The organism is Pseudoduganella namucuonensis, assembly GCF_900116645.1.
GTDB lineage: Bacteria > Pseudomonadota > Gammaproteobacteria > Burkholderiales > Burkholderiaceae_D > Rugamonas > Rugamonas namucuonensis.
In genome coordinates this window covers 1-55601 of sequence record NZ_FPBO01000044.1, presented here as the reverse complement: position 1 = coordinate 55601, position 55601 = coordinate 1, and the positions used below count along the sequence as shown (strand labels likewise).

54 protein-coding genes (1 of these 54 running past the window's edge) are annotated in these 55601 nt (G+C 68.9%); 21 read left to right on the top strand and 33 right to left on the bottom strand.

All coding sequences use genetic code 11. The features are described 5' to 3' along the window. The 7 genes in view from BM436_RS31090 to pcaD are tightly spaced (at most 53 nt apart) and all read left to right on the top strand, a layout consistent with a single transcriptional unit that may run on beyond the window. A protein-coding gene (locus BM436_RS31090; protein WP_093560116.1) for an aromatic ring-hydroxylating oxygenase subunit alpha crosses the window boundary here: on the top strand, positions 1-771 show its 3' portion. The gene continues 522 nt to the left of window position 1, outside the view; only the last 771 of its 1293 coding nucleotides appear in the window; the start codon falls outside the window, past its left edge; its stop codon occupies positions 769-771. Further along, on the top strand, positions 761-1264 hold the full coding sequence (locus BM436_RS31085; RefSeq protein WP_093560114.1) for an aromatic-ring-hydroxylating dioxygenase subunit beta: 504 nt from the start codon (positions 761-763) through the stop codon (positions 1262-1264). The genes BM436_RS31090 and BM436_RS31085 overlap by 11 nt, the downstream gene beginning before the upstream one ends. 8 nt (positions 1265-1272) lie before the next feature. Beyond that, positions 1273-2229 carry a PDR/VanB family oxidoreductase gene (locus BM436_RS31080; protein WP_093560112.1) on the top strand — a complete coding sequence of 319 codons (957 nt, stop codon included), beginning with the start codon at positions 1273-1275 and terminating at the stop codon, positions 2227-2229. 12 nt (positions 2230-2241) lie between these two features. Further along, positions 2242-3408 carry a muconate/chloromuconate family cycloisomerase gene (locus tag BM436_RS31075; RefSeq protein ID WP_093560110.1) on the top strand — a complete coding sequence of 389 codons (1167 nt, stop codon included), beginning with the start codon at positions 2242-2244 and terminating at the stop codon, positions 3406-3408. Between the two features lie 18 nt (positions 3409-3426). Beyond that, positions 3427-3717 carry a muconolactone Delta-isomerase gene (gene catC, locus BM436_RS31070; RefSeq protein ID WP_093560108.1) on the top strand — a complete coding sequence of 97 codons (291 nt, stop codon included), beginning with the start codon at positions 3427-3429 and terminating at the stop codon, positions 3715-3717. Positions 3718-3770: 53 nt separating this feature from the next. After that, a complete protein-coding gene (catA, locus tag BM436_RS31065) occupies positions 3771-4682 on the top strand; it encodes a catechol 1,2-dioxygenase (protein ID WP_093560106.1) in 912 nt (303 codons plus the stop codon). A gap of 15 nt (positions 4683-4697) precedes the next feature. Beyond that, positions 4698-5474, top strand: coding sequence for a 3-oxoadipate enol-lactonase (gene pcaD / locus BM436_RS31060; RefSeq protein ID WP_093560104.1), 777 nt, complete (start codon positions 4698-4700; stop codon positions 5472-5474). Positions 5475-5543: 69 nt separating this feature from the next. Here the strand turns inward: pcaD and BM436_RS31055 are convergent, their stop codons facing one another. Next, on the bottom strand, positions 5544-6068 hold the full coding sequence (locus BM436_RS31055; protein WP_093560102.1) for a nuclear transport factor 2 family protein: 525 nt from the start codon (positions 6066-6068) through the stop codon (positions 5544-5546). Between the two features lie 114 nt (positions 6069-6182). Further along, entirely contained in the window at positions 6183-7652 is a 1470-nt protein-coding gene (locus BM436_RS31050) for a PAS domain-containing sensor histidine kinase (RefSeq protein WP_093560100.1), read from the bottom strand. A 185-nt stretch (positions 7653-7837) separates the two neighbouring features. Between BM436_RS31050 and BM436_RS31045 the strand changes: the two genes are divergently transcribed. From BM436_RS31045 to BM436_RS31035, 3 genes are read left to right on the top strand one after another with little or no spacing between them, the layout of a single operon-like run. Next, on the top strand, positions 7838-8995 hold the full coding sequence (locus BM436_RS31045; RefSeq protein ID WP_093560098.1) for an acyl-CoA dehydrogenase family protein: 1158 nt from the start codon (positions 7838-7840) through the stop codon (positions 8993-8995). A gap of 29 nt (positions 8996-9024) precedes the next feature. After that, positions 9025-9387, top strand: a complete 363-nt coding sequence (locus BM436_RS31040) for a hypothetical protein (RefSeq protein ID WP_093560097.1) — start codon at positions 9025-9027, stop codon at positions 9385-9387. Between the two features lie 4 nt (positions 9388-9391). Continuing rightward, positions 9392-10141 carry an SDR family NAD(P)-dependent oxidoreductase gene (locus tag BM436_RS31035; protein ID WP_093560095.1) on the top strand — a complete coding sequence of 250 codons (750 nt, stop codon included), beginning with the start codon at positions 9392-9394 and terminating at the stop codon, positions 10139-10141. Positions 10142-10203: 62 nt separating this feature from the next. Here BM436_RS31035 and hpaC read toward each other — a convergent pair whose 3' ends face one another. Then, positions 10204-10728 carry a 4-hydroxyphenylacetate 3-monooxygenase, reductase component gene (hpaC, locus tag BM436_RS31030; protein WP_093560093.1) on the bottom strand — a complete coding sequence of 175 codons (525 nt, stop codon included), beginning with the start codon at positions 10726-10728 and terminating at the stop codon, positions 10204-10206. Positions 10729-10885: 157 nt separating this feature from the next. Here hpaC and BM436_RS31025 point away from each other — a divergent pair, with 157 nt between their 5' ends. Together BM436_RS31025 and BM436_RS31020 are read left to right on the top strand one after the other, a co-directional pair. Continuing rightward, the gene (locus tag BM436_RS31025; RefSeq protein WP_093560092.1) at positions 10886-11515 is read left to right on the top strand and encodes a response regulator transcription factor; all 630 of its coding nucleotides are present in this window, start codon (positions 10886-10888) and stop codon (positions 11513-11515) included. 94 nt (positions 11516-11609) lie between these two features. Then, positions 11610-12593: a LacI family DNA-binding transcriptional regulator gene (locus BM436_RS31020; protein WP_229490897.1), complete on the top strand. Its 984-nt coding sequence runs from the start codon at positions 11610-11612 to the stop codon at positions 12591-12593. A 25-nt stretch (positions 12594-12618) separates the two neighbouring features. Here the strand turns inward: BM436_RS31020 and BM436_RS31015 are convergent, their stop codons facing one another. The 20 genes from BM436_RS31015 to BM436_RS30920 all read right to left on the bottom strand — a co-directional run bounded on the left by BM436_RS31015 (position 12619) and on the right by BM436_RS30920 (position 35264). Beyond that, positions 12619-13938, bottom strand: coding sequence for a M20/M25/M40 family metallo-hydrolase (locus BM436_RS31015; RefSeq protein WP_093560088.1), 1320 nt, complete (start codon positions 13936-13938; stop codon positions 12619-12621). A 47-nt stretch (positions 13939-13985) separates the two neighbouring features. Beyond that, a complete protein-coding gene (locus BM436_RS31010) occupies positions 13986-15257 on the bottom strand; it encodes an MFS transporter (protein ID WP_093560086.1) in 1272 nt (423 codons plus the stop codon). A 23-nt stretch (positions 15258-15280) separates the two neighbouring features. After that, positions 15281-16456: a Gfo/Idh/MocA family protein gene (locus BM436_RS31005; RefSeq protein WP_229490895.1), complete on the bottom strand. Its 1176-nt coding sequence runs from the start codon at positions 16454-16456 to the stop codon at positions 15281-15283. Next, on the bottom strand, positions 16453-17541 hold the full coding sequence (locus tag BM436_RS31000) for a sugar phosphate isomerase/epimerase family protein (RefSeq protein ID WP_371859694.1): 1089 nt from the start codon (positions 17539-17541) through the stop codon (positions 16453-16455). Before BM436_RS31000 ends, BM436_RS31005 begins: the two co-directional genes overlap by 4 nt. A gap of 129 nt (positions 17542-17670) precedes the next feature. After that, positions 17671-19872, bottom strand: a complete 2202-nt coding sequence (locus tag BM436_RS30995; protein ID WP_143133386.1) for a TonB-dependent receptor — start codon at positions 19870-19872, stop codon at positions 17671-17673. A 210-nt stretch (positions 19873-20082) separates the two neighbouring features. Continuing rightward, on the bottom strand, positions 20083-21063 hold the full coding sequence (locus BM436_RS30990) for a sugar phosphate isomerase/epimerase family protein (protein WP_143133385.1): 981 nt from the start codon (positions 21061-21063) through the stop codon (positions 20083-20085). Positions 21064-21117: 54 nt separating this feature from the next. Beyond that, on the bottom strand, positions 21118-21531 hold the full coding sequence (locus tag BM436_RS30985; protein ID WP_093560080.1) for a tautomerase family protein: 414 nt from the start codon (positions 21529-21531) through the stop codon (positions 21118-21120). 128 nt (positions 21532-21659) lie between these two features. Next, the gene (locus tag BM436_RS30980) at positions 21660-22028 is read right to left on the bottom strand and encodes a GFA family protein (RefSeq protein WP_093560078.1); all 369 of its coding nucleotides are present in this window, start codon (positions 22026-22028) and stop codon (positions 21660-21662) included. Between the two features lie 68 nt (positions 22029-22096). Further along, positions 22097-22438, bottom strand: coding sequence for a type II toxin-antitoxin system RelE/ParE family toxin (locus BM436_RS30975; RefSeq protein ID WP_093560076.1), 342 nt, complete (start codon positions 22436-22438; stop codon positions 22097-22099). Positions 22439-22442: 4 nt separating this feature from the next. Next, positions 22443-22733, bottom strand: coding sequence for a type II toxin-antitoxin system Phd/YefM family antitoxin (locus BM436_RS30970; RefSeq protein WP_093560074.1), 291 nt, complete (start codon positions 22731-22733; stop codon positions 22443-22445). A gap of 98 nt (positions 22734-22831) precedes the next feature. Continuing rightward, on the bottom strand, positions 22832-23011 hold the full coding sequence (locus BM436_RS30965; RefSeq protein WP_093560072.1) for a hypothetical protein: 180 nt from the start codon (positions 23009-23011) through the stop codon (positions 22832-22834). 121 nt (positions 23012-23132) lie between these two features. Beyond that, the gene (locus BM436_RS30960; protein ID WP_093560134.1) at positions 23133-23315 is read right to left on the bottom strand and encodes a hypothetical protein; all 183 of its coding nucleotides are present in this window, start codon (positions 23313-23315) and stop codon (positions 23133-23135) included. Positions 23316-23511: 196 nt separating this feature from the next. Continuing rightward, positions 23512-25098: a methyl-accepting chemotaxis protein gene (locus BM436_RS30955; protein WP_093560069.1), complete on the bottom strand. Its 1587-nt coding sequence runs from the start codon at positions 25096-25098 to the stop codon at positions 23512-23514. Beyond that, on the bottom strand, positions 25095-26033 hold the full coding sequence (locus tag BM436_RS30950; RefSeq protein WP_093560132.1) for a WD40/YVTN/BNR-like repeat-containing protein: 939 nt from the start codon (positions 26031-26033) through the stop codon (positions 25095-25097). The genes BM436_RS30955 and BM436_RS30950 overlap by 4 nt, the downstream gene beginning before the upstream one ends. 11 nt (positions 26034-26044) lie before the next feature. Next, positions 26045-28408, bottom strand: a complete 2364-nt coding sequence (locus BM436_RS30945; protein ID WP_177307664.1) for an efflux RND transporter permease subunit — start codon at positions 28406-28408, stop codon at positions 26045-26047. A gap of 11 nt (positions 28409-28419) precedes the next feature. Continuing rightward, the gene (locus BM436_RS30940; RefSeq protein ID WP_093560065.1) at positions 28420-30132 is read right to left on the bottom strand and encodes a DUF1302 domain-containing protein; all 1713 of its coding nucleotides are present in this window, start codon (positions 30130-30132) and stop codon (positions 28420-28422) included. A gap of 25 nt (positions 30133-30157) precedes the next feature. Next, a complete protein-coding gene (locus tag BM436_RS30935) occupies positions 30158-31531 on the bottom strand; it encodes a DUF1329 domain-containing protein (protein ID WP_093560063.1) in 1374 nt (457 codons plus the stop codon). Between the two features lie 47 nt (positions 31532-31578). Further along, entirely contained in the window at positions 31579-33048 is a 1470-nt protein-coding gene (locus BM436_RS30930) for an aldehyde dehydrogenase family protein (protein WP_093560130.1), read from the bottom strand. A 378-nt stretch (positions 33049-33426) separates the two neighbouring features. Beyond that, entirely contained in the window at positions 33427-33819 is a 393-nt protein-coding gene (locus tag BM436_RS30925; protein ID WP_177307662.1) for a c-type cytochrome, read from the bottom strand. Then, complete coding sequence (locus BM436_RS30920) at positions 33816-35264, bottom strand: flavin monoamine oxidase family protein (protein ID WP_177307660.1); 1449 nt, start codon at positions 35262-35264, stop codon at positions 33816-33818. The genes BM436_RS30925 and BM436_RS30920 overlap by 4 nt, the downstream gene beginning before the upstream one ends. A 205-nt stretch (positions 35265-35469) precedes the next feature. Between BM436_RS30920 and BM436_RS30915 the strand changes: the two genes are divergently transcribed. Beyond that, positions 35470-35931, top strand: a complete 462-nt coding sequence (locus tag BM436_RS30915) for a YybH family protein (protein ID WP_093560058.1) — start codon at positions 35470-35472, stop codon at positions 35929-35931. A 73-nt stretch (positions 35932-36004) separates the two neighbouring features. Then, on the top strand, positions 36005-36676 hold the full coding sequence (locus tag BM436_RS30910; RefSeq protein WP_093560056.1) for a TetR/AcrR family transcriptional regulator: 672 nt from the start codon (positions 36005-36007) through the stop codon (positions 36674-36676). A 10-nt stretch (positions 36677-36686) separates the two neighbouring features. Here the strand turns inward: BM436_RS30910 and BM436_RS30905 are convergent, their stop codons facing one another. The 6 genes from BM436_RS30905 to BM436_RS30880 are packed head-to-tail and all read right to left on the bottom strand — an operon-like array spanning position 36687 to position 40551. Then, positions 36687-37166: a hypothetical protein gene (locus BM436_RS30905; protein ID WP_093560054.1), complete on the bottom strand. Its 480-nt coding sequence runs from the start codon at positions 37164-37166 to the stop codon at positions 36687-36689. Next, positions 37163-37618: a c-type cytochrome gene (locus tag BM436_RS30900; RefSeq protein ID WP_177307658.1), complete on the bottom strand. Its 456-nt coding sequence runs from the start codon at positions 37616-37618 to the stop codon at positions 37163-37165. The genes BM436_RS30905 and BM436_RS30900 overlap by 4 nt, the downstream gene beginning before the upstream one ends. Position 37619: 1 nt before the next feature. Beyond that, positions 37620-38162 (bottom strand): methylamine dehydrogenase light chain, encoded by a 543-nt coding sequence (locus BM436_RS30895; protein WP_093560050.1) that lies wholly within the window; start codon positions 38160-38162, stop codon positions 37620-37622. Positions 38163-38173: 11 nt separating this feature from the next. Beyond that, positions 38174-38800, bottom strand: a complete 627-nt coding sequence (mauD, locus tag BM436_RS30890; RefSeq protein ID WP_093560048.1) for a methylamine dehydrogenase accessory protein MauD — start codon at positions 38798-38800, stop codon at positions 38174-38176. Between the two features lie 27 nt (positions 38801-38827). After that, on the bottom strand, positions 38828-39370 hold the full coding sequence (locus tag BM436_RS30885) for a MauE/DoxX family redox-associated membrane protein (RefSeq protein WP_093560046.1): 543 nt from the start codon (positions 39368-39370) through the stop codon (positions 38828-38830). Then, complete coding sequence (locus BM436_RS30880) at positions 39367-40551, bottom strand: amine dehydrogenase large subunit (RefSeq protein ID WP_143133383.1); 1185 nt, start codon at positions 40549-40551, stop codon at positions 39367-39369. The genes BM436_RS30885 and BM436_RS30880 overlap by 4 nt, the downstream gene beginning before the upstream one ends. A gap of 314 nt (positions 40552-40865) precedes the next feature. Here BM436_RS30880 and BM436_RS30875 point away from each other — a divergent pair, with 314 nt between their 5' ends. Further along, a complete protein-coding gene (locus BM436_RS30875) occupies positions 40866-41855 on the top strand; it encodes a helix-turn-helix domain-containing protein (RefSeq protein ID WP_093560042.1) in 990 nt (329 codons plus the stop codon). Between the two features lie 41 nt (positions 41856-41896). Here BM436_RS30875 and BM436_RS30870 read toward each other — a convergent pair whose 3' ends face one another. The 3 genes from BM436_RS30870 to BM436_RS30860 are packed head-to-tail and all read right to left on the bottom strand — an operon-like array spanning position 41897 to position 44737. Further along, positions 41897-42094, bottom strand: a complete 198-nt coding sequence (locus tag BM436_RS30870) for a DUF2783 domain-containing protein (RefSeq protein WP_093560040.1) — start codon at positions 42092-42094, stop codon at positions 41897-41899. Beyond that, positions 42091-43761: an FAD-dependent oxidoreductase gene (locus tag BM436_RS30865; RefSeq protein WP_093560038.1), complete on the bottom strand. Its 1671-nt coding sequence runs from the start codon at positions 43759-43761 to the stop codon at positions 42091-42093. The genes BM436_RS30870 and BM436_RS30865 overlap by 4 nt, the downstream gene beginning before the upstream one ends. Positions 43762-43774: 13 nt before the next feature. Next, on the bottom strand, positions 43775-44737 hold the full coding sequence (locus tag BM436_RS30860) for an MBL fold metallo-hydrolase (protein WP_093560037.1): 963 nt from the start codon (positions 44735-44737) through the stop codon (positions 43775-43777). Between the two features lie 87 nt (positions 44738-44824). Here BM436_RS30860 and BM436_RS30855 point away from each other — a divergent pair, with 87 nt between their 5' ends. The 3 genes from BM436_RS30855 (at position 44825) to BM436_RS30845 (ending at position 47637) form a co-directional block, all read left to right on the top strand. After that, the gene (locus BM436_RS30855; RefSeq protein ID WP_093560035.1) at positions 44825-45748 is read left to right on the top strand and encodes a LysR family transcriptional regulator; all 924 of its coding nucleotides are present in this window, start codon (positions 44825-44827) and stop codon (positions 45746-45748) included. A 132-nt stretch (positions 45749-45880) separates the two neighbouring features. Next, positions 45881-47200 carry an MFS transporter gene (locus BM436_RS30850; RefSeq protein ID WP_093560033.1) on the top strand — a complete coding sequence of 440 codons (1320 nt, stop codon included), beginning with the start codon at positions 45881-45883 and terminating at the stop codon, positions 47198-47200. Positions 47201-47391: 191 nt separating this feature from the next. Then, positions 47392-47637, top strand: coding sequence for a hypothetical protein (locus BM436_RS30845; protein ID WP_143133382.1), 246 nt, complete (start codon positions 47392-47394; stop codon positions 47635-47637). Here the strand turns inward: BM436_RS30845 and BM436_RS30840 are convergent. After that, a complete protein-coding gene (locus BM436_RS30840; RefSeq protein WP_093560029.1) occupies positions 47634-48944 on the bottom strand; it encodes a sugar MFS transporter in 1311 nt (436 codons plus the stop codon). The genes BM436_RS30845 and BM436_RS30840 overlap by 4 nt on opposite strands. A 196-nt stretch (positions 48945-49140) precedes the next feature. On the opposite strand from BM436_RS30840, the gene BM436_RS30835 reads away from it, so the two are divergent. The 3 genes from BM436_RS30835 to BM436_RS30825 all read left to right on the top strand — a co-directional run. Next, the gene (locus BM436_RS30835; protein WP_093560027.1) at positions 49141-51636 is read left to right on the top strand and encodes a glycosyl hydrolase 115 family protein; all 2496 of its coding nucleotides are present in this window, start codon (positions 49141-49143) and stop codon (positions 51634-51636) included. A 121-nt stretch (positions 51637-51757) separates the two neighbouring features. Next, a complete protein-coding gene (locus tag BM436_RS30830) occupies positions 51758-55291 on the top strand; it encodes an EAL domain-containing protein (protein ID WP_093560025.1) in 3534 nt (1177 codons plus the stop codon). A gap of 89 nt (positions 55292-55380) precedes the next feature. Then, a partial coding sequence (locus BM436_RS30825; RefSeq protein ID WP_177307656.1) for a transposase occupies positions 55381-55601 on the top strand: 221 nt, incomplete at its 3' end.

The following is a 55601-nucleotide window of genomic DNA, read 5'->3' as shown; positions in this document are numbered from 1 at the left end:
CACTGGATGGACCTGTTCATGAAACAGGGCGCCGGCTACCCGATCAAGACCATGGGCGAGCACAAGTTCAAGTTCGACGGCAACTGGAAGATCCAGCTGGAGAACACCACCGACGGCTACCACTTCCCGGTGGTGCACAAGACCTTCATGCAGTCGGTGGACGAGGAGACCTCGGAGATGCTGTCCTTCATGACGGACGAGGCCTCGGTGACGCGCGCGCTGGGCAACGGCCACAGCGTGATGGTGATGGTGCCCGAGCACGTGGACTTCGACCAGGACGACGGCAGCGAGCAGCTGCAGGCGCGCTTCGCCGACACCATCGCCGAGCTGTCCAGGGATTTCCCGCCGGAGCAGGTCAGGCGCATCGTGCGTTCGCTGCACGGGGCGGGCTTCAACCTGAACCTGTTCCCGAACGTGGCGATGTCGATGTCCTTCTTCCGCGTGCTGCGCCCGATCTCGGTGACCGAGACCGAGATCCGCCACGTGGCGCTGGGCATGGACGGCGGCCCCGAGGTGGCCAACCGCGAACGCATGCGCATACACGAGCATTTCCAGGGCCCGTTCGGCTTCGGCAGCCCGGACGACGCCGAGGCCTGGGAGCGCGTGCAGGCCGGCTCCTACGCCGGGCGCGACGTGCCCATCCTGGTCAACCGCGGCTTGAACCGCGAAACGGTGGAGCCGAACGGCGACAGGATGTCGCACTCGACGGACGAAACGGGCATGCGCGAAGCCTATGACATGTGGAAAAGGATGATGAGCAATGACGAATAACAACGCGGAACTGAGCGGCCTGGCCGGGCCGCTGGGCCGGGCGATCGCCTACATCTGGGCGGAAGCCGAAATACTGGACCGCAAGGACTACGCCGGCTGGGCCGCGCTGTGGGCCGAGGATGGCAAATACATCGTGCCGATCGAGCACGGCACCGACGACTACGCCGGCCGCCTGAACTATGTGTACGACGACGCCCGCATGCGCCGGCTGCGCGTCGAGCGGCTGTCCTCCGGCCACTCGATGTCGGCCGCCGACGCGGCCAAGACGGTGCGCACGGTGTCGCGTTTCCGCCTGGTGTCCGAGGCGGGCGGCGTGGTGGAGGTCAACTCCTCGCAGGTGGTGGTGGGCTACAAGCGCGGCAAGCACACGCTGTACGCTGCCGACCTGACGCACCGCATCGACCTGGCGGGCGAGACGCCCAGGCTGCTGCAAAAGGTGATCCGCCTGGTCAACGCCGAGGACAGCCTGAGCGCCATCGGCTTCCTGTTATAGGCCCCGCCATGAAACTGATCGTCGAGAAAATCGTTGACGAGACGCCGGACGTGCGCTCGTTCCGGCTGGTGCGGGCCGACGGCGCGCCGCTGGCTCGCTACGAGGCCGGCGCGCACGTCGACGTCACCGCGCCGGGCGGCGTCACGCGGCAGTATTCGCTCTGCGGTTCGCCCGGCGACGCCCACGCCTACACCATCGCGGTGAAGCGGGAGGCGGTGTCGCGCGGCGGCTCGCAAGCCCTGCACGAGCGGGTCTCCGTGCGCACGGAGCTGGAGGTGGGCGCGCCGCGCAACCTGTTCGCGCTCGACCCGGACGCCGGCGAGCACGTGCTGTTCGGCGCCGGCATCGGCATCACGCCGCTGCTGGCGATGGCCCACCAGCTGATCGGCGAGGGCAAGCGCTTCACGCTGCACTACTTCACCCGCGCGCCGGAACACACGGCCTTCGCCGACCTGCTGGGCGCGCCCCCCTTCGCCCACCACGTGCGCTTCCACTACGGCGTGCAACAGGACGCGATGGCGCACTACCTGGACGCCTGCATGAACGCGGCCGGCCCGGACGCCCACGTCTACACCTGCGGCCCGGCGCCGTTCATGGACGCGGTGGTGCGCTGCGCGGCGCGCTCGCGCGGCGAGGACGCGATCCACCTGGAGCATTTCCAGGCCGGCGCGCCGGCCGCCAGCAGCGCCGGCGGCGACGGTCCCTTCGAGGTGCAACTCGCCGGCTCGGGCCGGATCGTGCCGGTGCCGGCGGGCACCGCCATCGTCGACGCGCTGGCCGCCATCGGCGTCGCCATCGACACCTCCTGCCGCGAGGGCATCTGCGGCACCTGCGTGGTGCCGCTGCTGGAGGGCGAACCCGACCACCGCGACAACTGCCTGTCCAAGAAGGAAAAGGCGCGCAACGACCAGATCTGCCTGTGCGTCTCGCGCGCCAGGTCCGCGCGGCTGGTGCTCGATCTCTGAACAAGGATACCCATGTCCCACACACCCATACCCCAGACACGCGTCGAGGCGGTCGAAGTACTGCTGCTCGACATCCCCACCATCCGTCCCCACCAGCTGTCGGTGGCCACCATGCGCCAGCAGCACCTGGTGCTGGTGCGCATCCGCGCCAGCGACGGCGTCACCGGCTGCGGCGAGGCCAGCACCATAGGCGGCCTGGCCTACGGCGAGGAGAGCCCGGAAAGCATCAAGGTCAATATCGAGCGCTACATGGCGCCGCTGCTGCTGGGCGCCGACGCCACCAGCCCGGCCGCCTGCATGGACAAGCTGTGCGGCGCCGTGCAGGGCAACCGCTTCGCCAAGTGCGCGATCGAGACCGCGCTGTTCGACGCCCACGCGCGCCGCCTGGGCGTGCCGCTCAGCGACCTGTTCGGCGGCCGCGTGCGCGACAGCCTGCCGGTGGCCTGGACCCTGGCCAGCGGCGACACCGCGCGCGACATCGCCGAGGCGGAGAAGATGCTGGACCTGCGCCGCCACCGCGTCTTCAAGCTGAAGATCGGCCTGCGCGCGCCGCGCGCCGACGCGGCCCACGTGGCCGCCATCAAGCGCGCCCTGGGCGACCGCGCCAGCGTGCGGGTCGACGTCAACCAAGCCTGGGACGAGACCGACGCCATGCTCGGCATGCGCTTGCTGGAGGACGCCGGCGTCGACCTGGTGGAGCAGCCCATCGCGGCCGGCAACCACGAGGGCATGCGCCGCCTGCGCGAGCAGAACCGGGTGCCGCTGATGGCCGACGAGGCCTTGCACGGCCCGGCCGACGCCTACCGCCTGGCGGCCGCCCGCGCGGCCGACGTGTTCGCCATCAAGATCACCCAGTCGGGCGGCCTGCGCGGCGCCCGGCAGGTGGCCGGCATCGGCGACGCGGCCCACGTGGCGCTGTACGGCGGCACCATGCTGGAGGGCGCGGTCGGCACCATCGCCTCGGCCCAGTTGTTCGCCACCTTCGGCGCGCTGGCCTGGGGCACGGAGCTGTTCGGCCCCCTGCTGCTGACCGAGGAGATCCTGCGCACGCCGCTGGTGTACAGCGACTTTTCGCTGCAGCTGCCGTCCGGCCCCGGCCTGGGCATAGAGCTCGACGAGGACAAGCTCGATTTCCTGCGCCGCGACAAGGCGCCCGCCAAGACTTATTCGATCGCCTGACATCCGGAGGAAACACCCATGCTGTTCCAGGTAACCATGAACGTCCAGCTGCCGCCCGCCATGCCAGGGGCGGAGGCGGACCAGCTGAAGCTGAGGGAAAAGGAGCTGGCCGCCGAGCTGCAGCGCGACGGCCGCTGGCGCCATCTGTGGCGCGTCGCCGGCCGCTACGCCAACGTCAGCATCTTCGACGTGTCCTGCCCGGCCGAGCTGCACGAGCTGCTCACGTCCCTGCCGCTGTTCCCCTACATGGAGATCTCGGTGGCGGCGCTGTGCCGCCACCCGTCCTCCATCCACGACGACGACCGCTAACCAGACCACCCGCCGCAATATCCAGTAAAACCGATAAAACCAAGGAGACCAAGATGGACAAGCAAGCAATCGCAGCCCTGCTGCAAAAAATCGAAAGCACCGAGACCGGCGCCGGCAATCCCCGCGTCCAGGCCATCGTCAACCGCATCGTGCACGACCTGTTCGTCACCATCGAGGACCTCGACATCCAGCCCGAGGAGTTCTGGAGCGCCGTCAACTACCTGGGCGAGGCCGGCCGCTCCGGCGAATACGGCCTGATCGCCGCCGGCCTGGGCTTCGAGCACTTCCTCGACCTGCGCATGGACGAGGCGGAGGCGCGCCAGGGCGTCAGCGGCGGCACGCCGCGCACCATCGAGGGTCCGCTGTACGTGGCCGGCGCGCCGGAGAGCCATGGCTCGGCGCGCCTGGACCAGGACCCGCAGCCGGGCGAGGTGCTGTTCATGCAGGGCCAGGTGCGCGGCGCCGACGGCGCGCCGCTGGCGAACGCGCTGGTGGAGGTGTGGCACGCCAACCACCTGGGCGGCTATTCCTTCTTCGACCCCGGCCAGACCCCGTTCAACCTGCGCAGGAGCATCCGCACCGACGCCGAGGGGCGCTACCGCCTGCGCACCCTGGTGCCGGTCGGCTACAGCGTGCCGCCGGGCGGCGCCACCGACAGCCTGCTCAAGCTGCTGGGACGGCACGGCACGCGGCCGGCCCACATCCACTTCTTCGTCTCCACGCCGGGCTACCGCAAGCTGACCACCCAGATCAACATCGAGGGCGATCCCTACCTGTGGGACGACTTCGCCTTCGCCACGCGCGACGGCCTGGTGCCGCCGATGACGCGCGTGACCGACCCCGCGGCCCTGCGCGCGCACGAGGTGGACGCGCCGTTCCTCTCGATCGACTTCGATTTCGAGCTGCACCCCGAGCGCCACGGCCTGCCGGCCGCCGAGATCGCGCGCGCCCACTTCACCGCCTGAGTCCCGGAGCGCCGCATGCCCATCCTCGATCCAGGCCCGCGACAGATCGCGTATCAGCTGGAGGGCCCGGCCGGGGCGCCGGTGCTGATGTTTTCAAACTCGCTGGGCACGACGATGTCCATGTGGCGGCCGCAGGCCGAGGCGCTGCGGCACAAGTTCCGCGTGCTGCGCTACGACACGCGCGGCCACGGCGCCTCCGGTCCCGGCGCGCCCGGCTGCACGCTGGCGGGGCTGGGCCGGGACGCGCTGCGCCTGCTCGACGCGCTGGAAATCGAACGCGCGAGCTTCTGCGGCATCTCCATGGGCGGCCTCACGGGCCTGTGGCTGGGCGTGCATGCCGGCCACCGGCTGCAAGGCCTGGTGGTGGCCAACAGCGCGGCGCGCATCGGCACGGCGCAAGGCTGGCGCCAGCGCGCCAAACAGGTTCGGGCCGGGGGCATGGACGGCGTGGCCGACGGCGCCGCCGGACGCTGGTTCACGCGTGGCTACGCGGCCCGCGCGCCGGAACAGGTGGCGGTGCTGATCGCGGGCCTGCGCGCCTGCCCGGCCGAAGGCTACGCCGAATGCTGCCTGGCCCTGGCCGAGGCCGACCTGCGCGACGAGATCGGCGCGATCGACGCCCCCACGCTGCTGATCGCCGGCCTGCAAGACCCCGTGACCACGGTGGACGACGCGGAGGACATGCGCGGCCGCATCCGGCACGCGGCCTGCGCGCGGCTGGACGCCTCCCACCTGTCCAACATCGAGGCGGCGGCCGGATTCACCCGCGCGCTGGAAGACTTCCTGGCCTGAAAAACCCGGAGCGCAACCCTGGGGTCAGACCCTCCCGGGTCCGACCCCGGCATTTGCCGCTGGTTTCAATCAAGCCGCCGCGCCGCCGGCCACGTCCCAAGGCACGCAATCCAGGCGCTCGGTGCGGAAGCGCGCGATCAGCCAACGCCCGTCCGGCGCCGCGCTGAATTCCACTTGCAGGCGCGCCGAAATGGCTTCCGAGCGGCCATCCTCGTAGGTCGAAATCTGCAGCATGATCCACTGCCCGTGAACCCGTTCGCCATCCCCCGCCACCGTCACCTGGTCCGACGTCAGGAAATGCAGGTTGCGCTTGAAATGGGTGGAAGGCGCCAGGTAGCCGCCCAGGAAGGCGGTGATGGCGGCGCGCCCGACCTGGCGGCCGAAGGTCCGCGCATAGCGCTCGCCCACGCCCTCCCACGCCGCGTCCTCGGTGAACAAATCGCCCAACCGGGGAAAGTCCCGATCGTCGCAGGGCTGGTCGCACAGCGCCATGTAGCGCGCCAGCGTGTTGCGCACGGCGCGTTCGGCTTCCAGCCGGTGCAGGCGCGCGGCCAGGGTTCGCAGGGTGGTATCGGCTTGTGCGGCGGTGGTCATAAGGGGTCCTGGAGTATGGTTGCAGCCATTCTAGGACCGGCACCGTCGTGGATCAAATCGGTGCGGAACATGCGCGCCATGAATCCCGCGGATATTCCCGCCGCGGCCAGGCGCCTACTGCAGCGGTAGCGAGAAGCAGAACACCGCGCCGCCCTCCGGAGCGGGCTGGGCCCAGATATCGCCCCGGTGGCGCGCCACGATGTTCTTGCACAGCGCCAGCCCGATGCCGTTGCCGCTCACCTTGGAGGTGAAGAAGCCGTCGAACAGGCGCTCGTGCAGCGCGGCGTCGATGCCGGCGCCGTGGTCGCGCACCGCCAGCACCGCCTTGCCGTCCTGGCGCGCGCTGCCGATGCGGATACCGCGCCCGTCCCCGGGCCTGTGCTGCATGGCCTCGATGGCGTTGAAGGCGAGGTTCAGGATCACCTGGCCGATCAGCACCCGTTCGCAGCTGACCATCAGCGGGCCGTCGCAGGGCTCCAGTTCGACCGGCACGCCGGCCTCCTCCGCCTTCACTTCGATGAAGTAGCGGATCTCGGCCAGGATCTCGTTCAGGTCCACCAGCGCCTCGGCCTGGTCCAGTTTCACCACGTACTCGCGCACGCTCTTGATGATGGCGGCCGCGTGGTCCACCTGGCGGCCGGCGTTGCGCAAGCCCCAGGCGATGGTCTCGGGCGACGGGTCCGGGGCTTGCAGGCGCAGCACGGCGCCCTCCAGGTAATTGCGGATGGCGGCCAGCGGCTGGCTCAATTCGTGCGCGATGGCCGTGGCCATTTCCCCCATGGCGTTGTAGCGCGCCAGGTACTCCAGCGCCTCCTGCTGGTGGCGGCGCGCGTGTTCGGCCTCCACCTGCTGCGTGATGTCGCGGAAATGCAGCAAATGCCCCTTCAAATCGTTTTCGATCTCGATGTGGCGGCAACTGGCCTGGTGCCAGCGGCGCGCGCCGCCGGGCGGTTCGATCGTGTAGCTGAAGGGGAAGGACAAGGCGTCCGGCAGCGCCAGTTTGAGCAAGTCCCGCAGCTCCCGGCGCGAGGCCGGGTCGCACAAGTCGGTGAACGGCGGCAGCGGCTGGTCCGGCGCCAGTCCCAGCAGCTTGCGGCCGGCGTCGCTCAGGTATTCGATGCCGCCGTCCGGCCGCAGCACGGCCAGGCCCTCGTCCGAGTCCTGCATGAATTCCTTCAGCCGGCTTTCCAGCCGCTTCATCTCGCGCTTGACCCGCTCCTCCCGCTCGATGTTGCGGAACTGGACCATCACCACGTCCCGCCGCGCCAGGTGCACCAGCGTGGCGATGGCCTCGGACAGGATCTCCTCGCCGTTCTTGGCCCGGTAGCACCACTCGATCACGTTCATGCCGTTCAACACGGCGCCGTGCAGCCAGCGCAGGCCGGTCTCGCGCTCGTACGGCTTGGCCGAACTGCTCATGTCGGGCGCCTTCAGCGGCAGCAGTTCCTCCAGCGTGAAACCCAGCATGGCGCAGGCGGCCGGGTTGGCCCACAGGATGGCCTTGCTCTCGGCGTCGTGCAGGATCACGCAGGAAGACAGCGCTTCCATCATCCGCTTGAAATCGTCCAGTTCGAAACCGCCCATGATGCCCCGCCGTCCAAGTTGCCCCGCGGCCGATTATACGGCGCGCCCCGCGCCGACCGGGCGGCACTAGGGGTTTTCTTTAGGCGCACCGCCGATATCACTTAGGAATTCCCGAATCCCCCGAATTGTGGCGGGAGGAAGGGCCCCATACACTCGTTGTCAAGCTTACCAACATGGAGAAACAGATGCCGCACCAAGCGCCACAACAAGCAAGCGCCAGCCAGCCCGAGACCATGGCGCAACTGCTCGCCGACATACGGGAGCGCCACGCCGAATTCACCCGCCTGCGCCACATACCGCGCGACATCGTCGACCGCCTGAAACAGCAGGGCGTGTACCGCGCCTCGACCCCGGTCTGCTTCGGCGGCAGCGGCATGGCGCCGGCCGACTTCCTGCAACTGGTGGAACGCATATCGCAGGCCGACGGCTCGGCGGGCTGGGTGGCCAGCTTCGGCAGCGCCGCCATCTACCTGGCGGCCCTGCCCAGGGCCACCCAGGCCATCCTGTACGCGGATTCGCCCGACCTGGTGTTCGCCGCCGGCGTGTTCCCGGTGCAGCCGGCCACCGCCGCCGCCGGCGGCTGGCAAGTGAACGGCACCTGGAAGTTCGCCAGCGGCTGCAAGGGCGCCGACGTGCTGGGCGTGGGCATAGGCGCGGGCGCGCCCGGCCAGCCCGGCGCCAAGGTGCGCACCGCCGTGCTGCCACCCGCCCAGGTCGAGATCGTCGACAACTGGGACGTGATGGGCTTGAGCGGCACCGGCAGCCACGACCTGAAAGTCCATCAACAGTTCGTGCCCGAGGAGTGGACCTTCCTGCGCGGCGGCGAGCCGGCCATCGACGAACCGCTGTTCCGCTACCCCACGCTGGCCTACGCGGCCCAGGTGCTGGGCGCCGTCAACCTCGGCATCGCCCGCGCCGCGCTCGACGAGATCGGCCAGATGGCCGGCGGCCGGGTCGCCATCACCGGCGCGCCCAGGCTGGCCGACCGTTCCTACGTGCGCATCGAGGTGGCCAAGGCCGAGGCCAGGCTGCGCTCGGCGCGCCATTTCCTGTACGAGACCACCGGCGAGACCTGGCGCGCCATCCTGGCCGGCGACCCGGTCGCGCCCGAGCAGGTGGCCATGCTGCGCCTGACGGCGGTGGAGGTGGCGCGCGCCGGCTACGAGGTGGTGGACAGCATGTTCACGCTGGCCGGCACCACCGCCATCTACACCAGCCATCCGCTGCAGCGCTACCTGCGCGACGCCGCCGTCGTCAAGCAGCACGCCTTCCTCGGCGAAGGCGTGTACGACGGCGCCGGCGCGGTGGCGCTGGGCGTGCCGCCGATGCCGGGCTTCCTGTGACCGCTTCCCTACCCCACGCTGGAGATACCATGTCCGACCCACAAAAAGATCCGCTGCGCGTGCTGTTCTGCATCGGCGTCACGCAAAATTTCTTCGACCTGCCGGAAAGCGGCATCGCCGCCGTCTGGAAGGGCTACGGCGAGATGATGAGCGCCCTCGCCGCCCTGCCCGGCGTGACCGTCCTCGGCACCATGGACGACGACCGCACCATGGTGGGCGCGTCCGCCTCCTGGCCGTGGACCGTCTACATCATGGCCGACGTGGCCGACCTCGACACCGTCGTCGCCGGCTGCAACCTGTTCCGCACCGTCAAGGTGGGCGGGGACCGGCTGTGGAAGTACGGGAAGATCGAGGCGCGCATCGGCCGCGCGCTGATCATCCAGGGGGGCTGACGCCATGGCGGCACACAACAACGTGGCGCTGGTCAGCGGCGCCGCCCGCGGGCTCGGCGAGCAGGTGGCGCGCCGGCTGCACGCGGCGGGCTACCGCGTGGCCGTGGCGGACATCGACCTGGACGGCGCCGGCGCGGTCGCGCGCGGCCTGGACCCCGGGGGCGGCAGCGCGCTGGCCCTGCGGCTGGACGTGCGCGTCAAGGCCGACTTCACGGCGGCGCTGGCGCTGCTGCAGGAACGCTGGGGCGGCGTCCACGTGCTGGTCAACAACGCCGGCCAGTCGCGCGTGGCGCCGCTGATGGAGATCACGCCGGAGGACTTCGACGCCGTGGTGGCGGTCAACCTGAAGGGCGTGTTCCTGGCCTGCCAGGTGTTCGGCGCGGCCTTCGCGCGCCAGGGCTACGGCCGCGTCATCAACATCGCCTCGCTGGCCGGGCAGACCGGCGGCACCGCCACCGGCGCCCACTACGCGGCCGCCAAGGGCGGCGTGCTGACGCTGACCAAGGTGTTCGCGCGCGAACTGGCCGCCGACGGCGTGACCGTCAACGCCATTTCACCGGGTCCGCTGGACCTGCCCATCGTGCATGAAAGCGTGCCGGCCGAGAGGCTGGCCGCCATCACCCAGACCATTCCCACGCGCGCGCTGGGCGACGCCGGCTTCATCGCCGACGCGGTCGTGCTGCTGGCGTCGCCGCAAGCCGGTTCGGCGACCGGCGCTTGCTGGGACATCAACGGCGGCTTGTTCATGCGCTGAGCCGAGCGCGAGGTGGACGGCGGCACACCGGCCACGCCTATGCGCTGGAGACCGGCGCCGGGTCAGCCCCGTCCCGGCCGCACCCGGCGCACCTTGTGGAACAGGCGGTTGAAGTACATCAGGCTGTCCCGCTCTTCGCTGATGTCGATGCTGTCCAGCTCCACGAACATGACCGAATGGGAACCGACCTCCTTGCACTCCCCGATATGGCCCTGCAGCTTGACGAGGGCGCCGTCCAGCACCGGCTGGCCGGCCACCCCGCCGCGCCAGCCGGCCAGCGCGAAGCGCTGTTCCATGGGCAGTTTCGTGGCGCCGGAAAAATGCAGCGCGAGCTGCTCGTGCTGGCCGCCCAGCACATTGACGCACAGGTGGGCGTTCCGCTTGAAGACGTCGTGCATGGCGCTGCCGCGGTTGATGCAGACGACGATGGTGGGCGGGCTGTCGGTGACCGAACAGACGGCGCTGGCGGTGATGCCGCAGCGCCCCGCCGCGCCGTCGGTGGTGACGATGCTGACCGCGGCCGGCAAATGCGCCATGGCGTTGCGGAATTCGACGCGCCGCGCCTCGCTGGCATGGTTGACGCTCATGAGTACTCCCTGGTGGATGGATGCCCGCCAGTTTGGGGGAAGCGCGGCCGCCGGACAATCCGGCCGAACAGCATGCGCGCTAGGGATTTCCCCTAGCGGGCCGGCCACACCGCCGCGCCTTTTGCTGGTATAACTGGTGTGTTTTTTTGAGGCGACGATGATGACCACCCCACTCGTGTATATCGTGGACGACGACGAGGGCGCCCGCAACTCCCTGGCCTGGCTGCTCAGTTCCGTGAACATCCGCACCGAATGCCACGCCGGCCCCGAGGCCTTCCTGCGGGCCTACGACCCGCTCAGCGTGAGCTGCCTGGTGGTGGACGTGCGCATGCCCGAGGTGAGCGGCTTCGAGCTGCAGGAGCGGCTCAACGCCATCGGCGCCGAGCTGCCGCTGATCTTCGTCTCCGGCCATGGCGACATTCCGATGTCGGTGCGCGCGCTGCGGAACGGCGCAGTCGACTTCTTCGAAAAGCCCTACAACTCGCAGCAGATGCTGGACCGCATCCAGCTGACCTTGAAGGCGGCCGCCAGCGGCCAGCCCGCGCGCGCCCGGCGCCTGCTGCTGCGCGAGCGCATCAAGCTGCTCAGCCCGCGCGAGCGCGAGGTGCTGGACCAGATACTGCACGGCGCGCCCAGCAAGGTCATCGCGCGCGAGCTGAACATCAGCGTCAAGACGGTCGACGTGCACCGCGCCAGCATCAAGGACAAGCTGGAATGCCAGAGCACGGCGTCGCTGGTGCGCGACGTGCTGCTGGGCTTGGGCGCGGACTTCCTGAAGCGGCCCTGAGCCGGCGCCCGTCCGCGCCCATGGCGCCATGGCGGCCACCCGTGCAATCGATTACATGTACAATGCAATCCATTACATCAGCAGAGGAAAACACATGGTCGCAGTCGCCGACGTCGCGCGGCACGCCGGCGTATCCACCGCCACCGTTTCACGGGTACTGAACAATCACGCGTCGGTGCGCGGCGAGACGCGCGAGCGGGTGCTGCGGGCCATCAGCGCGCTCGACTACCGGGTGGACGTGTCGGCCCGCTCGCTGCGCACCGCGCAGACGCGCCTGATCCTGGTGCTGCTGCCGGACCTGGGCAACAGCTACTACGCCAGCATCGTGCGCGGCATCAGCGCCGTGGCCCGCTCGCACGACTACGAGGTGCTGGTGTGCGAAACGGTGGTCAACGAGGCGCGCGAGCGGGCCCACGTGCAGATGCTGAGCAGCCGCCTGTACGACGGCGTGATCTGCATGGACCCGTACACGACGCAGCGCCTGGTGGCCGAGGAGGTCAAGGGCCAGCCCTGGGTGGCCTGTTCGGAATTCGTGCCCGGCGACCAGGTGCCCCACGTCAGCATCGACCACTACCTGGCCGCCAAGGACGCCGTGCTGTACCTGCTGTCCAAGGGACGCCGCCGGATCGCGTTGATCAACAGCGACAGCCGCTACCTGTACGCCGGGCAGCGCCTGAACGGCTACCTGGACGCGCTGCGCGCCGCCGACATCGGCGAGCGCGAAGGCTACATCCAGAACACCGGCGGGGTCGATTACTACCTGGGCGAACTCGCCGCCCGGCGCATGCTGGCCGGCGCCGACCGGCCCGACGCCATCCTCGCCGTGTCGGACACGCTGGCGATCGGCGCCATCAAGGCGGTGGTGGCGGCCGGACTGGCGGTGCCGGACGACATCGCGGTGATCGGCTTCGACGACATCCCGTTCGCCGGCATCTTCGAGCCGCCGCTGACCACCATCGGCCAGCCGCGCGAACTGCTGGGGGAGCGCGCCATGCACCTGCTGCTGCAGCGCATGGCCGGCCAGTCGCCGGCCTCGGAAACCCTGCCGCACCGGCTGGTCATCCGGCAGTCCGCCTGATCGCGAACCCGTCCCGCCCCGCCCGTCAGCGCTTGCGCCGTTCCAGCAGCGGCGCGCTGACGCCTTCGATCCCGACCAGGCTAAGCACGCCGAGCATGCCGATCTGGGCCTCTTGCCAGCCATCCCTCGGGTCTATCCACTCGTTCAGCGTGTGGTATTCGCCGGCCTGGGCGGCGCTGCTGATGATGACGGCGGGGATGCCCAGGCTCATGGGCACATTGGCGTCCGTGCTGTGGGTGGCGAAGGCCGGCGCGGCGCGGCCGTAGCCGGTGATGGCCTGCACAAAGGCCTGCACGATGACGGCGTCGCCGGGAGTGGCCCCGCCCGGGCGCTCGCCCAGCGCCGTCGTCTCCACGCTGACGCGGTCCGAGTTCCAGCGCCGGTTCTCCTCCGCCACCGCCTCCCGCACGGCCGCCAGGATACGCCGCTCGGCCTCCAGCAACTCGGGCATGCCGTTGGAGCGGATGTCGACCGCGATGCGCGCCTCCGCCGCGATGGTGTTGACCGAGGTGCCGCCGCTGGCGGTGCCGACGGTGAACGAGGTCTTGGGCCGCTCCGGCGTGCGCACCTCGCCTATCCCGGCGACCGCGCGCCCCATCGCGTGGATCGCGCTGGGCAGGCCGAAGGCCTCGAAGCTATGCCCGCCCGGCCCCTTGAAATGGAACTGGTAGCGGTGGCTGGCGGTGCCGGTGGTGGTGATCTCGTCGGGCCGGCCCGGCGGCCGGCCGGCGGGCTCCAGGCCGACCATGCCGTCGATGTCCCGATGGTCGCGGAACAGCGCCTTCATGCCGCGCAAATCGCCCAGCCCCTCCTCGCCGACGCTGCCGACGAACATCAGGTCGCCCACGGTCTCGACCCGGTTGTCGTTGAGCGCCTTGAGCCAGGACAGCAGGACCGCCAGGCCGCGCGTGTCGTCCGCGATGCCGGGCGCGTAGAGGCGGCCGTCGCGCTCCTTCACGCGCACGTCGGTGCCCTCGGGGAAGACGGTGTCGAGGTGGGCCGCCAGCAGCAGCCTGGGGCCGCCGCCCGAGCCCTTGCGCACGCCGACCACGTTGCCCTCGCGGTCGATGTGGGCGTCCGCCAGGCCCAGTTCCCTCAGCCGCGCGAGGAAGTAGGCGGCGCGCGCCTCTTCCTTGAACGGCGGGGCCGGGATTTCCGTGATGGTGCGCAGTTCGGCCAAGGCCCGCGCGTCGTCGGCCTTGAGGTCGTCCAGGACCTTCCTGACGATGGGCGCGCCGGCCACGCGCTGATAGTTCAAGCCCACCGCCGGATTGTGGGCCGTTGCGCCGGCCGGGACTCCCGCCAGGACGCCGGCCAACAGCGCCATGCCATGCAGTTTCCGCATTCCCTTGCCTCCCTCGATGAAATACCGCACGCGTCCTCCGGTGCGCGCTACTCGGCGGCGCCATAGGCCAGCGGCGCGCCGCCGGCCGGCGCGGCGCGCGGCGCGCGGAAGGCCGCCGCGAACATCAGCATCACGACCACGGCGATCCCCGCCGGCACCAGCCAGATCACGCGCCAGTCGTGCAGCGCCGGCGTCAGCGTGTTCCAGCCGTAGACCAGGCCGGCCACGTTCGAGCCGATCAGCACGCCGACGCCGGCCGTGACCAGCGCCAGGAAGGACTGCGCCCGCACCCGCGCCCGCGGCGGGAACTTGCCGTCCACGTAGATCTGCCCCGCCACGAAGAAGAAGTCGTAGCAGACGCCGTGCAGCACGATGCCCAGCAGCGCCAGCGGCATCACCGGGCCGTGCTCGTCGAAGCTGTAGGCGAACAGCACATAGCGCAGGCACCACGCGGCCATGCCGGCCAGGATCACCCACTTGATCCCCATGCGCGCCAGCAGCACCGGCAGCAGCAGGATGAAGCCCATTTCCGACACCTGCCCCAGGGTTTGCAGCGCCACCGGTTCGAAGGTATGCCCGAACAGCGCCACCCGCGCGCCGATCTCCACCAGGAAGGTGTTGCAGTAGGCGTAGTAGAACGACAGCGGAATCACGATCAGCAGCGAGCTGGCGATGAAGACCCAGAACGGCCGGTCCCGCATGCCGGCCACGATGTCCAGGCCGAACAGCGCCGCCAGCCGGGTCGATCCGCCAGCGGCGCCGCGCTCGCGGGCCGGGGTGTCCGGCAAGGTCAGCGCGTACAGGCCAAGCAGCACGCCCGCCAGCGCGGCGATTTGCATCGGCAGGGGGGTCTGGGCCGCGCCCGGGATCGCGCCGACCGCCAGGCCGCCGCCTATCCAGCCCAGGGTGCCGAACACGCGCACCGCCGGAAACTCGCGCGCGCTGTCGCTCATGGCGTTGAAGGCGATGGCGTTGGCCAGCGGCACGGTCGGCACATAGGCCAGGCAGTGCAGCAGCAGCACGGCCAGGAACAGGGTCGGGCTGTCATGGATGGTGGACAGCCACAGCATGCTGGCGCCGGCCACCAGCGACAGCGCGGCCATCACCTTCTGCGCCGCGAAATAGCGGTCGGCCAGGCTGCCCACCAGCAGCGTCGAGACGATGGCGGCGATGCCCATCATGCTGTACGAGACGCCGATGATGTGGTCGAACTTCAGGCCCTGGCTCAGGTAGGTGCCCAGGGTGACGAACCACGCGCCCTGCACGAAATACTGGCCGAACATCATGGCCGACAGGCGGACTCTCAGTTGCGTTTTCATTTTGTCTCCTCCTTCTTGTTGTTTTACCGCGGCAGCGCGACCCAGCCCGCGTTGGCCCGCTGGCTGGCCAGCGCCGCGGAGATCAGCTGCAGGCCGCGTATCCCCGCGTCCAGGCCGGGCACCCTGCGCGCCCCGGCCAAGCCGGCTTGCCCCGCCTGGTGCGCGCGCACGTCGTGGGCGAAGTCGCGGTACAACTGGGCGAAGGCCTCGATGAAGCCTTCCGGATGGCCGGGCGGCAGCCGGCTGGCCGCGCCGGCGGCGGCGGGCAGGCCGCGCATGCCGCGCGTGAGGCGGCGCGCCGGCTCGCCCTGCACGCTCAGCCACAATTCATTGGGCGTCTCCTGCTGCCAGCGCAGCGAGGCGCGCGCGCCGTACACGCGCAGGCGCAGGCCGTTCTCCTCGCCGCTGGCCACCTGGCTGGCCCACAGCATGCCGCGCGCGCCGTTGGCGTAGCGCAGCTGCATCTGCACGTGGTCGTCCAGGCGGCGTCCGGCCACCAGGCTGCTCAAGTCGGCGCTGATCTCGCTGGGGGTCATGCCGGTGACATACTCCGCCAGGTGCGCCGCGTGCGAGCCGATGTCGCCCAGGCAGCCGGCCGGCCCGGCCAGCGCCGGGTCGGTGCGCCAGGCCGCCTGCCGGTCGCCGCTGTCCTCGATGGGCCGGGCCAGCCAGTCCTGCGCGTATTCCACCTGGACGATGCGGATCTCGCCCAGTTCCCCGGCCTCCACCAGCTCGCGCGCCGCGCGCACCAGGGGGTAGCCGCTGTAGTTGTGGGTCAGCCCGAACAGGCAGTCGTGGCGCTCGGCCAGTTCCCGCAGCCGCAGGCCATCCTTCAGGGTGGTGGTCAGCGGCTTGTCGCACATCACGTGGATGCCCGCCTCCAGGAAGGCGCTGGCCACCGCGTGGTGCAAGTGGTTGGGCACCACGATGCTGACCACGTCGATGCCGTCCGGCCGCGCCGCCTCGCGCGACGCCATGTCGCGGAAGTCCGTGTACAGGCGTTGCGGGTCCAGCCGCAGCGCGCGCCCGCTTTCCAGCGCGCGTTCGGCGTCGGACGACAGCGCGGCCGCCACCAGTTCGTACTCGTCGTCGAGACGGGCGGCGTAGCGGTGGATGGCGCCGATAAAGCCGCCCTGCCCGCCGCCCACCATGCCCAGCCGCAGGCGGCGCCCGGCCAGCGCTTCGCGCGGCGCGCTCATGGCCGCTCCCCGCCGGCCGGGGCCAGGCCCAGCATGCGCCGGTTGGCTTCCTCGCTGGCGCCGCTGGCGGCGAAATCGTCGAAGGCGCGGTCGGCCTTGCGTATCATGCGCTCGCGGATGAAGGGCGCGCCCTCCGCCGCGCCCTGCTCCGGATGCTTGATGCAGCACTCCCATTCCAGCACCGCCCAGCCGTCGTAGCCGTACTGCGCCAGCTTGCCGAAGATGGCGCGGAAATCGATCTGGCCGTCGCCCAGCGAACGGAAACGGCCGGCGCGCCGCAGCCAGGGCTGGAATCCGCCATACACGCCCTGCCGGCCGGACGGCCGGAATTCCGCGTCCTTGACGTGGAAGGCCTTGATGCGCTCGTGGTAGATGTCGATGAAGGCCAGGTAGTCCATCTGCTGCAGCAGCATGTGGCTGGGGTCGTACAGGATGGCGGCGCGCGGATGCTGCGCCACCGCCTCCAGGAACATCTCGAAGCTGGCGCCGTCGCACAGGTCCTCGCCCGGATGCAGCTCGTAGCAGACGTGGGCGCCCGCCTCGTCGAAAGCGTCCAGTATCGGCAGCCAGCGCCGGCCCAGTTCCGCGAAGGCCGCTTCCACCATGCCGGCCGGCCGCTGCGGCCACGGATACAGGTAGGGCCAGGCCAGCGCGCCGGAAAAGGTGGCGTGGGCGCGCAAACCCAGCCGCCGCGTCGCCCGCGCCGCCAGCATCAGCTGGCCGGCCGCCCACTCGGCGCGGGCGGCCGGCTTGCCGCGCACCTCGGGCGGCGCGAAGCCGTCCATCGGCGTGTCGTAGGCGGGATGGACCGCCACCAGCTGGCCCTGCAGGTGGGTGGACAGCTCCGTGATTTCCAGCCCGGATTCGGCCAGCGTGCCGCGCACCTCCTCGCAATAGGCGTCGCTGGCGGCCGCCGTCTCCAGGTCGAACAGGCGCCGGTCCCAGGTGGGAATCTGCACGCCCCGGTAGCCGAGCGCGCCGGCCCACCGGGCGATGCCGCGCAAGCTGTTGAAGGGAGCCCGCTCGCCGGCGAACTGCGCCAGGAATATGCCCGGGCCGCGTACCGCCGTCTCCGTTTTGATCATCCAAATCCTCCTAGTCGGCAGGCCGGGGGCGCGACGCGCCCCCGGATATCCGCCATGCTACCCCATTACGCGATAGAAATGTAATGGATTACATCATTCATTCAAGCGCGCCTCCGCGCGAGCCCGGCGTCACCAGCTATGGGTCAGCTTCACGCCGAAGGTGCGCGGCGCCGAGTAGGCGTAGTTGTAGCTGCCGAAGTTGGCGTTGGCCACGGTCATCACCTTGGCGTTCTCGATGTTGCGCACATAGGCCTGCAGCGTCCATTTGCCGCTGTCCTCGGCGTAGGTCAGCATGGCGTCGCTGCGGTGGTAGCTCTTTTGCGTCTGGCGCGCGTAGTTGTCCACGCCGAGGTAGGACTTGCTCTCGTAGTGGGTCTGGATGCGCGGCGTCAGCGTGCCGCCGGGGACCTCGAAGCCATGCTCGTAGCCGGCGCCGATCTGCCAGCGCGGCGCCTGGGCCGGTTCATTGCCGGCCAGGTTGCGGGTGCAGACGCCCTGCGTGTTCTTGTTGGTGCAAAAATCCTTGAACTCGCCCTTCAGGTAGGCGATGGAGCCGTCGAACCTGTCGTTGGCGGTGGGGCGCGCCTGGAACTCGAGCTCGCCCCCGGCGATGCGCGACTTGCCCGCGTTGACCGTGTAGGAGGTGCCGCCGTTGTTGACCGCCACCTGCTGGTCCTTGTAGTCGTAGGTGAAGGCGCTCAGGTTGAGCTGCAGGCGGCGCTGGAAGAACTGGTTCTTGGAGCCGACCTCGATGGCGCTGATGGTCTCCGGGTTGTACGACACCTGGCTGACCGTGGCGCCGGCGCCCAGGCCGGTGATGACGGAGGTGAAGCCGCCCGCCTTGTAGCCGGTGCTGTATTTCGCGTACAGCAGGTTGGTGGGGGTGAGCTGCCAGTTCAGGCCCAGGTGGTGGGTGTTCTTGCGGCTGGAGATGTTGCCGGGCTGGGGCGCGACGCCGTTGCCCAGGTTCTGGTAGCCCGAGCGCGTCTTCTCGTCCTGCGAGCCGCGCAGGCCGATGTCCACCGTGAGCCCGTCGACCACCTCGTACGAGGCCTGGCCGAACAGCGCCTTGGAGACGGCCAGCACGTCGTAGTCGAAGACGAAGATGGTGCCCGGGGAATTGGCGACGGCGTAGGTCTGGTAGTAGCTCAGGAGATCCATCTTCTCCTTGAAGTAGTAGCCGCCGAACTGCCATTTGAGCCGGCCCTCGCCCTGCGACACCATGCGCAGCTCGTGCGAGGTGTCGACCGGGCGCTCGTTCGCGCTGAAATAGTTGGCGTTGCCGCTCAGGCCATCGAGGTCGCGCAGGTGCAGGTAATGCATGTCGCGGTAGCCGCCCGAGTAAATCAGGCTGGCGAAGTCCAGGTCGTAGCTGGCGTTCAACTGCAGGCTCTTGATGGTGGTGTCGATGTACTGGTTGGGCGTGCCGTGCGGCTGGCCCTTGGCGTCGACCACCGGCATGACGTTGTTGTTGACGGCGCCGACGATGGGCACCCCCTCCACGCTGGGGCCGACGCCGCCGATGTGGGTGTGCTGGCCGGTCAGCAGCACCTTCAGGCGGCTGGTCGGCGTGTACTGCAGGTGCACGCGGGCCGAGGTGGTGTCGTCGTCGTCGCCCGGAACGGCCGGCGCCTCGTTGGTGCGGTAGCCCTTGTGGCGCGAGCTCTGGAACGCGGCGCGCGCCGCCCACTCCTCGCCCAGCGGCAGGTTGATCATGCCCTCGGAGGTGACCAGGCCGTAGTTGCCGATGCCCAGGCCGACCTTGCCCTCCAGCTCCTTGCCCGGCTTGGCGGTGATGAAGTTGATCGCGCCGCCGGTGGCGCTGCGCCCGTACAGCGTGCCCTGCGGCCCGCGTAGCACCTCGACGCGCTCCAGGTCGAACACGGAACCGGACAGGCCGGTCGGACGCTGGATGTAGAAGCCGTCGGTGCTGATGGAGACGGCCGGATCGCCGATCTCGGTGGTGTCGCGGCTGGACACGCCGCGCATGGTGACCACCACCTTGGCCGCGTCCTGTCCCAGGCTCACGCCCGGCGCCAGCTTGGTCAGGTCCTGCAGCGTCGCCACGCCGTTCTTCTCCAGCGTCTTGGCGTCGAACACGGTGATGGCGGCCGCCGTCTTCTGGGCGGTCGAGGCGCGCTTTTGCGCCGTCACGATCACTTCCTGGATCTGGCCCTTGTCGGCCGCCGCCGGCGCCGGCGCCGCCGTTGGGGCCGCCGCCGGCGCCTCCGCCGCGCCCTCGCTCTGCGCCCGCGCCGGCGCGGCGCAAGCCATGAACGCCGCCACCGCCGCCGCCACCGCTGTTTTCTGGAATTTGCTGTGCTCTAACATGATGATCCCCCCGATTGGGCTGTGCCCTGGATATATATGTGGATGCTGCCCGATGCCCCGCCGCCGTGCCGGCCGGCGGGTCAAGTAATGAAATGTAATCCATTACAATTCGAATCTTAAAAAAAGCCGGTTACGGCCGCCATTGCTACAAGATAGTGCAAAACAGATGCTGCGTTGACAAACTTTGGAAAAGCGTTGTTTTTCGGAAAATCAAGCCAGGGCGTCCTTCACATAGGCCAGGCATTTCGCCAGTTCCCTCACCGCGTCCTCGGTGCCGGCATACTCGTACTCGATGGTGCACGGGATGCGGTAGCCTTGCGTCTTGTTCAACTGGAGCACCGCCTTGATCGGCGTGTCGCCCCGTCCGAAGGGCTGGTTGCGGCCGTCGTTCTTTTGCCGGTCCTTGACGTGCAGGTTGCTGATGCGCTTGTGGTGCTTGCGGATGAAGGGCAGCGGATCGAAGCCGGACGCGCAGTAGTGTCCCAGGTCCAGATTGACCCAGTACAGCGGCGACATCGCCAGCGCCTGCTCGAAGCTCTCCGGCGTGGCGAACTGGTTGGGATCGCTCAGGTTGGAGTGGTTGTGCATGGCCACGACGATGTTGTGCCGCTCCGCGAACGGCACCGTGCGTTTGGCCATCGTCAGCGTGGTCGACGCCGTGATGATCCTGGTGCCGAGCAGCTTGGCGATGGCGAAGCCGCGCTCCACTTCCGCGTCGGTGCAGTCGTCCTTCAGCAGGAAATTGAAGGCCAGGATCTCGATGCCGGCCCGCGCGAAACGCCGACCGACGTCGGCGAAATAGGCGTCCGGGGTGGACAGGCGCCACTGCCTGACCGCCTCGCGCGCCGCGATCAGCTCCGGCGCCTTCCTCTGCCCGACCGGCATGGCGCCGTACAGCGAGGCCTGGCTGGCCTTGCCCGGCCCGGCCGAGGCCCAGGGCGCGTGCACCGACAGCTCCGGCGGCTGTATGGTCGGCTCGAACAATTCGCATTGCTTGACGCCCAGCGCGGTCATGGCGGCGATCATCTTGTCGACCATGTCGCCGGGCGTGTTGAGCAGCTCGCGCAGGCTGTAGGTCTGGACGCCCAGCGGCACCTCGCCAGCCCCGGCTTCCGCCGCGCGCGCCGGCAGCGCCGCCGCCAGGGCCGCGCCGGCCAGCATGCGCATCATGTCCCGTCGTGAAAAGTACATGTATTCCTCCTTGTTGTAATGGTCTTATGCGCGAAGATTCATGTGGCGGCGGCGCTAGCCGCGCATGGCGTCGCGGCCTACGCCGCGCCCCAGCGCGGCCGCCGTCCGCCCGCCCAGGCCGAAGTCGGTGTTGGGCACGTCCTTGATGATGACGCGCACCGCCGCCGGGTCGGCGTCGATGGCGCCCGCCGCCGCCTCGGTCAGCGCGGCGATCAGCCGCACCTTTTGTTGCGGGCTGCGGCCCGCGATCAGGAAGGCTTGCATCACCGCCTGCGTGGGCGCCGGCCGCTCCGCCACGCTCTGGCCGCCGATGCCGAAATGGGCGGCCGGCACCTCCGTCAGGATCACCCGCACCGAATCGGCCGGCGCGTCGATGGCGGCGACGACGGCCGCGGTCAGCGCCGAGATCAAGTCCCGTTTGCCGCCGTCGCTGCCGCCCTCGACGACGAAGGTTTCTATGGTGGGCATCTGTGTTCTCCTTTGCTCTGTCGCGGTGTTAATACGCTGACACCATGGTAGTTCCAGGCTTCCCCGAGAGCAAATTGATGCGAATCATTTGTTGCATGAATCCGGTGGATTTTGGTGCGCCGGCGGGCTCAGTCCCTCGCGGGCAGCCAGCGGGGCTTGGTGTCCGTGTGCAGTTCGCGCGTCACGGGGCGGTCGTATTCGGGCTCCAGCGTCCCCAGGGACACCGCGATGCGGTCGGGCGACCGGGTGCTGCGCCAGGTCAGCGTGGAGCCGCAAACGCGGCAGAAGCCGCGCCGGCCATGGTCGGACGAGGCGTATTCCGTCACCAGATCCGCGCCGCGCTCGAACACGAAGCCGGCGCTGCCGACGTTCGCGTAGGAACCCGCCGCCGCGCCATGCTGCTTCTGGCACATGGTGCAGTAACAATGACTGGCGTGGTGGACGGGGCCCTCGGCCCGGTAGGCCACGCCGCCGCACAAACAGCTGCCGTGTAACATGTTGATACTCCATTCTGGATTTAACGCTATGTTGGCGCCCGTGCCGCGCGGTGGTCTGCCCACCGGCTTCAGCGGCTCGGGTTGACTGGTCGCAGTATTCGCTTGGTCAGATGCGCGAGGAAGTCGCGCGCGGTGGGCAGAAACATCCGGATGTGGATCACATCCTCAGCTTCATCATAGGTGTAAATGACTCGGATTTGTTCGCAGATCCGTTGCCTTACTTCCAACCCTACTTCCTGTGCTTCCTGAACGATGCCGCCACTTTGGGGGAACTTCCTGATCTCGGCAAACAGGGTCTTAAAGTTCTGCTTGAAGTTCTCGTACGCCTGTTTTGTGTGCGTATCGCGGAAGCCGTTCCTGATCTCGAAGAAGTCCTCCTGAGCGCTTTCAAGAACCAACAACTTTGTCATCAGCTCAATCGTCCTTGTCCAGGCTACCGAGGAAATCCTCCTCGCTCACCACCTTGCCTTCGGCGATTTCCTTCGCACTCATCGCCATCAACTTCATGAAGGCCATCTGTTCGTTCACGCGACGTAGTTCTTGAAGCTGCGACTGGTAAGCCTTGATGGAAATGACGACCATCTTGGCTTCGCCGTTCTGGGTAATGATGATCGGCTCTTCCTGGCCATTATCAAAATTTTTGACTATCTCGGTCGTATTGGCCTTGAGGAAAGAGATAGGCTTGATTTGTTCCGTAATGTCCATGATTGTTCCTCGCGCGTGCCGGATTCAGTAGCCTGAATATACACCAAATTTAGTCCACAACTTAGCCAAGGCGACGAAGCCGGACGGCCGGCGCCGGGTCAGGAGCGGCTCTCCTTCGGCGCCGCGTTGCCGGCCGGCGCCGGCTCGGCACGCTTCCAGCCGACTTCGCGGCGCAGCGCCTCGGCGTCGGGCAAGGGCATGGACATCATCCATCGGGTGCGCAGCCAGTCGCGGACTTGCTGCTTGGTGGGCGTGGTGGGGATGGCATCGTCGTGCATGGTGCACCTCGCTGGTGGTCGGACTCTTTCAACCGAGGCTATCACCGGCCTTGCGCCGAGAATGTCGATGCCACGACAATCGCGCGGGTTTCCGAAGCCTTTCGCACGGCCCCTTGCGCATTCACGCGGCCAAGGGGCCGCAGCGCAGGGCGACGCGCTCGTCCCTCACCCGCTCCGCCTCCGCCAGGCACCAGCCCAGTTCGCGCCGGATCTGCTCGCAGTCCGGCGGCGCCTGGCTTTCCGTGCGGCGCCGCCGCAGCCATTGCCTGACCTGCTCCTTGCTTGGCTTGACGACGACGTCCATGCTCCACCTCCCACACCACCTGAAATTGTACAAAAATGCCTCAAAAGCCATCACCACGACCAGGATGGACAGCAACCATTCTCAATGAGATCGACGTTTTCATAATATATGACGCTCGACCATTAATGCATTTAACAAACTATAAATACAATATAGGACAAGGCGCACCAACATGCAATATGAAAGGTGAAACAAATCACGCCAGGCGCGGGCGCGCGGCGGGCTCCGGCTGGGCCTGGGGCTGGAACACGGCCACGGCCTGGGACAAGGTGCCGGCCTGCCCGGCCAGCACCGCCGCCGCCGCGCTGACCTGCTCCACCAGCGCCGCGTTCTGCTGGGTGGCGCCGTCGATCTCCTCGACCGCGCGGTTGAGCCGCGCGATGTCGGCGGTCTGGCGTTCGGACGCGCCGGCGATGTGCTCGACGATGCCGGCCACGCGCGTCACCTCCGCCAGCATGCGCTCCATGGTGGCGCCGGCCTCCCTTGCCAGCGCCGCGCCGGCCGCCACCTCGGCGCTGGAGCGCCGTATCAGCAGGCCGATGTCGCGCGCCGCGGAGGCGGAGCGCTGCGCCAGCGTGCGCACCTCGCTCGCCACCACCGCGAAGCCGCGCCCGTTCTCGCCCGCCCTCGCCGCCTCCACCGCCGCGTTCAGCGCGAGGATGTTGGTCTGGAAGGCGATGCCCTCGATCACGCTGACGATCTCGCCCACCTTGCCCGCGCTGGCCTCGATCCGTTCCATCGTGCCGATCACGCGATCGACCGCGCCGCCGCCCTCGCGCGCCACCAGGCCGGCCCGCTCCGTCATGCGCAGCGCCTCGCCCGCGCTGCCGGCGTTCTCGCGCGCGGAGCCGGCGATGGCCTGCACGTTGGCCGCCGTCGCGTCCAGCGACGCGGCCTGGCGCTCGGTGCGGATCGACAAGTCCCGCGTGCCGCTGGCGATTTCACGGGTGGCGTTGCGGATCTCCGTGGAGCCGGACTCGACCACAGAGACGGCGCGCGACAGGTCGCGCTGCATGGTGCCGAAGGCCGCGATCAGCCGGCCGATCTCGTTGCGCCCCGCCGGCGGCAGTTGCGCGCGCAGGTCGCCGGCGGCGATCCTCTCGCAGTTGCGCACCGCCGCCTCCAGCGGCAGCAGCAGCGTGCGCACCACATTGCGGTGCGAGCACACCGCCAACGCGATGCCGCCGGCGATGGCCGCGCCGGCCACCAGCATCTGCCAGTCCATGAAGCGCACGCTGTCCTGGTAGCGCGCCTGCGCCAACTCCTTGTGCGCGGCCACCAGCTCCCGCGTGGCCGAGACATAGGCGTTCCACAGCGGATCGATATTGGCCTCCACCTCCGCCACCGTGGCCGCGTCGCCCTCGTAGCCGGCGCGCGCGTGGCGGGTGGTCTCGGCCAGCGACGGCAGGAAGGCCGCCTCGAACCTGCCCGCCAGTTCGGCCATGCGGGCGCTGGCGGGTATCTTCCGGTAGGTGTCCCAGCCGCTCCTGGCCGAGCCCAGGTAGCCCTGCGTGGCCGCCAGCAGCGCCGCCTTCTGGCCGGCCTGGGCGTCCATCATGATGCGCGAGGTGACCACCGCCTCCAGCATGTCGCCGCGGATCTCGGCCAGCATCTCGATGGCGCGCGCGTCGCTGGAGTAGATCAGGTCCATGCTGCGCAGCGCCTGCTTGCCCGCGTACATGCCCATCGCGCCCAGCAGCATGATGGCCGCCGTGAACACGCACGAGAACAGCAAGAGGCGCGCGCGGATCGACACGTCCCGCCACCATCCCCGGGTGCTCATTTGAGCAGCCCTCGGCGCGAGTAGCGCAGCTGCGCCCCATCCGCGCTGGTGGCGAAGGCGGTCAGCGGATCGGCGCCGGCGGCCGCGGTTTGCCAGCTCCGTCCCTCGTCGCCGCTCTTGAGCAGGCGGCCGTCCAGCGAACTGGCCCACACCGCGCCGCCCTCCGCCTTCAGGTGCGTGATGGAACCCGTCGCGCCGGCGTCGATGGCGGTCCAGCTGGCGCCGTCGTCCGCGCTGCGCAGCAGGCGGCCGCCCAGCCCCGCCACCAGCAGCGCGTTGCCGGCCGCCGTGCCGCTCCACAGCGAGGCCTTGCTGCCCGTGTGCAAATACTGCCAGCTGGCGCCGTCGTCCCTGCTGCGCAGCACCGTGCCGCGCTCGGCGGCGATGTAGACCTGCCCCGCCGCCGACGGGAAGATCTTCAACAGGTTCAGGTCCGCGCGCTTGCCGCCGTCCTGCGGGGGCAGTCGCAGCTGGCGCCAGGTCTTGCCGCCGTCCTCGGTGGATAGCAGCAGCGACCACAGGCCCGCCGCCCAGCCGTGCAGCGCGTCGCGGAAGTACACGGTCAGCAGCGGCTGGTCCACGGTGGCGTCCTCGCGTTGCAGGGTCCAGGTCTCGCCGCCGTCGGCGGTGTGGACGATCACGCCGCCGTGGCCCACCGCCCAGCCGTTGCGCTCGTCGGCGAAGCTCACCGCCGTCAGCGTCATGTCGGCCGGCACGCCGCGCGCCTGGCGCTGGGTCTTGCCGCCGTCGTCGGACAGCAGCACATAGCCATGCTCGCCCACGGCCACGATGCGCGCGCCGGCGCGGGTGGCGTCCAGCATCATGGCGCTGGCCGCGTGGGGGTCGTCGCGGGCCGGCTGGGCGGCCTGCGCGTTCAGGCTGGCCGCCAGCAGCGCCAGCGCGGCGAGGTTCAGCGTCTTCTTGATGGTCTTCATTTCCATTCCTTTCAATGCTGCAGCGCGGCGCTCAGTTTCACCGGGCCGCGGCGCGGGAACAGGCGCTCCAGCAGCACGGCGAAGGCCGGCAGCGCGGTCATGGCCATCACCAGGTTCACGATGAACATGAAGGCCAGCAGCTTGCCCATGTCGGCCTGGAACTTCAGCGCCGAGAACGACCAGGTGGCCACGCCGATGGCCAGCGTGATGGCGGTGAAGATGGTGGCGATGCCGATCTCCTGGATGGACTTTTCCAGCGCCGTCTCTATCCCCTCGCCCATCGCCAGGTGCATCTGCAGGCGGCTGTAGATGTAGAAGGCGTAGTCGACGCCTATGCCCACCGCCAGCACCATCACCGGCAACGTCGCCACGGTGAGGCCGATCTGCAGCTGCTTCATGAAGGCGTAGCCGATGAAGGTGGCCACCGTCAGCGGCAGGCAGCAGGCCACCACCGCGCGCAGGTCGCGGTACACGGCCAGCACCAGCAGCACGATGGCGCCGTACACGTACAGCATCATCGGCAATTCGGAGTGCTCCACCTCGTCGTTGACGGCGGCCAGCACGCCCGCGTTGCCGGCGGCCAGGCGCACCTTCATGCCCTGCAGCGGATGGCCGTCGCGGTAGGCGCGCGCGGCGGCGATCACGCGGTTGATGGTTTCGGCCTTGTGGTCGGTCAGGTACAGATTGGTGGCCAGCATGCCGCAATCCTTGCTGACGAAGCCGCGCACGCGCCCCACCTCCACGCCCAGGGCCGCGTAGTTGGCGGCGTCGAGCGGCACGCTGTACATGCGCGGGTTGCCCTCGTTGTAGCCCTCGTTGTAGATCTTGACCTGGCCGGCGAAGGAACTCACCGACATCACGCCCGGCACGTTGCGCATGGCCGTGTCGAAGCCGTCATGGTAGCGGCCGAAGGCCACCCGCTCGCAGGAGGACGGCGGAACCTCCAACACGACCGTCAGCCAGTCCAGCCCCGTCGCGTAGTTGTCGGCGATGGATTTCGCGTCCAGGTTGTAGCGCGAATCGGCGCGCAGCTCGGGCGCGCCCGGCTGCAGGGTGCCCACCAGCCTGTCGCTGCTGTACCAGGCCGACCAGGCGAACAGCGCCAGCGTGGCGGCGGCGATGCCGGCCGCCGTTTTCGGACGCGCCGCGCGCGACAGCGGCCGCAGCCAGCGCGCGCGCCGCTGCTGCGAGAGCATCGCGTCCCGCGCGTAGCCCTGCCCCACCTTCAGCAGCGAGGCGGCCAGCGGCAGCATCACCAGGTTGGTGACGATCTTGTAGGCCACGCCGATGGAGGCCGTGATGGCCAGTTCCTTCACCATCGGAATCGGGATCATGACCAGCGTGGCGAAGGACACGAAGGCCGTCAGCAGCGCCAGCACGCCCGGCACCAGCAGGCCCCGGAAGCTGGCCTTGGAGGCCCGCTCGCAGCTCATGCCGGCGGCGATGCCGCGCACGATGTAGTTGATCTGCTGGACCCCGTGCGACACGCCGATGGCGAACACCAGGAAGGGCACCAGCACCGCCAGCGGGTCCAGCCCGTAGCCCAGCAGGCGCAGGGTGCCGAACTGCCACACCAGCGACACCAGCGAGCACGCCACCGGCAGCAGCGTGAACGGCAGCGAGCGGCAGTACCAGTACACCGCCAGCGCCGTCAGCAGCAAGGCGACCAGGCAGAAATACACCACGCCCGCCGCGCCGTCGGCAACGTCGCCGATCTGCTTGGCGAAGCCGATGATCTGCACCTCGAAGTCGGCGTTCTCGAACTTGGCGCGGATATCCTTTTCCAGCCGCGCGTTGTAGGCCACGTAGTCCACCTTGCGGCCCTGCGCGTCGAACTCCGCGATCTCGGCGATCACCATCGCGCTGTCCTGGCCCTTGGACACCAGCGTGCCCACGAAGCCGCCGTTCACCGCGCTCTGGCGCACCTGCTCCAGCGTGGCGGCGTCCAGCCGCTCCGGCGTGACGGTGCCCGGAATCACCGGATCGGCGCGAAAGCCCTCCTCGGTGATCTCGTTGATGTAGGTGTTGGGCGTCCACAGCGACTGCACGCCCAGCCGGTTGATATTCGGCAGGAACATCACGGCCTGGGTCAGCTCGTTCAGGCGCGTCAATCCCTCCCTGGTCCAGATGCCGCCCTTCCTGGCCTTCAGCACCACGTTCAGGCGGTTCGCGCCCAGCACGTCGTCGCGGTACTGGTTGAAGGTCTGGATGTACTCGTGGCTGGTGGGCATCTGCTTCTCGAAGCCGGCGTCCATGCGCAGCTGCAGCGCGAAGAAGGCCATGGCCGCCGTCAGCGCCATGAGCGCGCCCAGGATGGGCACGCGCAGGCGGAACGCCGCTTCCTCGAAGCGGCCGATGCTGAAAAATCGCTTCATGCCGCCGTCCATCAGAAGTTACGCGACAAGGTGGCGCCGAAGAAGCCGCGGTCGCGCAGCGGCTGGTCGAACACCGTGGAGCCGCCCCAGAAGCGCGCGTAGTTCACGCTCACCTGCCAGCTGGCCGGGTTCTTGATGAAGCCGACGATGAAATTGGCCGACTTCGCGCCCTGCATGAAGGTGGCCGTCATGTTCGGCGTGCGCCCCTTCACGGCGTGGAAGAAGTACACCTCCGGCACCACCTGCCAGCCCGGGATCAGCGTGCCGTCGTAGACCCAGCTGAAATCGAAGTTGTAGCCGTAGGAGCCGCGCGTGCCGACCGCGCCGGGCACGCCCGGGCCGGTGGCGTCGGCCGCCGCCGTGCTCTCGTAACCCCAGCCCCAGCCGCCCGCCGCCACCGGCACGCCCTGGTACCGGCCTTGCAGGTCCGGATAGCGTATCGCCACCGCCTCGGCCAGCAGGGTGCCGGTGCTGGCGCCCAGCAGGTTCAGGATGGCGCCATGGTCGCCCGGGGTCAGGCTCAACAAGCCGGTCACGTGCAGCTGGAACTTCTTCTGCTCCACGTGGCAGGCGCCGTTGGCCAGGCAGGCGCGCACGCCGAACACCGGCGTCAGCGAGTTCTCCGCCAGGCCTGGCGCGGAGCCGTTCAGCGCGATCGGGTCGCGCGGACGGTAGCTCAGCTCCGTGCCGATGGCCCAGTTCCCGAGCGGGAAGTTGGCGCTCACGCCCAACAGCTTGCGGTCCTCCAGGTAGCGGTAGGCGTAGCCGCTGGCCGAGGCCAGCGAGGTTTCCACCACCGGCGACTTGTCGTGGTAGTTGATGGCGTAGAAGCCCAGGTTGAGCGAGGTGCCTTCCGGCTGGTAGCGCAGCGCGGCGCCGTACTGGCCGCCGTTGCGCGGCTCGCCGGCGTTCGGCACGTCCGCCACGTCGGCGCCCTTGCCCACCGTGGCGATGGACCAGTAGCTGCCCACCGGCGGGAAGTAGTTGCCGTTCCAGCCCTGCTGCGCGTAGGCCTCGATACTCAGGCCGTTGCCCAGGCCCGTGGAGACGTTGACCATGGGCGCGGGCAGCACCGCCTCCTTCAGCTGGGTGCCCGGCTGGGCCAGGCGCATCAGGTCCACCGCGTTGGTCTGGTTCATGCCGCCGGGCAGGAACAGGCTTTCGCCCCAGTTCACCACCTGGTTGCCGGCGCGCACGCGCACGCGCTCCTCGCCCACGGTGAAGGATTTGCTGACCCAGAAGTCCAGCAGGCGCACTTTCTGGCGCAGGTCGTCGCGCGCGCCCGGCGGGAACGGCGCGGGGCCGCCCGAGCCGCTCTGGATGCCGGTGGTGTCGGTGGCGGCGAAGTCGCGCAGCCAGCTCACCCTGCCCAGGAACTTCACATCCCCGGGGAAGTTCAGCAACAGTTCGTGCGTGCCCTTCAAGTAGGTGGTGAAGCGGTCGTGCCGCGCGTAATTCAGGTTGCCCTGGTCGTTATAGGAGCTGAACACGTCGGCGCAGCCGGCGGGCGCGCCCGGGCCGCCGGGCTGGGCGGGCGTGGCGCTGCCGGCGAAGCTGCCGATCACGCTGCCGCAGGCCGGGCCGCCGGCCCGCATGCCGACGCCGGCGGAGACGGTCGAATCGAAATTGCCGCTCACCGTTTCGCCCTTGATCTCGATCCCCTGCGCGGCGGACGCGCACAGCAATGCCGCCGCCAGCGCGGCCGCCTTCATTTTAGTTGTCATGGTTTTTCCCCGAATGCGGTGCGGATTAACGTTCGCTGATGGCGCGCAGGCTGTCGGCGCTGAAGAAGCCGGGCTTGAAGCGCGGGCTGGCTTTCGGATCGGTGGCCCAGCTCATGTCCTTGCCGGCGCCGGCCGAGTGCATGTCGAACACGTAGCGGCCCTCGGCCAGGTTGTACTGCGCGAACGCGGAAACGTCGCAGCTGCCGGTTTCATACACGGGGATCAGATAGCCCTCGCGGTGCTTCCACAGCTTGCCCTGGGCGTCGTAGTCGTCGGCCAGCATCAGGTTCCAGCTGTCCTCGTCCAGGTAGAAGGTGCGCTGCGGCGCCGAGTGGCGCGTGCCGGCCTTCACGCTGGCCTGCACCACCCACACGCGGTGCAGCTCGTAGCGGCGGGCGTTGGCGGCGATGCCGTCTTCCTTGGCCACGTCCTCGAACCTGGCCTGGAAGTTGTAGGCGCCGAAGGAGCCGTAGGGGACGTAGATCTCCTTCTTGCCCACCAGCTTCCAGTCGAAGCGGTCCAGCGTGCCGTTGAAGACGAAGGGCTCGTCCAGCGTGTACTGGTTCTCCATGCCGATTTGCGGCGAGTCGTAGGCGTAGGCAGGCATGCGGCGCACGCGGCGCTGGCCGGGGAAATAGTAGAAGGTTTCAGTGGATGGCTGGTTCAGGAAGAAGGTCACCGCCAGCGCCTGCCCCGCCAGCGCGGTCGGCGTGGAATAGGCGAAGTAGGTGTTGTACTCCACGCCGGACAAGGAGCTCAGCTTGGCACTGCCCTTGGCGCCCCAGGGGAAGTAGCTGGTCTGTTCGGAACCGGCCATGATCCATTCACTACTGCCCTTGCGCGGCGAAACGGCGGTGGTCACGTGCTTGTAGTCGATGCCGACGCCGTGGTAGCGCATCTTGGCGTTGTACATGGCCTCGGTGCCGTTCTGCGGGAAGGGGAAGGGCACGCCCGGCACGATGGCCTCGACCAGGCTCCAGCCGTCGGCCCCTATCTTCGCCGTGCCCACGTTCTTCTTCGTGTTCTCGGCCACGAAATCGGGCGCGCCGCAATAGCGGTGGCTGGGGTAGACCTCCATCTTGTAGCCCTTGACCTGCTTGAGCAGTGCGAGCTGGCCGGGGGTGAGCTTGTCGGCGTGCTTGTCGGCGTTGGCGGCGTCGATCACCTCGACCGGCTTCTCATCCTTGTACTTGAAGTAGTCCTTGCGGTATTTGCCATGGCTCCAGCCGGGCAGTTGCACCTGCTCGCCGTTCCAGGCCGGGATGCCCTTGGCCGGATTGCCCGCCTTTTCGGCGCCCAACGGCGTCAACGTCGTGCCAAGATCCGACACCGACGCCGCTCCCGCCGCCCCCATCAGCCCAACGCACGCCAGGCCCGCCCACTTTGATCGTTTCAACATGTGACACTCCCTTGAGATCGGGCGCTGGACGCGCCCTGTTTTTGAAATTACAGAACCACCGTGATGACTTTCTCTTCCGTGCAGGCCTCGATGCCGCTGTAGCCCAGTTCGCGCCCCAGGCCGCTGGTCTTCACGCCGCCCCACGGCAGGCGCGCGTCGATCGGCGCCCAGCCGTTGATGCCGACCGCGCCGGCCTTGACGGCCCCCGCCACCCGGTGCGCGCGCGCCAGGTCGCGCGTCCAGACGGTCGCGCCCAGGCCGTAGCGGCTGTCGTTGGCGATGGCCAGCGCCTCCTCCTCGGTGTCGAACGCCAGCAGCGTGCCCACCGGGCCGAAGATCTCCTCGCGCGCGATGCGCATGCTGTTGTCGCCGACGAACAGCGTGGGGCGGATGAAGCAGCCCTTGGCGCTTTCCACCGCGCCGCCGGTGAGCATCGTCGCGCCCTCCTCCAGGCCGGCGCGGATGTAGCCGGCGATGCTGTTGTACTGCGAGCGCTTGGCCACCGCGCCCATGCCGTTGGCCGGGTCGGTCGGGTCGCCCACCTGGATGCCCTCGGCGGCCTGGCGCAGGCCCGCGGCCACCTGGTCGAACACGGCGCGCTGCACCAGCACGCGGGTGCCGGCCGCGCACACCTGGCCCTGGTTGAAGAACAGGCCCATGGCGCAGCCGCGCACGGCCGCCTCGATGTCGGCGTCCTCGAACACGATCTGCGGAGACTTGCCGCCCAGTTCCATCGCCACCCGCTTGAACAGCGGGCCAGCGGTGCGCATGATCTCGGCGCCCACGGCGGGGCTGCCGGTGAAGCTCACCTTGTCCACGCCGGGATGCACGGCCAGCGCCGCGCCGGCAACGGCGCCGCGGCCCGTCACCACGTTGACCACGCCCGGCGGGAAGCCCGCCTCCGCCACCAGCGCCGCCAGGTGCAGCGCGGACAGCGGGGTTTCCTCGGCCGGTTTGATGACCACCGTGCAGCCGGTGGCCAGCGCCGGCGCCAGCTTCCAGCAGGTGATCATGAACGGCGTGTTCCACGGCACGATGGCGCCGATCACGCCGACCGCCTCGCGCACCGTGTACGACAGCGTGGGACGGCCGAAGTAGCCCGGTGTCGGTATCGTGCGGCCCTCGACCTTGTCGGCCCAGCCGGCGAAGTGGCGCAGCGTGGACAGGCCGTTCGGCAGGTCCAGTATTTTCGGCTCCATGAAGGGGCGGCCGATGCACAGCGCGTCCAGCGTCGCGATCAGTTCCGCGTCGCGCTCGACCAGGTCGGCCAGCTTCAGGATCAGCGCGCCGCGTTCCGGGCCGCTCATGCGCGACCAGGCGCCGCCGTCGAACTGCGCGCGCGCCGCGCGCACGGCCGCGTCGATCTCCGCCGCGCCGCCGTTGGGCACGCGGGCGATGACCTCGTCGCGCGCGGGATTGACCACGTCGATGTGGCCGTCTCCGCCCTCTTGCCACTGGCCGTCGATGTGGTGGCGATAATGCTGGCGCAGGCCGTATTGTTCCGCGAGTGTGCTCATGCTGGTGTCTCCATTGGTGTGCATATCGTTTATATTGAATTCATTCGTGCCGCCAGTTCATGGCGCTCCGGCCAGGGCCGCTGGCATGATTGAAGCTTATACAAGGCCAGCCAGCCGCGTTATCCGGAATCGGCAGATCACAGCCAGGACGCGGCCGGGAGCCCGCCGATACTGGCACCCGCCTTCGCTCGGCGACCGCTTTCGAGGCCGGATCGGACCCGCGGCACGGGCCTTGCGGCCCAGGCCGGCACGCGTGGACGGGGCGGCCCTGTGGCGGCGCCGCGACAGCCGGACCGCTAATTGCGGATTCCGGATACGCCCACCGCCCGCCGCGAGCGTAAGATCAGGCGCGGACCACGCCTCCACGCAAACCGTGGCCTACTTCCCTTTCAGGTAGCAAACGGCGGCGGCCCGCTCGTCCGCGTTCTTGATGCCGGTGAACGGCATGGCCGTGCCGGGCATGGCCTCGGCGGGGCTCTTCAAGAACAGGTCCAGCGTCTTCTCGTCCCACGCCGCCGCCGAATTCGACAAGGCGGGCGAATACCGGAACCCCTCGGCGCCGCCGATGCGGCGTCCCAGCACCCTGGACAGATTCGGTCCCAGCATATGTCCCTGTCCCCTTTCGGCCGTGTGGCACATCGCGCATTTGGTTTCGAAGGCGCGGGCCCCGCGCTCGACGTTGCAGGCCGGCGCCGCGGCTGCGGGGGTGGTGGCAGCGGCGGTCGCGGTGGCGACGGCGAAGCCGATCAGTGCCAGTGCCGCGCGCATCATGCCTTGCCCCGCAGGTATCCGATGACCTCGTGAGCCGTTTCGGCGCCGCTTTCGATCGCGCCGTCGATGAAGCCACGCCATCCCTTGGCGCTGTCGGCGCTGGCGAAGAAGACATTGCCTTCGATGCGGCGCAGTTCGGCGAAGGAATGGCTAAGCTGGTTTGGCCGGTACCAGCACCACGTGCCTTTCGAATACGGATCGGCGCCCCATTGGTAGCCCATGGTGGCCAGCACCTCCGCGCCCGGCAGCAGGCCGCGCAGCGCCGCCTGCACCGCCTCCTCGTCGTTCTGGTCCAGCTTTCCGGGCGGGCTGAAACACACCAGCAGCGTTCCGTCGTCGCGCTGCCGCTCGGTCCACGCCATGGTGATCGGGTTCGGGAACGGCGACATGCCCATCCAGTTGCCGACCTTCTGCTTGATGTGCGCGTAGAATTTGCCGCCATTGCCGGTATGGCCGGCCCGGGAGGCCGCGCGCTTGGCGTTGGCGATGTCCGGCGAGAAGGCGATCGCGTCCAGCACGTTCATCGGCACGGCGCACACCACGGCCCGGGCCTTGAAGGATTTGCCTTCCGTCGTGGTCACCACGGCCATGCCGCCGCCACGGCCGACCGAGGACACCGGTGTGGAAAGCAGCAGGTCCGCCTTCGCGTCGCCCAGCATCGCGCTCGCCAGCGCCCCGGTGCCTTCCGCGATCTTGTACCTGGACAGCTTGTCGAACAGCCGTCCCATCTCGAAGTCGCCCAGCGACCACCACTTCAACATGTCCACGAAGCCGCCTTGTCGCGGGTCGTTGTGGCAGTTGATGGCGAGCATGCTGCCGACCATGGCGCGCGTATCGTCCTTCAACCGCAACTGGTCCAATCTATCCTGCAGGGAGAGCCGGTCGAACCTCATGAACGCGTTGCTGAACAAGGGATCCTGCGCCCGCGGGAAGATGGTGCTGCCGCCCTTTCCGTCCACATCGCAGTACCGGCCCATGGCCTCGGACAGCCGCGGGAAGGCCGCTTCGGGCTTCAGTTTCCTCAGCCGGCCATCCGACAGCAATGCCAGGTCGTCCGGCGAGGCGCCGGGGCTCTCAACGATGCCGAGGCCGTACCGGTTCACCTCGCTCCACACATAGCCCTGGCTCCAATGGATCCAGGTCCCGCCCAATTCAATTTTATGGCCGGCGTACCGCGTACTGAAAGTGCGCCCGCCGATGCGGTTGCGCGCCTCCAGCAGCAGTGTGCGCGCGCCCCGCAACGACAGGTCGCGTGCCGCCGTCAGGCCCGCGAAACCGGCGCCGATGACGATGACGTCGTACTCCGCGCCATCGGGCACCTGTGCCGAACGGGCCGCATCCAGGGCTGCCTCCCCGGCGGTCGCCTTGCGCGACGCCAGTCCGGCGCCCGCCACAGCCAGACCGCCCGCCTTCAAAAAGCGGCGGCGCTTGTTTTCCTTCTCCATGCCGATCTCCATGTGCCAGATTTATTTTAGGTCAATAGACCTAATTAGGTTGTGCGACCTATTATGAACGAATGCGAACGCCAGTCAAGCGCCATATCGCTTGGCAGGCTTTGCTGTCACATATCGGCAACGAAAATCAAAATGGCTTGCACCACGTAAAAAACCACATAAAATGTGTCGTTCGACCTATTTTATGGAGATGACGATGAAAACTGTTTTCCTTGCCGGCTGCCTGGCGGCCACGCTTTCCCTACCCGGCGCGCATACATATGCGTCCGAAGCCGTCCCCGCCGGCATCCGGCAGCAACTCAAACTGATAGAGGAGAAGTGGGCGAGCAAGGATGCCGACGCCATCCACCGCCAGGTCTTCATGGCCGACGCGGTGGTGTCCGGCGAGGGCATGCCGGCGCCCGCGCGCGGCGGCGCCACGCTGCGCCAACTGCTGGCCGGGATGGTCGCCGACGCGAAATCGGTCAAGCTGGTTGTCGACGGCGGCCGGGCCCTGGGGCCGGCCGCCACGCTGACCTGGATGACCTGGATCGTCACGCCGCGCGCGGAGGGCAGCCCCGAGATGCGCATGCAAAGCCTCACCGTGTGGAACAAGACACCGGAGGGCTGGAAGATCGCCGCCGACATGTTCGCCCAAGGCGACCTGACGAAAAAGTAGCTTCCGCCCGCCGCGGCGGCTACGGGACGCGCGAATTGTTTGTACAATTCGCGCACCCATTTGGAATCACACCATGATCGACCACGGCTCATTTATCAAACTGATCGAACGGATCTTCCCTCCGCCCGAGGACGCAGCCCCACGCACCCAGAAGGGACGCCAGACGTCCGACCGAGTGCTGGCCGAGGCCATGCGGATTTTTTCAACCGAGGGGTATGCGGCGCTGTCGATACGCGGCATCGCCGACAAGCTGGAGATGTCGCAGTCCAACGTCCAGCACTATTTCGCCTCCACCGACGCGCTGCTTTCCGCGATGACCGCCCGCATCCTGGAGCAGTACAGGAGCGCGTTCCTGCGGGTTTTCGGCACCGAGGAAAAGAGCGCGGAGTACCAGTTCGACCAGTTGCTGAAATTCCTGCTCGACGACGTGAAGAAGCCGCAGACCCAATCCGTGTTCATCCAGCTTTGGGCGCTGGCCCAGTTCCACGAACCCGCCCGCAAGATGCTGAACGAGTTGTACCGCGTGGAGCGCGAGGTGTTCTGCTACTTCATCCGCCAGTTCAATCCCGCCCTGCCCGACCGCACATGCGCCCAGCGCGCCGCCCTGATCTCGGTCCAGATCGAGGGCCTGATGCTGCTCATTCCGCAGCAAACCAAATTCGGCGGGGAACTGACGGGCCTCGAGCAGCATTGCATCGACATGATCTGGCTGCAGGTGCGCGCGCCCGCCTCGCCGGATCAATAAGGTCCCGCACTCATCGCGTATCGCCCGGCGCGGGGAAACCCGCGACGATGGCGGCGCGCGCGGCCGCCACGTCCAGCGGCGGCGCGGCGCGGAAGCGCGCCACTTCCTCGGCGGTGTAGGGCTTGAAGTCCGCCGGCAGCGTGCCGGGCGCGAATTCCCTCAACTGCCAGTTGGTGAGCGCGGCCAGTTCCGCGTCGCTGATGCTGGAATTGCGGGCGCCCGGCGCCTGCACCAGGAAGGCGCGGCCCGCCAGCGTGGCCGGGAAGTGGCCAAGCGCGCCGCGCATGCTCGGCACCCCGTGGGCCGGCGAGCCGCTGCCGTCCGGCAGGTGGCAGCCGGAACAGTGCAGGGTGTACAGGGTGCGCGCGCGCCGCGGCGAGATCTCCCGGGTGGCGTTCCCGCCCGGCTCGGCGGCCGCTCCAAGCGTGGCCCCGCACAGCGCGGCCGCCGCCAGCCAGCGTGCGAGGGAAGGCTGCGCGATCGCGTTCATTTCGCCAGCGCCTGTTTGCGCATGGCGCGCAGTTCGGACACGGACGCCGGCTTGGCGCGCAGCGCCGCCACCTCCGCCACCGTGACCGCGCCCTGCTGCCCGTTCACTTCCCGCAGCAAATAGGTGCTGACGGCGGCGATCTCCTCGTCGCTGAGACGGTTCTGGGTCGGCATCACGCCGTTGAACGTGCCCTCGTCTGTGGAGATGGGGCCGTGCATGCCGGCCAGCAGCACGCCCGGCGCGTAGGCGCGCGCCTTGGCCAGCTTGTCCCACTGGCTGCCCTTGAGCGCCGGGGCCAGTCCGGCCGCCCCCTGCGCCTGGTCCTGGTGGCACATGGCGCAGCTGGACTGGTAGACCTGCGCGCCCTGCGTCTGCTGCTGCCCCGCTTGGGCCTGCGCCGCGCCCGCGGCCAGCGCCAGCGACGCCGCCGCGATGTTGAAAACGGCCTTCATGTCACGCCTCCGCCAGTCCCACCACGGACGCCGTGGTGCAGTGGAACATGGAATTGTCATTGCTCATGCACCAGTTGATGTCGTTGTGCAGGCCCAGGTTGTAGCCTGGGCGCTCGCGCAGATTGGTGTTGCACATGCAGCGGCCGCAGGCGGTCTTGCCACAGCAGTCGTTGTAGCTCACCAGGTAGTCCTTGCCGTCCTTGGGGTTGTGGCAGGTGCCCACCCAGCTCACCTTGGAGGCGTTGGTGCCCGGCGGGCATTGCGTCAGCGAGCCGCCGCAGCACGAGCACAGGAAGCCGTCGATGGCGCAATAGCGCCAGTACTCGCAGGCGGTGGCGTCCTCGGCGGCCGCGTTGGCCTTGCCCTTGCCGGGCGCGCCATGGGTCGCGGCCTTGGCCTCGCCGCGGTCGAACGGCAACACCGGCAGGATGAAGGCGGCCCCCACCAGCGCGCGGCTGATGCGGTTGAGCGCGTGGCGGCGCGATACGCCCTGCGCCAATTGGCGGGTCTGGCGTTCCGCCAGCTTGTCGAACCAGTCAAACATATTGAAACTCCTTAGTGGCTATGGCTGTGGCCATGCGGGTGATCGTGATCGGGCGGCTGCGACAGGAATTCCTGCACCGACGCCACGCCCAGCTCCTGCGCGGTCAGCAGGCTTTCCAGCTGTTCGCGCGAGTTGATCAGCCCCTTGGCGCTGACCACGCCCCGCGCGTCGATCAGCACCGCGTACGGCAGGCGCGCCACGCGGTAGGCCATGCCCAGCTGGGCCGACAGCACATAGGGGAAGTCGGCCAATCCGTACTCGCGCTGGAAGGCCTGGTGTTCGACCTGGTCGCCATCGCTGGCCAGCACCATGCGCAGCCAGCCGCTTTCGTCCTTCCGCATGGACTTCAGCACCGGAAGCAGCTTCTTGCACACCGGGCAGGTCGGCGACAGGAAGAACAGCAGCGTGCTGGCGCCGGGCGCGCCGGGCAGCTGCAACTGCGCCTGGTCCATGGTGCGCAAGGCCATGGCGGGCGCGGGCTCGCCCACCCTGGGGCCGGAGTCCGTAACCAGCGCGCCCATGGGCGCCACCCGCTCAAACAGCACGCCCACCTGGCGCGCCAGAGCAATCACCATCGCCACCAGCGCCAGCAAGGCGCACCACAACAATCCATTCGATATCAGCAATGCGGTTTCCATTTTTCTCTCCAGTGAATTCGTTCAAGGTCAATCCAGCACGCGCTGCGGCGGCAGGTTCGCGAGGATCTGGTTGACGGCCAGGTAGATGCCCATCAGCGCCAGCGCGCCGGCGTCCACACTCAGCCAGTCGATCCAGCCGACCGCCCGCGACGGTTCGGCGGCGGCCGTCCACGCCATGGCCAGCGCCGGCGCGGCCAGCAACAGGTTGCGCCACACCAGCGCCCAGCGGATCACCTGGCTGCCGTCCGCGCCGCCGCAGCCGCAGTCGATGGTGTCGCGGCCCTGGCGCAGGTTCCAGGCCATGGCGCCTGCGTAGGCCGCCAGCAGCAGCGCCGACGCCAGCGCGGCCAGCGGACGCGTGGCCGAGGCCAGCCAGCCCAGCGCCAGCAGCGCCTCGCAGACCGGCAGCAGCGCCGCCGCCGGCGTGTCCAGGCCGCGCGGCAGCACGCGGTAGTCCGCCACCTGCTGCTGGAACAGCCGCCAGGCCAGCAGCTTGTGGGTGGCCGCCACGCCGAACAACAGCGCGAAGAAGGCGCTCGGCAGCATGGTCAGCACCGGGTCCGCGCTCATGGCGCCTCCACGTGCAGCGACGCGGTGCCGACGGCCTCCGTGACGAACACCTTGCGCATGGAAGGCAACTCGTAGCCCACCAGCTGGCTGGTGGCGCCGTTCAGCGCGTACAGGTAGCGCGGCCCGCTCTGGCCCATCGCCAGGGCGATCGCGTCCGGCGCCTTGTGGCGCGCCACGCGCTTGCCGCTGGCCAGGTCCAGCGTCCAGATCTCCCGCGCCGGATACTTGTGCGTGCCCTCGGCGCCCTTTGGATGCATGCCCACCATCAGGCGCTTGCGCTGCGCGTCCAGCGCCAGCGGCTGGTAGCCGCCGGGGCGCCAGCCGCGCTTGCGGTCCGCCTCCGGCACGAAGGACACGGACTGCTCGATCACCGCCTGGGGGCCGCGCAGGTCGGCGCGGTGCAGCGTGCCGGTGAAGGTCACGAAGTGGTAGCGGCCGTCGAGTTCTTCGCTTTGCACGAACACGGGGTCGTCGCCGGAGTCGAAGAACTTGGTGGACACGGCGCGCTGCGCGACCTTGCCGCTTTCGTCCAGCGTCACCGTGGCCAGCTTGCCGTCGCCGCACAGCATGGAGAAGCGCAGCGCCTCGGCGGACGACGGATAGATGCCCCAGCAACCGGCGCTCGGCACCTCGGCCAGCATCGCCTTCCGCCGCAGGTCCACCACGCTGATCGAGGTGGCCGGCGTGGCGTTCTGCACGAACAAGTAGTTGCCGTCGTGCGAGGTGCGCAGCAGGCCTTTCAGGTAGGCCGCCTGGGCGCGCTTGCGCGGCAGCTCCACGTCGCCGGTCATGCGCAGCGTGTCGGCGTCGTAGATCTCCACCATGTCGTGGCGCTCGCCGTGCGTGTGGCGCGTCATGTAGGTGGTGGCCACGTAGAGCTGCTTGCGGTCCGGCGACAGCGTGTACTGGCCGGAATAGCCCGAATCGACGATGCCGGCCCACTTGCCGTCGCGGCCATCCAGCACGTGCACACGCCCGTCGTTCAGGTGGCCGATCGAAAAGTCGCCCACATAGACGCGGGGCATGTCGGCCGGCAGCGCCACGCCATCCTTCAGGCGCTCGGGTTCGAAATCGGCCGCCATGGCCTGGCCGGCCGCGCCCAGCGCGCACATCGCGGCACCGGCCGCCACGCCGCGCCGCAGGGACAGGGCCCAGCGGCTTCCTCGTTGTATCGAAATCATTGCTCTTCCCATCATCCGTTGTCAGGTTGCCGCCAATGCTGGTGGCTTGATGGAAGCTTAAGCATCGCGGGCGGCGAGCGTTATCCGGAATCGGCAGATCGCACGCGGGAAGCGGAATCCGGACCGGCGCGGCGGCGCGCTTTCACCCCGTGTTCGCCCGGTTTTGGCGCCGGGGAGGCGTCGGCGGCCAGGCCCGTACCCGGCCATCGCGTATCACAGCAACAACATCGGCGTATCGAATTGCGTTTTCCGGATATCACCCCGGCTTGCAAGCGCGTAGTATCAAGACGCACACCCACTCGCCCCCACCGACCATGGACTCCGATCCCACCCACATCCAGCGCTGGAAAACCGACGACATCGAGGAGCAATCCGGCCTGCTGCACGGCTGGGAGCAGGAATACCGCCAGCTCAGCTGCGGCAAATTCACCGGCAATGTCTCCACCGCGCGCGGCCCGCGCATGACCATCCTGGGCGAAAGCACCAACCAGTCGCTACACGAGAGCATCGTGCCGCCGGCCGGGGAGCTGGTGTTCGGGCTGGTGCTCAACCGCGACAACGCGCTGCAGGTCAACCGGCGCGAGGTCAGCACCAGCGCCCTGCTGGTGCTCGAGGGCGGCACGCAATACGACTTCTGCACCGACGGCAGCACCGACCTGCTGGGCTTCTCGATGGAGCGCGAGGTCTTTTTCGACAACGACCAGGGGCGCCACGCGGAACTGCTGCGCAACGCCATCAGGCAGAACGTGGTGCCGCTGGAGCCTGGGGCGACGATGATGCTGCGCCAGTTCTGGCTGATGCTGTCGCAGATCCTGCAGCGCGAGGAGACCTGGCCGAGCAGCATGCCGCTGTCGCTGCTGGCCGAGACGGCGCTGAACAACATCCTGCTGGCGCTGAACATGAGCAGCCTGCAGCCGGGTGAATCGCTGCCGCAGTCCTCCGAGCGCCAGGCGCTGGTGGTGCAGCGCGCCATCCGCTACATGCGCACCAACCTGGAGCGGGACTTCAGCATCGCCGACGTGTGCAACGCCACGCACGTGAGCCAGCGCACCTTGCAATACCATTTCGAGAATTGTTTGAAGATGTCGCCGCAGCAGTACCTGAAGGTGCTGCGCCTGAACACGGCGCGCAGCATGATACGCAAGCTGGGCGAGGCGCGCGCCGGCAAGGCCGCGCCGACCAGCATCGCCGAAATCGCCGCGCGCTGCGGCTACGCGCACGCCAGCCGGTTCGCCGGGGACTACAAGCGCCAGTTCGGCGACCTGCCGTCGGAGACCTTGCGGGGCGGTACGCCGCCAGCCTGAGGAGGAAGTTCACGGGGCGCCGCGCGGCGCCCCGTCCCGCCTTATTGCCCGCCGCGCGCCAGCGTCAGCGCCTGGCGCAACACATCCAGGTCGCCGATGTGGTTGGCCAGCAGCAGCACCAGTTTCGCGTTCAGCGCCTGGCTCTGCGCGTCGTCCAGGCCATGGTGGGTGTCGATCAGCAGTTCGTAGAAGGCGTCGCCGTCGGCGATGTTGGGCGCCAGGTTCAATCGCGTGCTCATGCCGCCACCTCTTGCGGGTTATGGGTTGCCCGCGCCACGGCGCGGCCGATCTTTCCAGCGTCGTAACTCCGCCAGCGCGCGCACACGTGCTGGTCCGGCCGCAGCAGGTAGCAGGTGCCCGGACGCGCGTCGTAACGCGCCGCCAGCAGGCCATCGCGGTCCTCCAGCAGGCCCGGACCGCCCCGCCCCGGCGGCGCCACCAGCAGCGTGCGCACCGGGATGGCGCCGGCCGCCAGGGTCCGCATGGCTTCGGCCCGCGCCGCGTCCACCGCCCCGCCGGTGAAGCACACGGCGGTGAAGCCGTCGCCCACGTGGGACAGGAACCAGTCCGCCGCGCCGTCCACCGTCACCGGCGCGTCCAGACAGGGCGAACCGGGACGCATCGATGGCGCGAACGGCTCGCCGTCCGCCGTGTTGAGCGGCGAATCGCCGTACACCGCCGGCACCGAGAGCCGCCCGCTGTTCACCAGCTTGCGCGCGAACGCGTGGTCCTTCGCCAGCGACAGCACGGCGTCCCGGAACACGCGGCTGATGGCGCTTTTCGGCGTGATGAAATCCGTGGCGCGGGTGGAGTTGAGGATGTTCTCGTCGGCCGCGTATTCCCGCTCGGAGGCGTAGGTGTCCAGCAGCGACGACGGCGCCTTCCCCTCCAGCACCAGCTTCAGCTTCCAGGCCAGGTTGTCGGCGTCCTGCACGCCGCTGTTGGCGCCGCGCGCGCCGAAGGGCGACACGCCATGCGCCGCATCCCCCGCGAACAGCACGCGGCCATGGCGGAAGCTGTCCATGCGCAGGCAGCAGAAGGTGTACACGCTCATCCACTCCAACTCGAACTCGGCGTGCTCGCCCAGCAGCGCCTTGATGCGCGGGATCACCCGTTCCGGCGTCTTCTCCAGCTCCGGATCGGCGTCCCAGCCCAGCTGGAAGTCGATGCGCCACACATTGTCCGGCTGGCGGTGCAACAGCACCGACTGGCCGGGGTGGAACGGCGGGTCGAACCAGAACCAGCGCTCGGTCGGGAAGTCCGCCTTCATCTTCACGTCCGCGATCAGGAAGCGGTCGCGGAAGACGCGGCCCTTGCTCTCCTGCCCCAGCATGGCGCGCAGCGGGCTGCGGCCGCCGTCGGCCGCCACCACGTAGTCGGCCCGCAGGCGGTAGTCGCCGTCCGGCGTGGACACCGTCAGCTCGACGTGATCATCGCGCTGCTCCAGCCCCGTCACGCGGCTGCGCCAGCGCAGGTCCAGCGCGGGCAGCCGCACCGCGCGGTCGTGCAGATAACCCTCCACGTAGTACTGCTGCAGGTTGACGAAGGCGGGACGGCGGTGCCCCTCCTCCGGCAACAGGTCGAAACTGTACAGCGGCTGGTCCTTGAAGAACACCTTGCCCACGTGCCAGCTCACGCCCTTTTCCGCCATGGGCTCGCCGCATTCCAGGCGGTCGAAGATCTCCAGCGTGCGCTTGGCGAAGCAGATCGCGCGCGAGCCGGTGGACAGCGTGTTGTCGTCGTCGAGCAGCACCGTGCGCACGCCCTGCCGCGCCAGGTCGATGGCGGTGGCCAGGCCCACCGGGCCGGCCCCCACCACCACCACCGGATGGCGCGCCGGCTTCGCCGCGTCCATGTCGGCGCTGCGGCGGTACTCGAAGGCCATGCTCTGATAGTCTTTATCCATATCCCCTCCGTGGTCAGTCTTGCAGCGCGTGCCACATTTCCTTGTCGCGCTCGGCGGTCCAGATGCGCGGATGCTTGATGCCCTTGGCCTCGTCCACCGCGCGCGTCACGTCGAACGGCAGGCAGTGCTCGTAGATGAAGACGTGGCCGAACTTGGGATCCATCTTCGAGCGCACGTGCGCCATGGCGCGCTTCAGGTCCATGTTTTCCGCCACGGCCTCCTTGGCGCTTTGCAGCAGCGTGCCGACGAAGTCCTTGGTGTAGTCGATGCCGGCGTTGACCTCGGCGGCGTTCAGCAGGGCCGGGCCGCGTCCCGGCACCAGCTTCTCGGCGCCCAGCGCGCGCAGCGCCTCCAGCGTGGCCGGCCATTCCTCCAGTTGCGCGTCGCCGGTGTAGGCGGCCGCGTCGTACTCCACCAGGTCGCCGGAGAAGCAGATCTTCTGCGACGGCAGCCACGCGATGGTGTCGCCCTTGGTGTGGCCCATGCCGATGTGCGCCAGCCTCACCTCCAGCTTGCCCATGAAGATGGTCATCTCCTTCTCGAACACCATGGTCGGCCAGCTCAGGCCGGGCACCGATTCCACGCCGGCGAACAGGCGCGGGAAGCGTTCGATTTCCGAGCGCATGTCCTGCTCGCCGCGCTCGACGATCAGTTCATGGGTGCCGCGCGAGGCGATGATCTGCTGCGCGCCCTCGGCGAAGTAGGCGGAGGCGCCCAGCACCCGCACCGCGTGGTAGTGCGACAGCACCACGTACTTGATCGGCAGGTCGGTGACCGAGCGGATATGCCTGATCAACGCCTGCGCCATCACCGGGGTGGCGGTGGTGTCGATCACCATCACGCCGTCGTCGCCGATGATCACGCCGGAATTCGGGTCGCCCTCGGCGGTGTAGGCGTAGGCGTTGTCGGACAGCTTGATGAAGCTGGTTTTCTTTTCTTCCAGGTCTGCCTGGGAGGCGAACTGTTTTGCACTCATGACGATTTATCTCCAGTTTGTTGGGCCAGTCACCACAGCATACGATCGGGAGTATTATGTGTAAATCGCACAGCCATCATTACACGTATGAATCCCATACATAACACTGAACTGGACCTGAACCTCTTGCCCGTCTTCGACGCGCTGATACGCGTGCGCAACGTGAGCCGCGCGGCCGAGGAGCTGGGCATGTCGCAGAGCGCCGTGAGCCACGCGCTCAAGCGCCTGCGCCTGTTCTTCGCCGATCCCTTGTTCCTCAAGACCGGCGCCGGCATGCAGCCCACGCCCAAGGCGCTGGAGCTGGTGCGGCCGGTGCTGGCGGTGATGGGCACCGTGCGCGCCGACCTGCTGGTGCACGAGGGCTTCGACGCCGCCACCTCCCGGCGCAGCTTCGGCCTGTGCCTGACCGACATGGGGGAGCTGATCTTCCTGCCGCGGCTGATCGAGCGGCTGCGCCAGGTGGCGCCGTCCTGCACCCTGCGCACCTTGCAGGTGGCGCCGCGCCAGGTGTTCGCGGCGCTGGAGAGCGGCGAGGCGGACCTCGCCATGGGCTCGCTGCACTCGATGCCGGAGGGCCTGTTCCAGCAGCAGCTGTTCATGCGCACCTTCGTCACCATCGTCAACCGCAACAACAAGGGCATAGGCGCGGCCATGTCGGCCGAGCGGTTCTTCGCCATGGAGCACATCGTGGTGTCGCTGTCCGGCCGCCGCGAGGACAGCTACGACAGCGTGATCGACCAGCTGGACGGCCGGCGCCGCGTCTACCTCACCACGCCGCACTTCCTCACGGTGCCGATGATCATCGAGCAGAATCCGCAACTGATCGCCACCGTGCCGCGCGAACTGGCCACGGAGTTCGTGCGCTACAAGACGGTGCGGATGGTGGAGACTCCGGTCAAGCTGCCGCCGTTCGCCATCCGCCAGCACTGGCACCCGCGCTACCACCACGACGCCGCCAACACCTGGCTGCGCAAGCTGGTGAAGGACGTGTTCGACGGCCGGCCCGAGTAGGCGGTATATGAACATTGTTCATATCAACTATGACAGGCCCGCGATTTACACATAACCATCCACCTCCTACCATGCGTTGACCGACCGGCACGCCGAAGGCCCGCGGCCCGCTCAACGCATAAGGAGACCATCATGCACACCACACTCGCCGGCGTCCAGCCGGCCCAGGCCACCGCCGATTCCGGCACCGACAACGCCCTGTACCGCAAGGTTTCCCTGCGCATCATCCCCTTCCTCTTCATCTGCTACGTGGTGTCCTTCCTGGACCGCATCAACATCGGCTTCGCGCAATTGCAGATGAAGCAGGACCTGGGCTTCAGCGACGCCATGTACGGCCTGGGGGCCGCCGTGTTCTACGTCGGCTACGTGCTGTTCGAGGTGCCGAGCAACCTGCTGCTGGAGCGCTTCGGCGCGCGCAAGACCTTCGTGCGCATCATGCTGCTGTGGGGCGCCGCTTCGGTGGCGATGATGTGGGTGTCCACGCCCACGCAGTTCTACACGCTGCGCTTCCTGCTCGGCGTGTTCGAGGCCGGCTTCTTCCCCGGCATCGTGCTCTACCTCACCTACTGGTATCCCGCGCTGCGGCGCGCGTCCGTGCTGTCGTTCTTCTTCGCCGGCGTGGCCGTGGCCGGGGTGCTGGGCGGGCTGGTGTCCGGATGGATCATGCGCGACATGGCGGGCGTGCTGGGCATGCGCGGCTGGCAGTGGATGTTCGCCATCGAGGGCTCGCCGGCGCTGCTGCTGGCGCTCGTCGCCCACTACTACCTGGACGACCGCCCGGCCCGGGCCTCATGGCTGAGCGGCGCCGAGAAGGCGCGGCTGGCGGCCAACCTGGCCGATGAGCAAAGCGGGACCGCGCCGGGCGCGGGCCGCCGGGGCCTGTCCTCCGTGCTCGCCAATCCGCTGGTCTACCTGTTCGCCTTCATCTACTTCACGCTGACCTGCGCCTCGCTCACGCTGAGCTTCTGGATGCCCATCATGATCCGCGAGCTGGGGGTGGCCGACGTGCTCCTGGTGAGCCTCTATTCGGTGATCCCGAACGCGGTGGGCGCCGTCGCCGTCATCGTCATCGCGCGCCGCTCGGACCGCGGCGCGCAACACCGCAAATACTTCGCCTGCTGCGTGGCGGGCGGCGCCATCGCGCTGTCGATGCTGGCGCTGAACCCGGGCGGCCTGCCGGCGGCGCTGGCGCTGCTGTCGCTGGCCACCGCGCTGATCTTCTCGGCGCTGCCCATCTTCTGGGCCATCCCCACCGCCCACCTGCCGCAATCGGCGCGGGCCGGCGGCATCGCCGTCATCAGCAGCGTCGGCATCACCAGCGGCATCGCCGCGCCGTGGGTCATCGGCCAGATCAAGACCGCCACCGGCGGCATGGAATACGCGCTCTATCTGCTGAGCTCGCTGCTGGTGCTGAGCGCGGTGGCCCTGCTGGCGGGTTTGAAGCGCCGCTGAGCCCGCCAGTCCTCGATCGGACGAGCTCGCTTCTATTGCAGAGCGCAATGGATTACGCGGCGCGATAAGGCACGCGGACACGGCAAAAATGCGTCCTTGTGTGAGATAGACCACATACGCGCCGCCCGGGCTTTGTCACAGTGAGCCTTTGCCTATCGAGGGTTGTAATGGAACCGAGGGAAGAGAGCAAGATGAAAGGCGCGGATCAGCGTCGGAATGTCGAGGTGGCGAGGAAGGTGGACGCGGCGCTGGAACTGGTGCCCGTCGAGGGCGTGGGTCCGGCTTTCGAGTTCATGCAAATACTGGGCGTGGAGCGCAGCGTGGCGTTGCGGGTGCTGACCGCGCCGCGCTTCCATCGCAAGGTCGATAGACGGCAGGGCTCGGCACTACAGGCCGAGCACACCGAGACGGGGGGCCGCCCCCCGCTGGAACGTTAGGCCTCGGCGTAGGCGTTGGTGGCGCGCGCGCCCCACAGCGCGTAGAACAGCGTGTACAGCTCGCACGCCGCCGTCAGCAGGAAGGACGCCTGCAGGCCGAAGGTGTCGGCCAGCCAGCCCTGCACCACCACCAGCGCGCCGCCGGCGATGGCCATGATCAGCAGTCCGGCGCCCTTCTCCGTCAGCGGGCCCAGGCCGCGGATGCCGAGCGTGAAGATGGTGGGGAACATCACGGAGTGGAACAGGCCCACCGCGATCAGCGCCCACATGGCCAGCTGGCCGCTGGCGAAGGTCGCCACCAGCATCACGGCGCAGGCGCCCACGCTGGCGCCGGCCAGCACGCGCTCGGCGGAGATGGTGCGCATCAGCGCGCTGCCGACGAAGCGGCCCACCATCATCCCGCCCCACAGCAGGAACAGGTAGTGCGCGCCCTGCTCGTGGCTCAGGTTGCCGATGTCCGGCAGGGCCACGAAGTTGATGAACAGGTTGGCCACGCCGATCTCGGCGATCAGGTAGATGAAGATGGCCGGCACGCCGAACACCAGGTTGCGGTGGCGCCACAGCGAATGCGTGGCGCGCTCCTCGGCGGCGGCGGGCGCCGCGCCCGCGCTTTTCGCCGCGTGCATCTCCGGCAGCGGATAGCGCGCGATCACCAGCGCCAGCACCACCAGCACGGCCGCCACGATCAGGTAGGGCAGTTGCACCGCCTGCGCGTCCGCCAGGCGCTCGGCCTGGGTCAGCACGTGGCCCGCCTCGGCGGTGCCGGCGTTGGAGCGGCCCAGGATCAGGTAGGCGCCGAACAGCGGCGCGAAAGTGGTGCCGAGGGAATTGAAGGCCTGCACCAGGTTCAGGCGCGAGGACGCCGTCTGCGGCGAACCCACCACCGCCACGTAGGGGTTGGCCGCCACCTGCAGCAGCGTGATGCCGCAGGCGATCACGAACAGCGCGCACAGGGTGACGATGTAGGAAGGCAGGCGGGCCGCCGGTATCATCATCAGCGAGCCCGCCGCCATCACGCACAGCCCCGTCACCAGCGACTTCTTGTAGCCGACCCTCTCGATCAGCCGCGCCGACGGGATGGAGGCGACGAAATAGGCGATGAACCACACCGATTCGATCAGCGTCGTCTGCGTGTAGTTCAGGTCGAACACGCTGCGCAGGTGGGGCAGCAGCGTGTTGTTGATGACGGTGATGAAGCCCCAGGTGAAGAACAAGCTGGCCAGCAGGGACATGATCGAACGGTGGCTGGTGCTCGCGAACGGGGTCGCGGCCAGCGGGGCGCTGGCGGTGGAAAGCGGCGGGGCCATGGGGGATCCTTGGTGAGGGTGCTTGCCAATACCGTAACGCATCGCCAAGCCGCTGACCAATCACAAAAAAACCCGCCGCGATACGCTTTTCGATATGGCCCAAGGCAAAAAAAGCATACCTCCCGACTGAAATATTAGTGCTTTAATAGCGGCTTCCACGCTACCATTCCGTCACCATCACCGCATCGACGCCCCCATGACACCAATCACCATCCCGGCCCGCCTGGCCGCCGCCCTGGCGCTGACCCTGCCCCTCTGCGCCGGCGCGGCCACGCTCTACGATGGCAAACAGCTCGCCACGCTGGTCCACGAGGACCACCCCACCCTGGCGCTGGCCGCCCGCATGCTGGGGCGCGACCTGCAAGCCCTCGGCGGCCAGGCGCCAACGCTGGGCACCCGCTTGGCCGATTGCGGCGCGACCTGTGTCGTCATCGCCCGCCACGATTCGGCGCTGGCGCGCGCCGTCGCCGACGAAGCCGGCGTGAAGCTGGACGAACTGCGCGGCGAATGGGAACGCTACAAGCGCGTGGTGGTCCCGTCCCGCGCGCCCGGCCGCACTTACGTGCTGATCGCCGGCTCCGACCCGCGCGGCGCCGTGTACGGCGTGGTGGACCTGACGCGCGAGATCGGCGTCTCCGCCTGGGAATGGTGGGCCGACGTGGCGCCCCGCCGGGCCGCCGCCGTGGCCATCGCCGACACGCCGGTGCTGTCGTCCGCGCCGTCCGTGCGCTACCGGGGCGTGTTCCTCAACGACGAGGACTGGGGCCTGCAGCCCTGGGCCGCCAAGACCTACGACACGGCCAGCAAGGACATCGGCCCCGCCACCTACGCGCGCATCTATGAACTGCTGTGGCGCCTGAAGGCCAACACCGTCTGGCCGGCCATGCACGACTCGACCAAGCCGTTCTACCAGATCGCCGGCAACGCCGAGATGGCGCGCGACTACGGCATCGTGGTCGGCACCTCGCACGCCGAGCCCATGATGCGCAACAACGTGCGCGAATGGCGGAAGGAGGACGGCGCCTTCAACTTCTTCACCAACCGCGGCAACATGCTGCGCTACTGGCAGGCGCGCGTGGACCAGGTGAAGGACTTCGACAACATCTACAGCCTGGGCCTGCGCGGCGTCCACGACTCGCCGATGGAGGGCGCGGACACGCCCGAGCGGGCGCGCGACGCCGTGGCCGAGGTGATCGACCTGCAGCGCGCCATGCTGGCCAGGTCCAAGGGCCGCAAGGTGGAGGAAGTGCCGCAGGCCCTCACCCTCTACAAGGAGGTGCTGGACGTGTACAAGGCCGGCCTGAAGGTGCCCGGCGACGTCACGCTGGTCTGGCCCGACGACAACTACGGCTACATCCAGCAGCTCAACACGCCGGCGGAGAACGCCCGCCCCGGCGGCGCCGGCGTCTATTACCACCTCTCCTACTGGGGCCGGCCGCACGACTACCTGTGGCTGGGCACCACCCACCCCGCGCTGGTGCGCGAGCAGTTGGACCGCGCCTACCAGACCGGCGCGCGCGCCATGTGGATCGCCAACGTGGGCGATATCAAGCCGCTCGAATACCTGACCCAGTACTTCCTCGACCTGGCCTTCGACCAAAGCCTGTCCGCGCAAACGCCGGAACAGCACATGCGCGCCTGGTACGCCAAGCAGTTCGGCGCCGCGCGGGCCGCGCCCATCGCCGCGCTGATGCGGGAATTCTACGACCTGGCCTGGGAGCGCCGCCCCGAATTCATGGGATTCGGCCAGACCGAGCCCACCACGCCGAACGGCGCCAACGCCTATGTGCGATCCGGCGGCGACGAGGCGCGCCGCCGCCTGGCCCGCTACGAGGCCATGGCCGGCAAGGCCGAGGAGATCGCCGCCGCGCTGCCGCCGGAACGGCGGGACGCCTATTTCGAGCTGGTGCTGTACCCGGTGCGGGCCGCCGCCAGCCTGAACGCGCGCATCCTCAAGCTGGAACTGGCGGCGGTGCTGGCGCGCCAGGGACAGGCGGGGGCGCGGGAGCAGGTCGACCAGGCCAGGGCCGCGCACGCGGCGCTGGTGGCCGACACGGCGCGCTACAACGCGCTGGCCGGCGGCAAATGGCGCCACATGATGGACCTGGCGCCGCGCCGCCTGCCGGTGTTCCTCGAACCGGTGTACCCCGGCTATCCCGCGCCTGCCAGGCCGCTGGCGCTGCCGGCGAACAAGGCGCGCGCCGTGTCGTTCGCGGCGGCGTCGGCCCGCCCGAACCCGCAATGGGAGGTGGTGCCCGGGCTGGGCAGCAAGGGCGGCAGCCTGCGCAGCCTGTTGTCGCTGCCGTCGGTGGACGCGGCAGGCGCGTCAGCCGTGGCGGCCACCATCCCTCCGCTGGAATACAGCTTCGAGCACAAGGGAGCGGGCGCGGCGACGATCAAACTGGTGGCCGTGCCGGTGCATCCGCTGACCTCCGCCAACGGCCTGCGGCTGGGCGTCAGCGTGGACGGCGGACCGGTCGAGGTGCTGGATTACCGCACCCACGGACGCAGCGACGAATGGAAGCGCAACGTGCTGGGCAATAGCGCCGTGCGCGCCCTGTCCCGTCCGTGGTTGGCCGCCGGCGCGCACACGCTGCGGGTGTACGCGCTCGACCCCGGCTTCGTGCTGGACCGCGTCGACGTCGTGCCCGACGGCGCCCCCGACCACTACGGCGCGCCGCCCGAAAAATAACCCTGGGTTATTTATGCGCCAGCGCCGCCGGGGCCCGCGCCCCGCACGCCGGACGGATGCATTTTCTCCGTCGTTCGGCTACCATCGGCATAAGCAAGAACGCCTATCCGGTGACCCGCAGATGAAGCCGCTAGACAGGAACGAGCAGGCCCGCCTGGCCGAGCTCTACTCGTTCAACATCCTCGACACGCCCGCCGACGCCGGCCTGGGCCGGCTGGCCGGCCTGGCGGCGCGGCAGTGCGGCATGCCGATCGCCGTCGTGACGATGGTGGACGCGGACCGCCAGTGGTACAAGTGCGCCATCGGCCTGGACTTCCGGCAGACCTGCCGCTCCATCTCCTTCTGCGCCCGCACCGTCGAGGCGGGCGAGCCGCTGGTGGTCGGCGACGCCCGCCGCGATCCGCGCTTCGAGCGCAACCCGCTGGTCACCGGCCCGCCCCACCTGGTGTTCTACGCCGGCGTGCCGCTGACCACGGCGCGCCACCACGTGCTGGGCGCGCTCGCCGTGTTCGACACCCGCCCGCGCGCCATCACGCCGGGCCAACTGGGCCTGCTGGAGGTGCTGGCCGAGCAGGTCATGGCGCGGCTGGAGCTGCGCCGCCACGCCGCGCTGCTGGAGGCGCTGCGGGCCTCCGGGGAGCGCTACATGCACGCGGCGCGGGCCTCGCTGTGGGACTGGCAGCTGCCGGGCACGCGCATCGAGTACGGCGAGCGCTTCCGCGCCATGCTGGGCTATTCCGCCGCCGAGTTCCCGGACTGCACCGACAGCCTGCTGGCCGTGCTGCACCCCGACGACCGCGCGGCCACGCGTTTCGCGCTGGCCCGCCACCTTCGGCGGCGGCGGCAGGAGCCGGTGCGCCTGGAGTTCCGCCTGCGCACCCGGGCGCGCGGCTACCGCTGGCTGGAAACCACCGCGCAGGGCATCTGGGCGCCGTCGGGCCGGCCGCTGCGCGTGGTCGGTTCGACGGTGGACATCCACGAGCGCAAGGTCACCACGGTGGAGCTGGCGCGCAGCAACCGCGCCCTGCAAATGCTGAGCCGCTGCAACGAGGAGGTCACCCGCGCGGCCGACGAGCCACAGCTGGTGGCGCGCGTGTGCCGGCTGGCGGTGGAGCTGGGCGGCTACGACATGGCGTGGGTCAGCCAGGCCAACGACGACGCGGCGCGCAGCATCAAGCCGGTGGCCTGGTACCCCGACGACGAGCGCGGCGCGCTGCTGGCGGAGCTGCCGTTGACCTGGTCGCTGTTCGGCGCCAGCGGCGAGCCCTGCGGCCAGGCCGTGCTGAGCGGCCAACCGGTGGTCTGCGCGGACTTCCCGGCCGCGCTGGGCGAGGCCGCGCCCGCGCTGCGGCGGGCCGGCTTCCAGACCCTGGTGGCCCTGCCCCTGCGCGACAAGGACCACAACTTCGGCCTGGTGGCCCTGATGTCGGCGCGCGAGCGCGAGGTGTCGCCGGAGGAGGTGTGCCTGCTGCGCGAACTGGTGGACGACCTGGCGATCGGCATCGCCAACCTGCGCGCCGAGAGCGAGCGCGACCGCCTGCGGCGCGCCGTGGTCAAGGTCGCGGCCGGGGTGTGCGCCCGCTCCGGCACCGCCTTCTTCGAAAGCCTGCTGGGCAACCTGGGCGAGGCGGTGGGCGCGCGGGCCAGCTTCGTCGCCCGCCTGCTGCCCGGCGAGCCGCCCACCGCGCGCACGCTGGTGGCCATGGTGGACGGCCGGCTGGTCGACAATTTCGACTACCGCGTGGCCGGCAGCCCGTGCGAGAACCTGGCCGGCGCCGACCACTGGGTGGTCACGGACCGGCTGCGCGCCAGCTTCCCGCCGGCCAGCCCGCTGGGCGGCCTGGCGCCCAGCGCCTACGCCGGCCAGGCCCTGATCGACTCGTCCGGCCAGCGGCTCGGTTTCCTGTGCGCGCTGTTCGCCGAGCCGCTGCAAACGCACGACGTGATCCTCTCGACCATGCGCATCTTCGCCGCGCGCGTGGCCTTCGAGCTGGAGCGCGAGATCGCCGACGCGCGCATCCTGGACCAGGCCGCGCTGCTGGACAAGGCGCAGGACGCGATCATCGCGCGCGGCCTCGATTCCACCATCCTGTTCTGGAACAAGGGCGCCGAGCGGCTCTACGGCTGGGCGGCCGAGGAGGCCATCGGCCGCTCGCTGCCGGAGCTGGTGCAGAGCAGCGGCGGCGACCTGCCCGGCATGCACGACGACCTGATGCGCCGCGGCGAGTGCAGCGGCGAGCTGGAACAGCGCCGCAAGGACGGCGGCGCGCTGGTGGTCGAGGGTCGCTGGTCGCTGGTGCGCGACAGCGACGGCGCGCCGAAGTCGGTGCTGGAGATCAACACCGACATCTCGCGGCGCAAGGCCGACGAGCGCCAGATCCGCAGGCTGGCCTTCTACGATTCCCTGACCGGGCTGCCGAACCGCGCGCTGCTGCTGGACCGGCTGGGCCACGCCTTCGCCGCCTGCGGCCGCGCGCGCGGCGCCGGCGCCCTGCTGTTCATCGACCTCGACAACTTCAAGAGCCTGAACGACACCCTCGGCCACGACCAGGGCGACGTGCTGCTGCGCCAGGTGGCCGGGCGCCTGCGGCACTGCGTGCGCACCAGCGACACCGTGGCCCGCCTCGGCGGCGACGAGTTCGTGATCCTGATGGAAAACCTGCCGCCGGCGGCCGGCGAGGCCAGCTCGGCGGCGCGGCTGCTGGCCGACAAGATCCTGGCCGCCTTCGTCGAGGTGTTCGCGCTGGGGATCACCGAGCACCGCGCCACGCCCAGCATCGGCATCGCCCTGTTCGACGGCCGCGCCGGCTCCATCGACGAGTTGCTGCGCTGGGCCGACCTGGCCATGTACCAGGCCAAGGCGGCCGGGCGCAACACCATGCGCTTCTTCGACCCGCGCATGCAGGCCGCCGTGTCGAGCCGGGTGGCGCTGGAGGCGGACCTGCGCAACGGCCTGCTGCGCGGCGAGTTCGTGGTCTACCACCAGCCGCAGTTCGACACCCACCTGAAGCTGATCGGCGCCGAGGCGCTGGTGCGCTGGCGCCATCCGGCCCGCGGCCTGATCTGCCCCGGCGAGTTCATCGCGCTGGCCGAGGAGACCGGCCTGATCGTCCCGCTGGGCGGCTGGATGCTGGAGCGCGCCTGCGCGCACCTGGCCCGCTGGGCGCGGCGCGCCGAGACCCGCGAACTGACGCTGGCGGCCAACGTCAGCATCCGCCAGTTCCGCCAAGCCGGCTTCGTCGAGGAGGTGTTGGACGTGCTGGCGCGCACCGGCGCCAATCCGGCCCGGCTGAAACTGGAGCTGACGGAGAGCCTGCTGATCAGCGACGTCGAGTCCACCGTGGCCACGATGGCCGCGCTCAAGCGCGCCGGCGTCGGCTTCTCGCTCGACGATTTCGGCACCGGCTACTCGTCGCTGGCCTACCTCAAGCGACTGCCGCTGGACCAGCTCAAGATCGACCGCTCCTTCGTGCGCGACATCACCACCGACGCCAACGACGCCGCCATCGCCCGCACCATCATCGCGCTGGGGCACAGCCTGGGTCTGGCCATCATCGCCGAGGGCGTCGAAACCGAGGAGCAGCGCCAGCTCCTGCAGGAGAACGGCTGCGACGCCTTCCAGGGCTTCCTGCTGGGGCCGCCCGCCGCCGCCTAGCCCGGATATTTCATGAGAAGAGGTCGGCGGCCACGCCATGAAGCGCGTTGTTATTGGTTCTCACGCCTAACAACAACCGAGGACCGCCGATGCCAAATTGTACCGTTGAACCAGTGGATTTGGGGAGGGTCGGACGCCGCGTGATTGAGGCGGCATTCGATGGCGGCGATATCGTCAGTGATGGTGGCGTGCTGCTGCTGCGGCAGGTCGACCAACGCATTGGCTTGACCAAGTCGATCGCGCGCGTGTTCGATGACCAGCGCCGTCGCGCCAGCGTTGCACACAGCATGCGGGACCTGCTTGCGCAGCG

Bases quoted from the DNA above. Each gene is read 5' to 3' on its own strand.
- BM436_RS31085 (WP_093560114.1), top strand. From the start codon at position 761: ATGACGAATAACAACGCGGAACTGAGCGGCCTGGCCGGGCCGCTGGGC.
- BM436_RS31080 (WP_093560112.1), top strand. From the start codon at position 1,273: ATGAAACTGATCGTCGAGAAAATCGTTGACGAGACGCCGGACGTGCGC.
- BM436_RS31075 (WP_093560110.1), top strand. From the start codon at position 2,242: ATGTCCCACACACCCATACCCCAGACACGCGTCGAGGCGGTCGAAGTA.
- catC (WP_093560108.1), top strand. From the start codon at position 3,427: ATGCTGTTCCAGGTAACCATGAACGTCCAGCTGCCGCCCGCCATGCCA.
- catA (WP_093560106.1), top strand. From the start codon at position 3,771: ATGGACAAGCAAGCAATCGCAGCCCTGCTGCAAAAAATCGAAAGCACC.
- pcaD (WP_093560104.1), top strand. From the start codon at position 4,698: ATGCCCATCCTCGATCCAGGCCCGCGACAGATCGCGTATCAGCTGGAG.
- BM436_RS31055 (WP_093560102.1), bottom strand. From the start codon at position 6,068: ATGACCACCGCCGCACAAGCCGATACCACCCTGCGAACCCTGGCCGCG.
- BM436_RS31050 (WP_093560100.1), bottom strand. From the start codon at position 7,652: ATGGGCGGTTTCGAACTGGACGATTTCAAGCGGATGATGGAAGCGCTG.
- BM436_RS31045 (WP_093560098.1), top strand. From the start codon at position 7,838: ATGCCGCACCAAGCGCCACAACAAGCAAGCGCCAGCCAGCCCGAGACC.
- BM436_RS31040 (WP_093560097.1), top strand. From the start codon at position 9,025: ATGTCCGACCCACAAAAAGATCCGCTGCGCGTGCTGTTCTGCATCGGC.
- BM436_RS31035 (WP_093560095.1), top strand. From the start codon at position 9,392: ATGGCGGCACACAACAACGTGGCGCTGGTCAGCGGCGCCGCCCGCGGG.
- hpaC (WP_093560093.1), bottom strand. From the start codon at position 10,728: ATGAGCGTCAACCATGCCAGCGAGGCGCGGCGCGTCGAATTCCGCAAC.
- BM436_RS31025 (WP_093560092.1), top strand. From the start codon at position 10,886: ATGATGACCACCCCACTCGTGTATATCGTGGACGACGACGAGGGCGCC.
- BM436_RS31020 (WP_229490897.1), top strand. From the start codon at position 11,610: ATGGTCGCAGTCGCCGACGTCGCGCGGCACGCCGGCGTATCCACCGCC.
- BM436_RS31015 (WP_093560088.1), bottom strand. From the start codon at position 13,938: ATGCGGAAACTGCATGGCATGGCGCTGTTGGCCGGCGTCCTGGCGGGA.
- BM436_RS31010 (WP_093560086.1), bottom strand. From the start codon at position 15,257: ATGAAAACGCAACTGAGAGTCCGCCTGTCGGCCATGATGTTCGGCCAG.
- BM436_RS31005 (WP_229490895.1), bottom strand. From the start codon at position 16,456: ATGAGCGCGCCGCGCGAAGCGCTGGCCGGGCGCCGCCTGCGGCTGGGC.
- BM436_RS31000 (WP_371859694.1), bottom strand. From the start codon at position 17,541: ATGATCAAAACGGAGACGGCGGTACGCGGCCCGGGCATATTCCTGGCG.
- BM436_RS30995 (WP_143133386.1), bottom strand. From the start codon at position 19,872: ATGTTAGAGCACAGCAAATTCCAGAAAACAGCGGTGGCGGCGGCGGTG.
- BM436_RS30990 (WP_143133385.1), bottom strand. From the start codon at position 21,063: ATGTACTTTTCACGACGGGACATGATGCGCATGCTGGCCGGCGCGGCC.
- BM436_RS30985 (WP_093560080.1), bottom strand. From the start codon at position 21,531: ATGCCCACCATAGAAACCTTCGTCGTCGAGGGCGGCAGCGACGGCGGC.
- BM436_RS30980 (WP_093560078.1), bottom strand. From the start codon at position 22,028: ATGTTACACGGCAGCTGTTTGTGCGGCGGCGTGGCCTACCGGGCCGAG.
- BM436_RS30975 (WP_093560076.1), bottom strand. From the start codon at position 22,438: ATGACAAAGTTGTTGGTTCTTGAAAGCGCTCAGGAGGACTTCTTCGAG.
- BM436_RS30970 (WP_093560074.1), bottom strand. From the start codon at position 22,733: ATGGACATTACGGAACAAATCAAGCCTATCTCTTTCCTCAAGGCCAAT.
- BM436_RS30965 (WP_093560072.1), bottom strand. From the start codon at position 23,011: ATGCACGACGATGCCATCCCCACCACGCCCACCAAGCAGCAAGTCCGC.
- BM436_RS30960 (WP_093560134.1), bottom strand. From the start codon at position 23,315: ATGGACGTCGTCGTCAAGCCAAGCAAGGAGCAGGTCAGGCAATGGCTG.
- BM436_RS30955 (WP_093560069.1), bottom strand. From the start codon at position 25,098: ATGAGCACCCGGGGATGGTGGCGGGACGTGTCGATCCGCGCGCGCCTC.
- BM436_RS30950 (WP_093560132.1), bottom strand. From the start codon at position 26,033: ATGAAGACCATCAAGAAGACGCTGAACCTCGCCGCGCTGGCGCTGCTG.
- BM436_RS30945 (WP_177307664.1), bottom strand. From the start codon at position 28,408: ATGAAGCGATTTTTCAGCATCGGCCGCTTCGAGGAAGCGGCGTTCCGC.
- BM436_RS30940 (WP_093560065.1), bottom strand. From the start codon at position 30,132: ATGACAACTAAAATGAAGGCGGCCGCGCTGGCGGCGGCATTGCTGTGC.
- BM436_RS30935 (WP_093560063.1), bottom strand. From the start codon at position 31,531: ATGTTGAAACGATCAAAGTGGGCGGGCCTGGCGTGCGTTGGGCTGATG.
- BM436_RS30930 (WP_093560130.1), bottom strand. From the start codon at position 33,048: ATGAGCACACTCGCGGAACAATACGGCCTGCGCCAGCATTATCGCCAC.
- BM436_RS30925 (WP_177307662.1), bottom strand. From the start codon at position 33,819: ATGATGCGCGCGGCACTGGCACTGATCGGCTTCGCCGTCGCCACCGCG.
- BM436_RS30920 (WP_177307660.1), bottom strand. From the start codon at position 35,264: ATGGAGAAGGAAAACAAGCGCCGCCGCTTTTTGAAGGCGGGCGGTCTG.
- BM436_RS30915 (WP_093560058.1), top strand. From the start codon at position 35,470: ATGAAAACTGTTTTCCTTGCCGGCTGCCTGGCGGCCACGCTTTCCCTA.
- BM436_RS30910 (WP_093560056.1), top strand. From the start codon at position 36,005: ATGATCGACCACGGCTCATTTATCAAACTGATCGAACGGATCTTCCCT.
- BM436_RS30905 (WP_093560054.1), bottom strand. From the start codon at position 37,166: ATGAACGCGATCGCGCAGCCTTCCCTCGCACGCTGGCTGGCGGCGGCC.
- BM436_RS30900 (WP_177307658.1), bottom strand. From the start codon at position 37,618: ATGAAGGCCGTTTTCAACATCGCGGCGGCGTCGCTGGCGCTGGCCGCG.
- BM436_RS30895 (WP_093560050.1), bottom strand. From the start codon at position 38,162: ATGTTTGACTGGTTCGACAAGCTGGCGGAACGCCAGACCCGCCAATTG.
- mauD (WP_093560048.1), bottom strand. From the start codon at position 38,800: ATGGAAACCGCATTGCTGATATCGAATGGATTGTTGTGGTGCGCCTTG.
- BM436_RS30885 (WP_093560046.1), bottom strand. From the start codon at position 39,370: ATGAGCGCGGACCCGGTGCTGACCATGCTGCCGAGCGCCTTCTTCGCG.
- BM436_RS30880 (WP_143133383.1), bottom strand. From the start codon at position 40,551: ATGATTTCGATACAACGAGGAAGCCGCTGGGCCCTGTCCCTGCGGCGC.
- BM436_RS30875 (WP_093560042.1), top strand. From the start codon at position 40,866: ATGGACTCCGATCCCACCCACATCCAGCGCTGGAAAACCGACGACATC.
- BM436_RS30870 (WP_093560040.1), bottom strand. From the start codon at position 42,094: ATGAGCACGCGATTGAACCTGGCGCCCAACATCGCCGACGGCGACGCC.
- BM436_RS30865 (WP_093560038.1), bottom strand. From the start codon at position 43,761: ATGGATAAAGACTATCAGAGCATGGCCTTCGAGTACCGCCGCAGCGCC.
- BM436_RS30860 (WP_093560037.1), bottom strand. From the start codon at position 44,737: ATGAGTGCAAAACAGTTCGCCTCCCAGGCAGACCTGGAAGAAAAGAAA.
- BM436_RS30855 (WP_093560035.1), top strand. From the start codon at position 44,825: ATGAATCCCATACATAACACTGAACTGGACCTGAACCTCTTGCCCGTC.
- BM436_RS30850 (WP_093560033.1), top strand. From the start codon at position 45,881: ATGCACACCACACTCGCCGGCGTCCAGCCGGCCCAGGCCACCGCCGAT.
- BM436_RS30845 (WP_143133382.1), top strand. From the start codon at position 47,392: ATGAAAGGCGCGGATCAGCGTCGGAATGTCGAGGTGGCGAGGAAGGTG.
- BM436_RS30840 (WP_093560029.1), bottom strand. From the start codon at position 48,944: ATGGCCCCGCCGCTTTCCACCGCCAGCGCCCCGCTGGCCGCGACCCCG.
- BM436_RS30835 (WP_093560027.1), top strand. From the start codon at position 49,141: ATGACACCAATCACCATCCCGGCCCGCCTGGCCGCCGCCCTGGCGCTG.
- BM436_RS30830 (WP_093560025.1), top strand. From the start codon at position 51,758: ATGAAGCCGCTAGACAGGAACGAGCAGGCCCGCCTGGCCGAGCTCTAC.